55 protein-coding genes and 2 riboswitches (1 of these 57 only partly in view) are annotated in these 55,696 nt (G+C 71.6%); of the genes, 35 read left to right on the forward strand and 20 right to left on the reverse strand.

Annotated elements, in window-relative coordinates:
* The 6 genes from ACLZOT_RS03050 to ACLZOT_RS03075 all read left to right on the forward strand — a co-directional run.
* Positions 1 to 518, forward strand: the 3' portion of a protein-coding gene (locus ACLZOT_RS03050) for a cytochrome c oxidase subunit 3 (RefSeq protein ID WP_055722353.1). Its footprint begins 103 nt before the window's first position; only the last 518 of its 621 coding nucleotides appear in the window; the start codon falls outside the window, past its left edge; it ends in the stop codon at positions 516 to 518.
* 80 nt (positions 519 to 598) lie between these two features.
* Complete coding sequence (locus ACLZOT_RS03055) at positions 599 to 1,411, forward strand: c-type cytochrome (RefSeq protein WP_416967111.1); 813 nt, start codon at positions 599 to 601, stop codon at positions 1,409 to 1,411.
* Positions 1,408 to 2,466, forward strand: coding sequence for a Rieske 2Fe-2S domain-containing protein (locus ACLZOT_RS03060; protein ID WP_416967112.1), 1,059 nt, complete (start codon positions 1,408 to 1,410; stop codon positions 2,464 to 2,466). Before ACLZOT_RS03055 ends, ACLZOT_RS03060 begins: the two co-directional genes overlap by 4 nt.
* Complete coding sequence (locus ACLZOT_RS03065) at positions 2,463 to 4,103, forward strand: cytochrome b (RefSeq protein ID WP_416967113.1); 1,641 nt, start codon at positions 2,463 to 2,465, stop codon at positions 4,101 to 4,103. The genes ACLZOT_RS03060 and ACLZOT_RS03065 overlap by 4 nt, the downstream gene beginning before the upstream one ends.
* A 122-nt stretch (positions 4,104 to 4,225) precedes the next feature.
* Complete coding sequence (gene trpD / locus ACLZOT_RS03070) at positions 4,226 to 5,290, forward strand: anthranilate phosphoribosyltransferase (RefSeq protein ID WP_416967114.1); 1,065 nt, start codon at positions 4,226 to 4,228, stop codon at positions 5,288 to 5,290.
* A gap of 108 nt (positions 5,291 to 5,398) precedes the next feature.
* Positions 5,399 to 5,515: riboswitch (SAM riboswitch) on the forward strand.
* Positions 5,516 to 5,553: 38 nt separating this feature from the next.
* A complete protein-coding gene (locus ACLZOT_RS03075; protein ID WP_416967115.1) occupies positions 5,554 to 6,885 on the forward strand; it encodes an aminotransferase class V-fold PLP-dependent enzyme in 1,332 nt (443 codons plus the stop codon).
* Here the strand turns inward: ACLZOT_RS03075 and ACLZOT_RS03080 are convergent.
* A complete protein-coding gene (locus tag ACLZOT_RS03080) occupies positions 6,882 to 7,163 on the reverse strand; it encodes an Lrp/AsnC family transcriptional regulator (RefSeq protein ID WP_055722347.1) in 282 nt (93 codons plus the stop codon). The genes ACLZOT_RS03075 and ACLZOT_RS03080 overlap by 4 nt on opposite strands.
* The gene (locus tag ACLZOT_RS03085) at positions 7,160 to 7,867 is read right to left on the reverse strand and encodes a rhomboid family intramembrane serine protease (RefSeq protein ID WP_416967116.1); all 708 of its coding nucleotides are present in this window, start codon (positions 7,865 to 7,867) and stop codon (positions 7,160 to 7,162) included. Before ACLZOT_RS03085 ends, ACLZOT_RS03080 begins: the two co-directional genes overlap by 4 nt.
* 156 nt (positions 7,868 to 8,023) lie before the next feature.
* On the opposite strand from ACLZOT_RS03085, the gene ACLZOT_RS03090 reads away from it, so the two are divergent.
* From ACLZOT_RS03090 to ACLZOT_RS03110, 5 genes are all read left to right on the forward strand, one after another.
* On the forward strand, positions 8,024 to 8,263 hold the full coding sequence (locus tag ACLZOT_RS03090; RefSeq protein WP_010357226.1) for a hypothetical protein: 240 nt from the start codon (positions 8,024 to 8,026) through the stop codon (positions 8,261 to 8,263).
* A 37-nt stretch (positions 8,264 to 8,300) separates the two neighbouring features.
* Positions 8,301 to 9,641, forward strand: coding sequence for an NYN domain-containing protein (locus ACLZOT_RS03095; protein ID WP_416967117.1), 1,341 nt, complete (start codon positions 8,301 to 8,303; stop codon positions 9,639 to 9,641).
* Positions 9,642 to 9,805: 164 nt separating this feature from the next.
* Positions 9,806 to 10,846 (forward strand): NlpC/P60 family protein, encoded by a 1,041-nt coding sequence (locus ACLZOT_RS03100; protein WP_416967118.1) that lies wholly within the window; start codon positions 9,806 to 9,808, stop codon positions 10,844 to 10,846.
* A gap of 210 nt (positions 10,847 to 11,056) precedes the next feature.
* Positions 11,057 to 12,070, forward strand: a complete 1,014-nt coding sequence (locus tag ACLZOT_RS03105) for an NlpC/P60 family protein (RefSeq protein ID WP_416967119.1) — start codon at positions 11,057 to 11,059, stop codon at positions 12,068 to 12,070.
* Between the two features lie 59 nt (positions 12,071 to 12,129).
* Positions 12,130 to 13,269 (forward strand): hypothetical protein, encoded by a 1,140-nt coding sequence (locus ACLZOT_RS03110; protein ID WP_416967120.1) that lies wholly within the window; start codon positions 12,130 to 12,132, stop codon positions 13,267 to 13,269.
* A 4-nt stretch (positions 13,270 to 13,273) separates the two neighbouring features.
* On the opposite strand, the gene ACLZOT_RS03115 is transcribed toward ACLZOT_RS03110, so the two are convergent.
* A complete protein-coding gene (locus ACLZOT_RS03115; RefSeq protein ID WP_416967121.1) occupies positions 13,274 to 14,485 on the reverse strand; it encodes a glycosyltransferase 87 family protein in 1,212 nt (403 codons plus the stop codon).
* A 108-nt stretch (positions 14,486 to 14,593) separates the two neighbouring features.
* Here ACLZOT_RS03115 and ACLZOT_RS03120 point away from each other — a divergent pair, with 108 nt between their 5' ends.
* Positions 14,594 to 15,736, forward strand: coding sequence for a glycosyltransferase family 4 protein (locus ACLZOT_RS03120; protein ID WP_416967122.1), 1,143 nt, complete (start codon positions 14,594 to 14,596; stop codon positions 15,734 to 15,736).
* An 83-nt stretch (positions 15,737 to 15,819) separates the two neighbouring features.
* Positions 15,820 to 17,400, forward strand: coding sequence for a GMC oxidoreductase (locus ACLZOT_RS03125; protein WP_416967423.1), 1,581 nt, complete (start codon positions 15,820 to 15,822; stop codon positions 17,398 to 17,400).
* A 19-nt stretch (positions 17,401 to 17,419) separates the two neighbouring features.
* Here ACLZOT_RS03125 and ACLZOT_RS03130 read toward each other — a convergent pair whose 3' ends face one another.
* Complete coding sequence (locus ACLZOT_RS03130; protein ID WP_416967123.1) at positions 17,420 to 19,216, reverse strand: AMP-dependent synthetase/ligase; 1,797 nt, start codon at positions 19,214 to 19,216, stop codon at positions 17,420 to 17,422.
* A gap of 276 nt (positions 19,217 to 19,492) precedes the next feature.
* Here ACLZOT_RS03130 and ACLZOT_RS03135 point away from each other — a divergent pair, with 276 nt between their 5' ends.
* The 6 genes from ACLZOT_RS03135 to ACLZOT_RS03160 all read left to right on the forward strand — a co-directional run bounded on the left by ACLZOT_RS03135 (position 19,493) and on the right by ACLZOT_RS03160 (position 24,371).
* Positions 19,493 to 20,248, forward strand: coding sequence for a metallophosphoesterase family protein (locus tag ACLZOT_RS03135; protein ID WP_416967424.1), 756 nt, complete (start codon positions 19,493 to 19,495; stop codon positions 20,246 to 20,248).
* 83 nt (positions 20,249 to 20,331) lie between these two features.
* Positions 20,332 to 20,766, forward strand: a complete 435-nt coding sequence (locus ACLZOT_RS03140) for an SRPBCC family protein (RefSeq protein WP_416967124.1) — start codon at positions 20,332 to 20,334, stop codon at positions 20,764 to 20,766.
* A 66-nt stretch (positions 20,767 to 20,832) separates the two neighbouring features.
* Complete coding sequence (locus ACLZOT_RS03145; RefSeq protein ID WP_416967125.1) at positions 20,833 to 21,972, forward strand: ArsA family ATPase; 1,140 nt, start codon at positions 20,833 to 20,835, stop codon at positions 21,970 to 21,972.
* A 53-nt stretch (positions 21,973 to 22,025) separates the two neighbouring features.
* On the forward strand, positions 22,026 to 22,499 hold the full coding sequence (locus tag ACLZOT_RS03150; RefSeq protein ID WP_416967126.1) for a DUF5304 domain-containing protein: 474 nt from the start codon (positions 22,026 to 22,028) through the stop codon (positions 22,497 to 22,499).
* A gap of 55 nt (positions 22,500 to 22,554) precedes the next feature.
* On the forward strand, positions 22,555 to 23,508 hold the full coding sequence (locus ACLZOT_RS03155; protein WP_416967127.1) for an ROK family glucokinase: 954 nt from the start codon (positions 22,555 to 22,557) through the stop codon (positions 23,506 to 23,508).
* A 146-nt stretch (positions 23,509 to 23,654) separates the two neighbouring features.
* Positions 23,655 to 24,371: an endonuclease/exonuclease/phosphatase family protein gene (locus ACLZOT_RS03160; protein ID WP_416967128.1), complete on the forward strand. Its 717-nt coding sequence runs from the start codon at positions 23,655 to 23,657 to the stop codon at positions 24,369 to 24,371.
* Positions 24,372 to 24,374: 3 nt separating this feature from the next.
* Here the strand turns inward: ACLZOT_RS03160 and ACLZOT_RS03165 are convergent, their stop codons facing one another.
* Entirely contained in the window at positions 24,375 to 24,959 is a 585-nt protein-coding gene (locus tag ACLZOT_RS03165; RefSeq protein WP_416967129.1) for a hypothetical protein, read from the reverse strand.
* Complete coding sequence (locus ACLZOT_RS03170; protein ID WP_416967130.1) at positions 24,952 to 25,737, reverse strand: alpha/beta hydrolase; 786 nt, start codon at positions 25,735 to 25,737, stop codon at positions 24,952 to 24,954. The genes ACLZOT_RS03165 and ACLZOT_RS03170 overlap by 8 nt, the downstream gene beginning before the upstream one ends.
* Positions 25,738 to 25,891: 154 nt before the next feature.
* Between ACLZOT_RS03170 and ACLZOT_RS03175 the strand changes: the two genes are divergently transcribed.
* Genes ACLZOT_RS03175 through ACLZOT_RS03190 form a run of 4 tightly spaced genes read left to right on the forward strand, consistent with a single transcriptional unit; the run spans position 25,892 to position 29,627 of the window.
* On the forward strand, positions 25,892 to 26,644 hold the full coding sequence (locus tag ACLZOT_RS03175; protein WP_416967131.1) for a lysophospholipid acyltransferase family protein: 753 nt from the start codon (positions 25,892 to 25,894) through the stop codon (positions 26,642 to 26,644).
* A gap of 36 nt (positions 26,645 to 26,680) precedes the next feature.
* Complete coding sequence (gene macS, locus ACLZOT_RS03180; RefSeq protein WP_416967132.1) at positions 26,681 to 27,880, forward strand: MacS family sensor histidine kinase; 1,200 nt, start codon at positions 26,681 to 26,683, stop codon at positions 27,878 to 27,880.
* Positions 27,877 to 28,545 (forward strand): response regulator, encoded by a 669-nt coding sequence (locus ACLZOT_RS03185; protein ID WP_416967133.1) that lies wholly within the window; start codon positions 27,877 to 27,879, stop codon positions 28,543 to 28,545. The genes macS and ACLZOT_RS03185 overlap by 4 nt, the downstream gene beginning before the upstream one ends.
* Positions 28,546 to 28,598: 53 nt before the next feature.
* Positions 28,599 to 29,627, forward strand: a complete 1,029-nt coding sequence (locus ACLZOT_RS03190) for a 6-phosphofructokinase (protein WP_416967134.1) — start codon at positions 28,599 to 28,601, stop codon at positions 29,625 to 29,627.
* Here ACLZOT_RS03190 and ACLZOT_RS03195 read toward each other — a convergent pair.
* Together ACLZOT_RS03195 and ACLZOT_RS03200 are read right to left on the reverse strand one after the other, a co-directional pair.
* The gene (locus ACLZOT_RS03195) at positions 29,624 to 31,450 is read right to left on the reverse strand and encodes an anthranilate synthase family protein (protein ID WP_416967135.1); all 1,827 of its coding nucleotides are present in this window, start codon (positions 31,448 to 31,450) and stop codon (positions 29,624 to 29,626) included. The two genes, ACLZOT_RS03190 and ACLZOT_RS03195, sit on opposite strands and share 4 nt — an antisense overlap.
* A gap of 96 nt (positions 31,451 to 31,546) precedes the next feature.
* Positions 31,547 to 31,603, reverse strand: coding sequence for a trp operon leader peptide (locus ACLZOT_RS03200; protein ID WP_416967425.1), 57 nt, complete (start codon positions 31,601 to 31,603; stop codon positions 31,547 to 31,549).
* Between the two features lie 95 nt (positions 31,604 to 31,698).
* Between ACLZOT_RS03200 and ACLZOT_RS03205 the strand changes: the two genes are divergently transcribed.
* Positions 31,699 to 33,054 carry a class II 3-deoxy-7-phosphoheptulonate synthase gene (locus tag ACLZOT_RS03205; protein ID WP_416967136.1) on the forward strand — a complete coding sequence of 452 codons (1,356 nt, stop codon included), beginning with the start codon at positions 31,699 to 31,701 and terminating at the stop codon, positions 33,052 to 33,054.
* 124 nt (positions 33,055 to 33,178) lie between these two features.
* Positions 33,179 to 33,400, forward strand: coding sequence for a (2Fe-2S)-binding protein (locus tag ACLZOT_RS03210; protein WP_416967137.1), 222 nt, complete (start codon positions 33,179 to 33,181; stop codon positions 33,398 to 33,400).
* On the opposite strand, the gene bfr is transcribed toward ACLZOT_RS03210, so the two are convergent.
* Positions 33,397 to 33,876 (reverse strand): bacterioferritin, encoded by a 480-nt coding sequence (gene bfr, locus ACLZOT_RS03215; RefSeq protein WP_416967138.1) that lies wholly within the window; start codon positions 33,874 to 33,876, stop codon positions 33,397 to 33,399. The two genes, ACLZOT_RS03210 and bfr, sit on opposite strands and share 4 nt — an antisense overlap.
* A 174-nt stretch (positions 33,877 to 34,050) precedes the next feature.
* On the opposite strand from bfr, the gene ACLZOT_RS03220 reads away from it, so the two are divergent.
* Positions 34,051 to 34,683, forward strand: coding sequence for a sulfite oxidase-like oxidoreductase (locus ACLZOT_RS03220; RefSeq protein WP_416967139.1), 633 nt, complete (start codon positions 34,051 to 34,053; stop codon positions 34,681 to 34,683).
* Positions 34,684 to 34,686: 3 nt separating this feature from the next.
* Here the strand turns inward: ACLZOT_RS03220 and ACLZOT_RS03225 are convergent, their stop codons facing one another.
* The 6 genes from ACLZOT_RS03225 to thiO all read right to left on the reverse strand — a co-directional run bounded on the left by ACLZOT_RS03225 (position 34,687) and on the right by thiO (position 40,689).
* Complete coding sequence (locus ACLZOT_RS03225; RefSeq protein WP_416967140.1) at positions 34,687 to 35,160, reverse strand: DUF4396 domain-containing protein; 474 nt, start codon at positions 35,158 to 35,160, stop codon at positions 34,687 to 34,689.
* 73 nt (positions 35,161 to 35,233) lie between these two features.
* Positions 35,234 to 36,100 carry a deoxyribonuclease IV gene (locus tag ACLZOT_RS03230; RefSeq protein ID WP_416967141.1) on the reverse strand — a complete coding sequence of 289 codons (867 nt, stop codon included), beginning with the start codon at positions 36,098 to 36,100 and terminating at the stop codon, positions 35,234 to 35,236.
* A 74-nt stretch (positions 36,101 to 36,174) separates the two neighbouring features.
* Entirely contained in the window at positions 36,175 to 38,097 is a 1,923-nt protein-coding gene (gene pknB, locus ACLZOT_RS03235; RefSeq protein ID WP_416967142.1) for a Stk1 family PASTA domain-containing Ser/Thr kinase, read from the reverse strand.
* 430 nt (positions 38,098 to 38,527) lie between these two features.
* A complete protein-coding gene (locus tag ACLZOT_RS03240) occupies positions 38,528 to 39,322 on the reverse strand; it encodes a thiazole synthase (RefSeq protein WP_416967143.1) in 795 nt (264 codons plus the stop codon).
* Between the two features lie 3 nt (positions 39,323 to 39,325).
* Complete coding sequence (gene thiS, locus ACLZOT_RS03245; protein ID WP_416967144.1) at positions 39,326 to 39,526, reverse strand: sulfur carrier protein ThiS; 201 nt, start codon at positions 39,524 to 39,526, stop codon at positions 39,326 to 39,328.
* Positions 39,523 to 40,689 (reverse strand): glycine oxidase ThiO, encoded by a 1,167-nt coding sequence (gene thiO / locus ACLZOT_RS03250; RefSeq protein WP_416967145.1) that lies wholly within the window; start codon positions 40,687 to 40,689, stop codon positions 39,523 to 39,525. Before thiO ends, thiS begins: the two co-directional genes overlap by 4 nt.
* A riboswitch (TPP riboswitch) is annotated at positions 40,687 to 40,799 on the reverse strand. (Overlaps the previous gene by 3 nt.)
* Before the next feature lie 53 nt (positions 40,800 to 40,852).
* On the opposite strand from thiO, the gene ACLZOT_RS03255 reads away from it, so the two are divergent.
* The 6 genes from ACLZOT_RS03255 (at position 40,853) to ACLZOT_RS03280 (ending at position 45,944) form a co-directional block, all read left to right on the forward strand.
* Entirely contained in the window at positions 40,853 to 41,197 is a 345-nt protein-coding gene (locus tag ACLZOT_RS03255) for a hypothetical protein (RefSeq protein ID WP_416967146.1), read from the forward strand.
* 32 nt (positions 41,198 to 41,229) lie between these two features.
* Positions 41,230 to 42,462, forward strand: a complete 1,233-nt coding sequence (locus tag ACLZOT_RS03260; protein ID WP_416967147.1) for an NAD(P)/FAD-dependent oxidoreductase — start codon at positions 41,230 to 41,232, stop codon at positions 42,460 to 42,462.
* Between the two features lie 106 nt (positions 42,463 to 42,568).
* Entirely contained in the window at positions 42,569 to 42,934 is a 366-nt protein-coding gene (locus ACLZOT_RS03265) for an Rv2175c family DNA-binding protein (RefSeq protein ID WP_416967148.1), read from the forward strand.
* Between the two features lie 343 nt (positions 42,935 to 43,277).
* Positions 43,278 to 43,934 (forward strand): thiamine phosphate synthase, encoded by a 657-nt coding sequence (gene thiE, locus ACLZOT_RS03270; protein WP_416967149.1) that lies wholly within the window; start codon positions 43,278 to 43,280, stop codon positions 43,932 to 43,934.
* Between the two features lie 79 nt (positions 43,935 to 44,013).
* A complete protein-coding gene (gene metF, locus ACLZOT_RS03275) occupies positions 44,014 to 44,937 on the forward strand; it encodes a methylenetetrahydrofolate reductase [NAD(P)H] (RefSeq protein WP_416967150.1) in 924 nt (307 codons plus the stop codon).
* A gap of 56 nt (positions 44,938 to 44,993) precedes the next feature.
* Positions 44,994 to 45,944 carry a hypothetical protein gene (locus tag ACLZOT_RS03280; protein ID WP_416967151.1) on the forward strand — a complete coding sequence of 317 codons (951 nt, stop codon included), beginning with the start codon at positions 44,994 to 44,996 and terminating at the stop codon, positions 45,942 to 45,944.
* 36 nt (positions 45,945 to 45,980) lie between these two features.
* On the opposite strand, the gene ACLZOT_RS03285 is transcribed toward ACLZOT_RS03280, so the two are convergent.
* The 3 genes from ACLZOT_RS03285 to ACLZOT_RS03295 all read right to left on the reverse strand — a co-directional run bounded on the left by ACLZOT_RS03285 (position 45,981) and on the right by ACLZOT_RS03295 (position 49,233).
* Entirely contained in the window at positions 45,981 to 47,564 is a 1,584-nt protein-coding gene (locus tag ACLZOT_RS03285) for a phytoene desaturase family protein (protein WP_416967152.1), read from the reverse strand.
* A 48-nt stretch (positions 47,565 to 47,612) separates the two neighbouring features.
* Positions 47,613 to 48,224, reverse strand: coding sequence for a DUF4126 domain-containing protein (locus ACLZOT_RS03290; RefSeq protein WP_416967153.1), 612 nt, complete (start codon positions 48,222 to 48,224; stop codon positions 47,613 to 47,615).
* 382 nt (positions 48,225 to 48,606) lie between these two features.
* Positions 48,607 to 49,233 carry a TetR/AcrR family transcriptional regulator gene (locus ACLZOT_RS03295; protein ID WP_416967154.1) on the reverse strand — a complete coding sequence of 209 codons (627 nt, stop codon included), beginning with the start codon at positions 49,231 to 49,233 and terminating at the stop codon, positions 48,607 to 48,609.
* A 201-nt stretch (positions 49,234 to 49,434) separates the two neighbouring features.
* Here ACLZOT_RS03295 and ACLZOT_RS03300 point away from each other — a divergent pair, with 201 nt between their 5' ends.
* The 3 genes from ACLZOT_RS03300 (at position 49,435) to ACLZOT_RS03310 (ending at position 51,532) form a co-directional block, all read left to right on the forward strand.
* A complete protein-coding gene (locus tag ACLZOT_RS03300; protein ID WP_416967155.1) occupies positions 49,435 to 49,911 on the forward strand; it encodes an SAV_6107 family HEPN domain-containing protein in 477 nt (158 codons plus the stop codon).
* A 122-nt stretch (positions 49,912 to 50,033) separates the two neighbouring features.
* Positions 50,034 to 50,852 (forward strand): class I SAM-dependent methyltransferase, encoded by an 819-nt coding sequence (locus ACLZOT_RS03305; RefSeq protein WP_416967156.1) that lies wholly within the window; start codon positions 50,034 to 50,036, stop codon positions 50,850 to 50,852.
* A 284-nt stretch (positions 50,853 to 51,136) separates the two neighbouring features.
* Complete coding sequence (locus tag ACLZOT_RS03310; protein ID WP_416967157.1) at positions 51,137 to 51,532, forward strand: DUF3040 domain-containing protein; 396 nt, start codon at positions 51,137 to 51,139, stop codon at positions 51,530 to 51,532.
* A 98-nt stretch (positions 51,533 to 51,630) separates the two neighbouring features.
* Here ACLZOT_RS03310 and ACLZOT_RS03315 read toward each other — a convergent pair whose 3' ends face one another.
* Together ACLZOT_RS03315 and ACLZOT_RS03320 are read right to left on the reverse strand one after the other, a co-directional pair.
* Positions 51,631 to 54,126, reverse strand: coding sequence for a transglutaminase TgpA family protein (locus ACLZOT_RS03315; RefSeq protein ID WP_416967158.1), 2,496 nt, complete (start codon positions 54,124 to 54,126; stop codon positions 51,631 to 51,633).
* Complete coding sequence (locus ACLZOT_RS03320) at positions 54,123 to 55,448, reverse strand: DUF58 domain-containing protein (RefSeq protein ID WP_416967159.1); 1,326 nt, start codon at positions 55,446 to 55,448, stop codon at positions 54,123 to 54,125. Before ACLZOT_RS03320 ends, ACLZOT_RS03315 begins: the two co-directional genes overlap by 4 nt.
* Between the last annotated feature and the right edge of the window lie 248 nt (positions 55,449 to 55,696).

The following is a 55,696-nucleotide window of genomic DNA, read 5'->3' on the forward strand; positions in this document are numbered from 1 at the left end:
CCGAGCTGATGTTCTTCGCGGCCCTCTTCGCGATGTACTTCACCCTCCGATCGGTGACCGGTCCGGATCACTGGAAGGAGATGGCGTCCGCCCTGAACTTCCCGTTCTCGGCGACGAACACCACGATCCTGGTGCTCTCCTCCCTCACCTGCCAGCTCGGCGTCTTCGCCGCGGAGCGCGGTGACGTGAAGAAGCTCCGGGGCTGGTTCATCATCACGTTCGTGATGGGCGCGATCTTCATCGGCGGTCAGATCTACGAGTACACCGAGCTGGTCAAGCACGAGGGCCTCTCGCTCTCGTCCGACCCGTACGGCTCGGTGTTCTACCTGACCACCGGCTTCCACGGTATGCACGTGACGGGCGGTCTGATCGCCTTCCTCTTCGTACTCGGCCGCACCTACGCGGCCAAGAAGTTCACGCACGAACAGGCGACCGCCGCGATCGTCGTGTCCTACTACTGGCACTTCGTCGATGTCGTCTGGATCGGCCTTTTCGCGACGATCTACATGATCAAGTAGCCGGGCCCGATCCCGCCCGCGTTATCGCAACGCACATCCCAGACGCACCGACACCGAAGATCCTGACACCGGGGTAATCCGTGAAAAAGCTCTCCGCACGACGACGCCATCCCATGGCGGCGTTCGTCGTCCTACTCCTTGCGCTGTTGGGCTCGGGGGCGCTCTACTCCGCGTTCGCCCCCGCGGACAAGGCGAAGGCTGACGAAACCGCCCAGTCCCTCACCATCGAGGAGGGGAAGAAGCTCTACGCCGTCGGCTGCGCCAGCTGCCACGGCACCGGCGGTCAGGGCTCCTCGGACGGTCCGAGCCTGATCGGCGTGGGCTCCGCCGCCGTCGACTTCCAGGTCGGCACGGGCCGGATGCCGGCCGCGACCTCCCAGGGCGCCCAGGTGCCCCGGAAGAAGGTCATCTACACGCAGGCGCAGATCGACCAGCTCGCCGCGTACATCTCCTCCCTGGGCGCCGGTCCGACGATCCCGACGAAGGCCGAGTACGGCCCCGAGGGCGCCGACATCGCCAAGGGCGGCGAACTGTTCCGCACCAACTGCGCCCAGTGCCACAACTTCACCGGCAAGGGCGGCGCCCTGACGAAGGGCAAGTTCGCGCCGACGCTGGAGGGCGTGGACCCGAAGCACATCTACGAGGCCATGCAGACCGGCCCGCAGAACATGCCGTCCTTCGGTGACGGAACGATGTCGGTGCAGAACAAGAAGGACATCATCGCGTACCTGAACGCGGTCAACGGTGACGAGACCGAGAACCCCGGTGGACTGGAGCTGGGCGGCCTCGGCCCGGTCAGCGAGGGCCTGTTCGCCTGGATCTTCGGCCTCGGCGCTCTCATCGCGGTCGCCGTCTGGGTCGCCGCTCGGACCGCAAAGGCCAAGAAGTCATGAGTAGCCAAGACATTCCAGAAGAGAACCTGCCCGCAGAGCAGGGCCACGCGCACGGCGCGGTAGACGTCGCGGACGAGCAGCACCCGTTCGCCGACCCGGGCCTCCCGCCCCACGAGCACCGTATCCAGGACATCGACGAGCGGGCCGCCAAGCGCTCCGAGCGTACGGTCGCCCTGCTGTTCACGGTCTCGATGCTGGCGACCGTCGCCTTCATCGCCTCGTACGTGGCGATCCCGCACGACAAGTCGATCTTCGTCTTCCCGATCGGTCACCTCAACGCGCTGAACTTCGCGCTGGGGCTGTCCCTCGGTGTGGCGCTGTTCTCCATCGGCGCGGGCGCGGTCCACTGGGCCCGCACCCTGATGTCCGACGAGGAGATCGCCGACGAGCGGCACCCGATCGAGGCGGCCCCCGAGGTCAAGGCCAAGGTCCTGGCCGACTTCAAGCAGGGCGCCAAGGAGTCGGCGCTCGGCCGCCGCAAGCTGATCCGCAACACGATGTTCGGCGCGCTGGCCATGTTCCCGCTCTCCGGCGTCGTCCTGCTGCGCGACCTCGGCCCGCTGCCCGGCACCAAGCTGCGCACCACGCTGTGGGCCAAGGGCAAGCTGCTCGTCAACATGAACACGAACGAGCCGCTGCGCCCCGAGGACGTCGCGGTCGGGTCGCTGACCTTCGCCAAGCCCGAGGGCCTGGAGGAGCACGACCACGAGTTCCAGGTCGAGATCGCCAAGGCGGCCCTGATGATCATCCGGATCCAGCCGGAGAACATCAAGGACAAGCGCGAGCTCGAGTGGTCGCACGACGGCATCGTGGCCTACTCGAAGATCTGCACCCACGTCGGTTGCCCGATCTCGCTGTACGAGCAGCAGACGCACCACGCGCTCTGCCCCTGCCACCAGTCCACCTTCGACCTCTCCGACGGCGCCCGGGTGATCTTCGGCCCCGCCGGTCACGCCCTGCCGCAGCTGCGCATCGGCGTCAACGACGAGGGCTACCTTGAAGCGCTCGGCGACTTCGACGAGCCCGTCGGTCCTTCGTTCTGGGAGCGCGGATGAGCACCACGACGTCCAAAGAGGAGTCCCGCGAACGCGGGAAGGCACCGGCCGGCGAGCGCGTCGCCGACTGGGCCGACGGCCGGCTGGGGATCTACTCCCTCGCCAAGGCCAACATGCGCAAGATCTTCCCCGACCACTGGTCGTTCATGCTGGGCGAGATCTGCATGTACAGCTTCATCATCATCATCCTGACGGGTGTGTATCTGACGCTGTTCTTCCACCCGTCGATGAACGAGGTGGAGTACCACGGCAGTTACGTCCCGCTCCAGGGACAGCTGATGAGTGAGGCGTTCGCCTCGACCATGCACATCTCGTTCGAGGTGCGCGGCGGTCTGCTGATCCGGCAGATCCACCACTGGGCGGCGCTGATCTTCGTCGCCGCGATGATGGTCCACATGATGCGCGTCTTCTTCACGGGCGCGTTCCGCAAGCCGCGCGAGGTCAACTGGCTGTTCGGCTGGCTGCTGCTGGTGCTGTCGCTGTTCACCGGCTTCACCGGCTACTCGCTCCCGGACGACCTGCTCTCCGGTACCGGTGTGCGGTTCATCGAAGGTGTGCTGCTGTCCATCCCGGTGGTCGGCACGTACCTGTCGTTCTTCATCTTCGGCGGGGAGTTCCCCGGCGGCGACTTCGTGGCCCGCTTCTACTCGGTCCACATCCTGCTGCTGCCGGGCATCATGCTCGGCCTGATGGTGGCCCACCTGATCCTGGTCTTCTACCACAAGCACACGCAGTTCGCGGGTCCCGGCAAGACGAACAACAACGTCGTCGGCATGCCCCTGCTGCCCGTGTACATGGCGAAGGCCGGCGGGTTCTTCTTCCTGGTGTTCGGCGTCATCGCGGTCATCGCGGCCGTGGCGCAGATCAACCCGATCTGGGCGCTCGGCCCCTACCGTCCGGACCAGGTGTCGACCGGCGCCCAGCCCGACTGGTACATGGGCTTCGCCGAGGGTCTGGTCCGTGTGATGCCGGGCTGGGAGATCAACTTCGCGGGCCACACGCTCGTCCTGGGCGTGTTCATCCCGATCGTGATCTTCCCGCTGGTGCTCGTCGCCATCGCCGTCTACCCGTTCATTGAATCCTGGGTCACCGGCGACAAGCGCGAACACCACATCCTGGACCGGCCGCGCAACACCCCGACCCGTACCGGCTTCGGTGTGGCCTGGCTGACCGCGTACTTCGTGATGCTGATCGGTGGTGGGAACGACCTCTGGGCCACCCACTTCCACCTCTCCATCAACGCGATCACCTGGTTCGTCCGGATCGGCTTCTTCGTCCTGCCGGTCCTCGCGTTCATCGTCACCAAGCGGATCTGCCTCGGCCTCCAGCGCCGCGACAAGGACAAGGTGCTGCACGGCCGCGAGACGGGCACGATCAAGCGTCTGCCGCACGGTGAGTTCATCGAGATCCACGAGCCGCTCAGCCAGGAGCAGCTGCACACGCTCACCTCGCACGAGCAGTACGAGCCCGTCGCGATCGGCGCCACCACCGACGAGAACGGTGTCAAGCGCAAGGTGAAGAGCACGGAGAAGCTCCGCGCCAAGCTCAGCGAGTCGTACTACGGCGAGGACAGCCAGATCGCCAAGCCGACCGCCGAGGAGTACAAGGAGATCACGAGCGGCCACGGCCACCACTGATCCCAGCCAGTCAGCTGTAACGCCACAGAGGGCCCCGTCCGAACCCCGGACGGGGCCTTCGCGCTGCCCGGGGCTGGATAGGGTGTGCAGTGACTCTCCCTACGATTCTCAGGAGCGGCTTCATGAGCGCTGTGACCCCCGCTGGAGGCGACACCGCGGCGGCCCGTTCCTGGCCCGCCGTCCTCAACGCCCTGCTGTCCGGGCACGACCAGAGCGCGGACGCGACCGCCTGGGCCATGGACCGCATCATGCGCGGCGAGGCGACGGACGCTCAGATCGCCGGGTTCGTGGTGGCGTTGCGGGCCAAGGGCGAGACGGTCGAGGAGATCACCGGGGTCGTCCGGGCGATGTACGAGCACGCCAACACGATCGAGGTGTCCGGCCGGACCGTCGACATCGTCGGCACGGGCGGGGACGGCGCGAAGACCGTCAACATCTCCACGATGTCCGCGCTCGTCGTGGCCGGCACCGGTGCGAAGGTCGTCAAGCACGGCAACCGCGCCGCGTCCTCGTCGTCGGGCGCCTCGGACGTCCTGGAGAAGCTCGGCGTCAACCTGGAGCTGACCCCCAAGCGGGTCGCGGAGGTCGCGGAGGAGGCGGGCATCACCTTCTGCTTCGCCGTCAAGTTCCACCCGGCGCTGCGCCATGTCGCCGCCGCGCGCGGCCAGTTGGGCATCCGTACGGTCTTCAACGCGCTCGGCCCCCTCACGAACCCGGCCCGTGTGAAGTCCCAGGCGGTAGGGGTCGCCGACCCCCGCATGGCCCCGATGATCGCGGGCGTCCTCGCGGACCGAGGGAACTCCTCCCTGGTCTTCCGGGGCGACGACGGCCTCGACGAGCTGACGACCACCGCCACCTCCCGGGTCTGGGTGGTCCGGGACGGCAAGGTCACCGAGGAGCACTTCGACCCCCGGGACGTCGGCCTCGGCCTGGTCCCCGTCGAGGCCCTCCGCGGCGCCGACCCCTCCTACAACGCCGAGGTGGCCCGCAACCTCCTGAACGGCACCCAGGGCCCCGTCCGCGACGCGGTCCTCCTCAACTCGGCCGCGGCCCTGGTCGCCCTGAACCCCGGCACCGGCACCCTCGCCGCCCAGCTCCGCGAAGGCATGACGAAGGCGGCGGAGTCGATCGACTCGGGCGAGGCGAAGCGGACGCTGGAACGCTGGGTGGCGGCGACGAACGCGTAGGAGTTCTGAGGGAAAAGCGGCGCGAGCCGCTTTTTCTTCTTGTACGGGTGTCCCGCGATCCGGACAGAACTTGCGCCCCCGCGATCACCTCGTCTACTTTTTTCGCCAGGTCATGAGTGACAGTCATCAGGCCCCGGCCGACTGTCCGGCAACCCTCCGTCCGTGGCGGGGTGCCCCGGGTGAAGACCAGGCCGTGGGCAGCGAGGTCCACGGCAAGCGCGGACCCTCCTGAGACCGGGGGTCCTGGTCGTCGAGGAGCCGTCGTGTCTGTCGCCACCCTGCCTGTCTGCGCCCCCCTGGACGTCCTGGGCCGAGACGTCACCGTCCCCCTGGTCACCGGCGGCGAGGTCACGTACGCGGCCCTCGACTACGCGGCCAGCGCCCCGGCGCTCCAGCGCGTGTGGGACGACGTCGCCGCGTACGCCCCGTACTACGGCAGCGTCCACCGCGGCGCCGGTTACCTCTCCCAGCTCTCCACCGACCTCTTCGAGGCCGCCCGCAAGACGGTCGCGGAGTTCCTGGACTGCCGCGAGGACGACGAGCTGATCTTCACCCGCTCGACGACGGACTCCCTGAACCTGCTGGCCCGCGCGGTCCCCGCGAACTGCCAGGTGTACGTCTTCGAGACGGAGCACCACGCCTCCCTGCTCCCCTGGCAGCACAGGGACGTCACCTACCTGGACGCCCCCCGCACCCCCGAGGAGGCGGTGGCGACGCTGGGCCGGGCCCTGTCGGAACGCGACCCGGCCGCCCCCGCCCTCGTCTGCGTGACCGGCGCCTCGAACGTCACCGGCGAGCTGTGGCCGATCCGCGAGCTGACGGCGACGGCCCACGCGCACGGCGCCCGCATCGTCCTGGACGCGGCCCAGCTCGCCCCCCACCACCCCGTGTCGGTGCGGGACCTGGACGTCGACTGGATCGCCTTCTCGGGACACAAGCTGTACGCCCCCTTCGGCGCGGGCGTCCTCGCGGGCCGGACGGACTGGCTGCACGCGGCCGAGCCGTACCTCGCGGGCGGCGGCGCCAGCCGGAAGGTGAGCCGCGCGGCGGACGGCTCGGTCGAGGTCGAGTGGCACGAGAACGCGGCCCGGCACGAGGCCGGTTCCCCGAACGTGATCGGCGCCTACGCGATCGCCTCCGCGTGCAAGGCGCTCACGGAGGAGGGCTTCGGCAACCTCGTCGCCCGCGAGCACCACCTGATCGGCAAGGTCCGTGCCGGCCTCGCGGACGTCCCCCAGGTCCGCGTCCTGTCCCTGTTCGGCGACGACGCCCCCCGCGTCGGCGTCCTCTCCTTCGTCGTCGACGGCTGGAACAGCTCCCACTTCGCCGCCGCGCTCTCCGCGGAGTACGGCATCGGGGTGCGCGACGGCCTCTTCTGCGCGCACCCGCTCGTCAACCACCTGCTGGGCGCGACGGCCACCGCGGCGGGGGAGTGCGGCGAGGCGACGTCCCTGAACGCGATCCGGGTGAGCTTCGGCGCGGGCACGCCGGACGAGCACGTGGACCGGTTCGTGACGGCGGTACGCGAACTGGTGACGCTGGGCGCGAAGCTGACGTACCGGACGGAGAACGGCCGCTGCGTGCCGGCTGTCTAGGAGTCCAGGCCGATCGCGAACGCCGCCTCCAGGTCGTGCTGGGAGTACGTCCGGAACGCGACGTGCGTGTCCGTCGCCTCCACGCCGGGGATCTTGCTGATCCGGCCGGGGATGACGTCGGCCAGGTCCTCGTGCTCGCGCACCCGCACCATCGCGACGAGGTCGTACGTCCCGGTCACCGAGAACACCTCGCTGACACTCTCCAGGGACGCGATCTCCTCGGCGATCTCCGGAATCCGGTCCACGCTGGTCTTGATCAGGACGATCGCGGTGATCACGACTGGTTCTCTCCCTCGGGGATGCGTGCTGGGGCGGCCTCAACTGTAGTCGTACGGGTGAATCGCGCCCACGCGTACAGGAACCCCAGCGTGAACCCGACGACGTGGGCGAGGTAGGCGACTCCGGGGCCCGTGGAGGCGCGGTTCGCGGCGATCCACTGGAGGGCCGCCCAGAAGGGGAGGACCAGCCAGGCGGGGAAGCGCAGGGGGAGGAAGAAGAGGAACGGCAGGAGACTGGTGACGCGGGCCCGGGGGAAGAGGTAGAGGAAGGCCCCGAGGACGGCCGAGATCGCTCCGGACGCCCCCACGAGGGACTGTGCGGAGTCGGCGCCCGCAGCCGCGTACCCCAGGAGGGCCAGGCAGCCGCAGCCGAGGTAGAAGAGGGTGAACTCGACGCGCCCCATGCGTTCCTCGGTCATCGCCCCGAAGACGTAGAGGAAGAGCATGTTGCCGAGCAGGTGGACCCAGCCGCCGTGCACGAACAGCGCGGTCAGCGGGGTGAGCGCGGCGCGCGCGGACCCCTCGAAGAGGTCGGCGGGCACGACCCCCCAGCGGTGGTAGTAGGCGCGCTGCGCCGCCGCCAGCGCCTCGCCGGCGCCGTACGCCGGATTCAGTCCGGACGCGGGGCCGAGGGCGAAGACGGCGCAGCACGCGGCGATCAGCGTGTATGTCACCGGCGCGGCGGGGCGCCACCTGTCGATCATGGCTACAGAGCATGACGCAAGCGGATACAACGGCTCATATCGCCTCGCCGTCGTGGACGGGCGGGCGGCGGGTCCCCGCCAGGCCGTAGGGTTACCGCCACACGCACCGGGGCACGCCCCCGGCGCACGGCCCAGAAAAAGGAGCGGACGGTTCCGATGACGGTTACCCTGCCGACCGCCACCACCCGGTGGCGCTGCACCCTCTGCGGAAACCTCACCCGGTTCGACGTGACCCGCTCCTCGAAGGTCGTCGAGTACGTCCACCTCGACCTGGCCGGAGAGCCGAAGGTCGAGGAGCGCGAGGTGGTCAGTGAGACCATCGAGTCGGTGCGCTGCCGCTGGTGCAACGCAGTCGATTCGGTGGAACTCGTGGACAGGCCGGGCGCCGACTCCTGACAGGGAGCGGCCCCGCACGGCAAGTGGGGTGTGACGGATGGCGGAGACCACGGGCGAGCCGGGCGACGGCGCCGCCGAGGTGCTCGACCGCCCCCTGCCCGACGGGGTGCGCCGCAGGGTCGTGCAGATCGTGTCGGACGGCTTCGGCGGCCTGACCGTCGCCGAACTGCCCGCGCAACTGCGGCAGTACGCCCGCTTCGCGGCCAACCGCCGGGCCAAGTTCGCCGGCAACGCGATGGCCTCGGCGCTGGAGACCGACGCGCTGTTCCGCCAGCGCATCGGGGAGAAGCTCAGAGAGGCCCAGCCGGAGCTGACCGGCGCCCTCGACTCCGGTTCGCCGCCCCCGGCCGCCGACCCGCTGGACGTGGCGGCGGCGGCCTACGTGCTGCGCCCCACCGGCTGGGTCAAGCTCGTCACCGCCGCCGGTGAGGAGGCCCAGCGCGCCGACGCCGAACGCGCCGACGAGGAGAGCCGCGCCGAACTGGAGCGCCTGCGCGAGGAACTGGCCCACGCGCAGGGCCAGGTCCGCACCGAGACGGAACGCCTGCGCCAGGAACTCGACGCCGCCCGGCGGGAGGCGGAGGCCGCCCACCGCAAGCTGCGCTCCGCCCTCAGCGACGTCAAGCGCGGCGAGGCCGCCCAGCGCAAGCTCCAGGCCGAGATCGAGGCCGTCCGCGCCGAGGGCGGCGCCCAGGTGTCCGCCGCCGAGAGCGAGACCCGGCGCCTCAAGTCCCGCCTCGGCGAGGTCGAGGCCGCCCTGGAGGCCAGCCGCCGCGCCGCCCGCGAGAACCGCAGCGTCGAGGACATGCGCGTACGGCTCCTGCTGGACACCGTCCTTGAGGCCACCCAGGGCCTGCGCCGGGAACTCGCGCTGCCGCCGGTCTCCGTGCGGCCCGCCGAGACCGTGGACGCCGTCGAGCCGGGCCGGATGACCCCGAAGGACATCGCCACCCGCGCCCTGTCGGAGCACGATCCGGCCATTCTCGATCAGCTGCTGGCGCTGCCCCAGGCGCATCTGGTGGTCGACGGCTACAACGTCACCAAGACCGGCTATCCCCAGATGCCGCTGGAGAAGCAGCGGTTGCGGCTGCTCGGCCAGCTCTCCGCCCTCGCCGCGCAGACCGGCGCCGAGGTGACCTGTGTCTTCGACGGCGCCGAACTCGTCGCGCCGGTCCTGCTCGCGCCTCCGCGCGGCGTCCGTGTCCTCTTCTCGAAACCCGGGGTCACGGCCGACGAGCTGATCCGCCAGCTGGTGCGGGCGGAACCGCCGGGCAGGCCCGTCATCGTCGCCTCCACCGACCGGGAGGTGGCCGACGGCGTCGCCAAGGCCGGGGCGCGGCCGGTGGCTTCGGCGATGCTGCTGAAGCGGCTGTCCTGAGCGCCGTATCCCTACACAGGGTCAAGTGGGCGTCACCGCGGGTTGGTTGAATGCAAATTATGCGTTGCGCGACCGCTTTTTTTCGCCACGGGATTTGAACTGATCACACTCAGGTCACTAGGGTCACGGTTCGAACCTCCGCGCGAGAGAAGGAGCCCGTCTCCGTGGCGTCCCACCGTCGACCCAAGCCGCCGTCCCGTACGCGCGTGACCCTGCTGACCACCGCGGCCGCCGCGGCCGTCGCCCTCAGCGCGAACTCCGCGAACGCGGCGCCGAGCGAGAAGCCGACGAAGGACGAGGTCAAGTCGAAGGTCGACAAGCTCTACGAAGAGGCCGAGCAGGCCACCGAGGCCATGAACGGCGCCGAGGAGAAGGCGGGGAAGCTCCAGAAGGAGATCTCCACCATCCAGGACAACGTCGCCCGGGGCCAGGACGAGCTGAACAAGCTGCGTGACTCCATAGGTCTGGCGGCGGCCGCCCAGTACCGCACCGGCAACATCGACTCCTCCGTGCAGCTCTTCCTCTCCTCCGACCCGGACAGCTTCCTGGACCGCGCCTCCACGCAGGACCAGCTCAGCGCCCAGCAGGTCGAGGCGCTGAAGAAGATCCAGGAGAAGCAGCGCCAGCTCGCCCAGCAGCGCGCCGAAGCCTCCGAGAAGCTCGCCGACCTCTCCTCGACCCGCGCCCAGCTCGCCAAGAAGAAGCGCGAGGTGCAGGGCAAGCTCTCCGACGCCCGCGAGCTCCTCAACACCCTCACCGCCGCCGAGAAGGCCGCGATCTCCCAGCAGGAGAGCCGCGCCAGCCGCGACGCCGGGGAGCGCGTGGACCTCGGGAACGTCGGCTCCGCGTCCGGCCGGGCCGCCGCCGCGTTCTCCGCCGCGCAGAGCCAGCTGGGCAAGCCGTACCAGTTCGGTGCGACCGGTACGGCCACCTACGACTGCTCCGGCCTCACCTCCTGGGCCTACGCGCAGGCCGGGATCACCATCCCGCGCACCTCCGAGTCCCAGGCCAACGCCGGGACCCGGATCTACAACGAGAGCGACCTGCGCGTCGGCGACCTGGTGATCTTCTTCAACGACCTGCACCACGTCGCGCTCTACGCGGGCAACGGCACGGTCATCCACGCGCCGCGCACCGGGACCGTCGTGCGGTACGAGTCGATGGACACCATCGGCGGGCCGTTCATGTTCGGCGTCCGCATCTGACGCACCCCCGGCCGCGACACACCCCGTCGCAGGGTCCCCCCGAACGAGTGGATTCCCGCCGCCCGCGCTGACCGTCCGCCCCGCCCATGACCTGCGTCTGGGCCGGGGCGTCACCGTCCGTGTCCGTTCCGGGTCGTTGGCCGCCCCCTGCCCACAGGGCTACTGTCTGCCGCGTTTCCTCGTCCGTCAGCGGAAGGAGTGCGGCTTCCCGTGGGGTCCCATCGCAGCGTTGCACCGGCGTCCGGGTTCAACAGGGGGGCGGGCGCCGCGCTCTGCGCCCTGTCCGCCGCGGCGGCAGCCCTCGGGGCGGTGCCCGCCCACGCGGCGCCGTCCGGGGAGACCCGGGCCGAGGTCGACCGGCTCTACACCGAGGCCGAGCAGGCCACCGAGGCGTTCAACCAGGCCGGTGAGAAGGCCGGGAAACTCCGCCGCGAGGTCAGCGGCGCGCAGGACGCCATCGCCCGGCAGCAGGAGCGGATCAACGCGATGCGGGAACGGCTCGGGGCGCTCGCCGGGGCCCAGTACCGGGCCGGGGGGCTCGATCCGTCCATCGCGCTCCTCTTCTCCGACGACCCCGACGAATACCTCGACAAGGCCGCCACCCTCGACCGGCTGACCGTCCACCAGGCCGGACAGCTGCGCGAACTCCAGTCCGCGATGCGGGAGTTGTCCCAGGACCGCGCCGAGGCCGCCGGGAAGCTCGGGGAGCTGGAGAAGAGCCGCAGGGCCGTCGCGACGCACAAGCGGACGGTGGAACGGAAACTCGCGCGCGCCCGGGAACTCCTCAACTCCCTCTCCCCGTCCGAGCGCGCCGACTACGACCGGGTCTCCCGCTCCGGCCGCGACGACATGCCCTTCCCCGGCGGCCAGGCGTCCTCGCCGCGCGCCGCCGCGGCCGTCGCCGCCGCCCGCTCCGCGCTCGGCCGGCCCTACGTGTGGGGGGCCAGCGGGCCCACCGGGTTCGACTGCTCCGGGCTCATGCAGTGGTCGTACGGACAGGCCGGGGTCTCGCTGCCGCGCACCTCCCAGGCGCAGGCCCACGCGGGGCGCCGGGTACCGCTCTCGCAGGCCCAGCCGGGGGACATCGTGACCTACCGGTCCGACGCGAGCCATGTCGGCATGTACGTCGGCAACGGGCAGGTGATCCACGCGCCGTACCCGGGGGCGCCGGTCCGCTACGACCCGGTGGGGATGATGCCGGTCTCGTCGGTCACGCGGCCGTAGGGCACGCGGCTGTAGGGCTGCGGATTCGCCTTCTTGCCTTCCCCCGTACGATCGTCCCGATGGCTGGTGCGAGGCGGGTGCTGTGGTCCGGGGGCATAGCCCTGTGTCTGCTTGCGGTGGGGTGCAGTGGGGGCGGCGGGGGGAGTTCCGTCCGGGCCGAGGTGCAGGCCGCCCTCGACCGGCGGGCCGCCGTGGTGCTGGGCCGGGAGGGCAACACCTACGACGTGCCGCTCGCCCAGTGGTCGTACCGGCTCACCTCCGTCGACGCCGTGGGGGACCGCGCCACCGCCGACGCCCGGCTCAGCTACCGGGTCCAGGGGTACGACTCCGTGCCCGTCACCGCCTCGCGGATCGTGAAGCTCGACCGGGACGAGGGCGGGGTGTGGTCCGTCGTCTCCGAGGGGCCCGGGGACGGGGCGGGGGAGCAGCTGTGGGACCAGGGGAAGGTCGAGGCCGTGCGGGGGGAGCGCAGTCTCGTCCTGGGCGTGGGGGAGCCCGCCGAGCGGCTGCGGAGCTTCGCCGATCTCGCGGACCGGGCCGTGCCCGCCGTCTCCGCCGCGTGGGGGACCGGCTGGGCGCGGAAGGTCGTCGTCGTGGTGCCGGCCTCCCTCCAGGCGATGGCCGGGCTGCTCGGCTCGCCCGCCGACTCGTACCGGGGCATCGCGGCCGTCACCACCGGCGAGACCGGCGGCCGCGCGCCCGCCGACCGGATCGTCGTCAACCCCGAGGCGTACGGCATGCTGGGCGAGGTCGGCCGCCAGGTGGTCCTCACCCACGAGACGACCCACGTCGCGACCCGCGCCCACACCAACGCGGCGACCCCCCTGTGGCTGTCCGAGGGCTACGCCGACTGGGTCGGCTACCGCGACACCGACCGCACGCCCCGGCAGGCCGCCCCCGAACTCCAGAGCGCCGTCGACGAGGGCCGCCTCCCCGCGGCCCTCCCCACCGACGCCGACTTCGGCTTCGGCACGGACGCCACCCGGCTGGCCCAGGCGTACGAGGGCGGCTGGCTGGCCTGCCGGATGATCGCCGGGCGCTGGGGCGAGGAGAGGCTCAACGCCTTCTACCGGGCCGTCGGGGCGCACGGGAAACGGGCTGGGGCGGTGGAGGGCGCCCTCGGCAGCGTCCTCGGGGTGTCGCTGCCGGAGTTCACCGAGGACTGGCGGACGTACGTGAAGGAACAGCTGGCGAGCTGAGCGGTCAGGAGGGGACCTTCGCCCGGGTTGCCTGGGCCGGGACGGGGAGCGGCTTCGGGCAGGGCGCCGTCGAGCGCCACAGGCGGGCGCAGGCGAGGAGCGCGGCGGCGGCGAGGAGGCCGTTGCGGGTGAGGAGCAGGGCGAGGCCGAGGGGCGTGCTCTCGACGACGTCGTCGAAGCGGACCGGGAACTCGATCACCGTCACCGCCGCCGCGCCCAGCACCAGGGCCGCCGGGAGACCCATGCGGCTGCCCCGGAAGCAGAGGCACACCGCCGCCGTACCGATCAGCCACAGCAGGTACTGCGGGCTGAGCACCCGGCTGGAGAGGGTGAACAGGAGGACGGCGGTGAAGGCCGCGTCCGCCGGGGTGTGGACCGAGAAGCGGCGGGCCGTCAGGCGCCACAGCAGCAGCCAGCCGAACGCGACGGACGTCAGGAACAGGGCGGCCGTGCTCACCGCCCGCACACCGGGGCCGGTGAACTCCAGGGAGCCGTACGAGAAGCCGACCTCGCCGCGCCAGCCGAACCACCGGGCCACGTGGAAGACCAGCGCGCCCAGCGACTCGACCTCCGTGCCCCGCTCGCGCTGGGAGGAGACGAAGGAGAACGCGCCGGGGACGAACGCGCTCACGGCGAGCAGGAGGGCGGCCGTCAGGGTCGCCGCGAGCCAGGCCCCAGGCCGGGCGACCCCGGCCAGCAGCAGGGCCGGCCACACCTTCAGGAGCGCGCCGAAACCGATCAGGGCGCCCATCACGCGGGGGCGGCGGGCGCCCGCGACGAGGGCGGCGACCGCGACGGCGGTCACCATCAGGTCGTAGCGCGCGTAGGCCGTCGGCCCGAGCAGGGGGACGCCCGCGACCCACACCCAGACCCCGCGCCGGGTGCGGCCGGGGCGGTGGGACGCGGTCAGGAGCAGCGTCAGGGCGGCCAGGTCGGCGATGAAGACCAGCACGAAGAACGCCGACGCGTAGTCGAGGAACGGGAGCAGCGCGGGGGCCAGGACCGGGAGGGCCGCGGCGGGCGGGTACTGCCAGGTGACGTCGTGCAGGGGGAACGTGCCGGTGCGCAGGACCTCGTACCAGCCCTGGTAGATCACCGACACGTCCGTCGTGACGTCCGGGCCCGGGAAGGGGAGGATCCGGTACACGGACAGCAGCAGGAGCAGCCGGGTGACACCCCAGGTGACCAGCAGCCCGGTCGACGGCGTCGTCTTCACCTCTGCCCCTGTTCGTCCATGATCGGCGTGTGGGGCACATCCTGCACCGGGGGCTGGGGGAGAGCGGTGAAGCGGGGCCGGGCACCCGGTCCGTTACAGTCGGCCGCGATGCACAAGACCCTCGTCGTGACCAACGACTTCCCGCCCCGCCCCGGTGGCATCCAGGCGTTCCTGCACAACATGGCGCTCCGGCTCGACCCCGCCGACCTCGTCGTCTACGCGTCCACGTGGAAGCGGAGCCGCGAGGGCGTCGAGGCCACCGCCGCCTTCGACGCCGAGCAGCCCTTCACGGTCGTCCGGGACCGTACGACGATGCTGCTCCCGACCCCGGGGGCGACCCGGCGGGCGGTGTCGCTGCTGCGCGAGCACGGGTGTACGTCCGTGTGGTTCGGGGCGGCGGCCCCGCTGGGGCTCATGGCGCCGGCGCTGCGCAGGGCGGGCGCGCGCAGGCTGGTCGCGACGACGCACGGGCACGAGGCGGGGTGGGCGCAACTCCCGGCGGCCCGGAGCCTGTTGCGCAGGATCGGGGAGTCGACGGACACGGTCACCTATCTCGGCGAGTACACGCGGTCGCGGATCGCCGGGGCGCTGTCGGCGCAGGCGGCCTCGCGGATGGTCCAACTCCCGCCCGGCGTCGACGAGAAGACGTTCCATCCGGGGTCGGGGGGCGCGGAGGTCCGGGCGCGGCTGGGGCTCGCCGACCGGCCGGTCGTGGTGTGCGTGTCACGGCTCGTGCCCCGCAAGGGCCAGGACACGCTGATCCGCGCCCTGCCGAGGATCCTGAAGGCCGAGCCGGACGCGGTGCTGCTGATCGTGGGGGGCGGCCCCTACGAGGGCGACCTGCGAAAGCTCGCCGCGGAGACGGGAGTCGAGGACTCCGTACGCTTCACGGGCTCCGTCCCGTGGGGCGAGCTGCCCGCCCACTACGGCGCCGGGGACGTCTTCGCGATGCCGTGCCGGACGCGGCGGGGCGGGCTCGACGTCGAGGGCCTGGGGATCGTCTACCTGGAGGCGTCGGCGACCGGACTGCCAGTGGTGGCCGGGGACTCGGGGGGAGCGCCGGACGCGGTCCTGGACGGCGAGACCGGCTGGGTGGTGCGGGGTGAGTCGGCCGAGGAGACGGCCGAGCGGATCGTCGTGCTGCTGGGGGACGCGGAGTTGAGGAGCAGGATGGGGGAGCGGGGCCGCAAGTGGGTCGAGGAGAAGTGGCGTTGGGACCTCTTGGCGGAAAAGTTGAGGACGTTTCTCTAGCAGGAATCCGCCATTCCCCCCATGCTCCGCATATGACAGCACATCTGACGCAACGTCAGCTCAGTAGACGCCAGATCCTCGGCATGGCCGCCCTCCAGACGGCCGCCACCCTCGGTCTCACCCGTATCTCCCTCCAGTCCGCCCACGCCGAAGAACCCGAGGCCATCGACAACTCCCCGGCGATCGTGGTCGGTTCGGGGTACGGCGGGGCGGTCGCCGCGCTGCGGCTCGCGCAGGCCGGCATCCGTACCCTCGTCCTTGAGATGGGCCGGGCCTGGAACACGGCCGGCCCCGACGGCAAGGTCTTCTGCAACACGGCGAATCCGGACAAGCGCTCGATGTGGTTCAAGACCCGCACCGAGGCCCCTCTCGCCAGCTTCCTGTGGCTGGATGTCGTCAACAAGGACATCACCCCGTACCCCGGCGTCCTGGACCGCGTGAAGTTCGCGAACATGTCGGTCTACGTCGGCCGGGGCGTCGGCGGCGGCTCCCTCGTGAACGGCTCGATGGCGGTCACCCCCAACCAGGCGTACTTCACCGAGCAGTTCCCCACGGTCGACGCGACGGAGATGTACGGCACGTACTTCCCCAGGGCCCGCCAGATGCTCGGCGTCAACACGATCGACCCGGCCTGGTTCGAGTCGACGGAGTGGTACAAGTTCAGCCGCACATCGAGGAAGGCGGCGGCGAACACGGGCCTGAAGACCACGTTCGTGCCCAGCGTGTACGACTTCGCGTACATGCAGAAGGAAGCGGCCGGCACGGCGACCAAGTCGGCGCTCGGCCAGGAGGTCATCTACGGCAACAACCACGGCAAACGCAGCCTCGACAAGACGTACCTCGCCTCCGCGCTCGGCACCGGCGACGTCACCATCCATACGATGGAGAAGGTCACCGCCATCAGCCGCGCCGGCGACGGGAGTTGGGTGCTCGGCGTGAGCAGGATCGACGACACGGGGACGGTCGTCGAGACGAAACAGTACGGCTGCACCTACCTGTTCCTCGGGGCCGGCAGCCTCGGCACCACCGAACTCCTCGTCAAGGCACGCCAGTCGGGCACCCTCCCCGCCCTGGACGCGAGCGTCGGCGCCGGCTGGGGCACCAACGGCAACGTCATGCTGGGCCGCGCCAACCACCTGTGGGACACGACCGGCGCCAACCAGTCCACGATGCCGGTGATGGGCATCGACGACTGGGCCAACACCGACAACCCGGTGTTCGCCGAAATGGCCCCGCTGCCGACGGGGCTGGAGAACTGGGTGAGCCTCTACCTGGCGATCACCAAGAACCCCCAGCGCGCGACCCTGACGTACAACAACGGCTCGCTGGGCCTGAGCTGGAGCGCCGCACAGAGCGCCGTGTCCGTGGCGATGGCGAAGAAGCTGTTCGACCGGGTCAACGCGGCCAACTCGACGATCTACCGCTACGACCTGTTCGGCACGCCCAGCAAGGTCTTCGCGGACGACTTCTGCTACCACCCGCTGGGCGGCTGCGTGTTGGGGAAGGCGACCGACGACTACGGCCGCGTCAAAGGCTATTCGCGGCTGTACGTCACCGACGGCTCGCTCGTGCCCGGCAACATCGGGGTGAACCCGTTCGTCACCATCACCGCGCTCGCGGAGAGGACGATGGCGCGGGTCCTCGTCGAGGACACCGCGCCATGAACTGCCCCGAGAAAGCAGGCTACTTCGCGTACAGGGCCTCGATCTCGGCCGCGTAGTCCTTCGCCACCACGTTCCGCTTGAGCTTCAGCGAGGGCGTCAGGTGGCCCGAGTCCTCCGTGAACTGGGAGGAGAGAATGCGGAACTTCCGCACCGATTCCGCTTTCGACACCGCGGCGTTGCCGTCGTCGACCGCCGTCTGGATCGCCGCGAGGAGATCCGGGTCGTCACGCAGCGACGCCGCGGTGGCATCCGCCGGCTTGCCGTGCTCGGTGGCCCAGCGGCCCAGGAACTCGTCGTCGATGGTGACCAGCGCGGCCACGAACGGCCGGCCGTCCCCGACGACCATGCACTCGGCGACCAGCGCGTGCGCCCGGATCCGGTCCTCGATCACCGCCGGGGCGACGTTCTTGCCGCCCGCCGTGACGATGATCTCCTTCTTGCGGCCGGTGATGGAGAGGTAGCCGTCCTCGTCGAGGGTGCCGATGTCCCCGGTGTGGAACCAGTTGTCGGCCAGCGCCTCGGCGGTCGCCGCCGGGTTGTTCCAGTACTCCTTGAAGAGGTGCTCGCCGTGCAGCAGCACCTCGCCGTCGTCCGCGATCCTGACGACCGAGCCGGGCAACGGCTGGCCGACCGTACCGATCTTCTGCCGGTCCCACGGGTTGAACGCCGTCGCCGCGCAGGACTCGGTGAGGCCGTAGCCCTCCAGGACCGTGAAGCCGATGCCCCGGAAGAAGTGGCCGAGCCGCTCGCCGAGCGGGGCGCCGCCCGAGATCGCGTACTCGCCCCGGCCGCCGAGGACCGCGCGCAGCTTGCTGTAGACGAGCTTGTCGAACACCTTGTGCTTGATCTTCAGCCCCAGCGGCGGGCCCGACGGCAGGTCGAGGGCCTTGCTGTAGGCGATCGCCGTGTCGGCGGCCTTGTCGAAGATCGCGCCCTTGCCGTCGGCCTGCGCCTTCGCGCGCGCCGAGTTGTAGACCTTCTCGAAGACGCGCGGCACGCCCAGGATCAGCGTCGGGCGGAAGGAGGCCAGCTCGTCCGTGAGGTTCTTGATGTCCGGGAGGTTGCCCAGCTTGATCGGCGCCATCATCGGCGCGATCTGCACGAGCCGCCCGAAGACGTGCGCCAGCGGCAGGAACAGCAGGACGCTGCACTCGCCGGTGCGGAACAGGGGGCGCAGCCGCTCGACGACGTTCCCGCACTCCGCGAAGAAGCTGCGGTGCGTGAGGACACAGCCCTTGGGTCTGCCGGTCGTCCCCGAGGTGTAGACGATCGTCGCCGGGTCGTCCGCCTTCGCCTGGGCGCTGCGCTCGTCGACCGTCGCGTCCGTGACGTCCCGGCCGAGCCGGCCCAGCTCCTCGACGCCACCGCCCTCGATCTGCCAGACGTGCTTCAGCTCCGGCAGCGACTCGCGCACCGACTCCACGGCCGCCGCGTGCGACTCCAGCTCCACGACGCAGGCCGTCGCGCCCGAGTCGGAGAGGATCCAGCCGATCTGCTCCGGCGAGCTGGTCTCGTACACCGGGACCGTGACCGCGCCCGCGCTCCAGATCGCGAAGTCCAGGAGCGTCCACTCGTACCGGGTGCGCGACATCAGGCCCACCCGGTCGCCCGGCTGGACCCCGGCCGCGATCAGGCCCTTCGCCGCCGCGTGCACCTCGGCGAGGAACTCCGTGGCCGTCACGTCCTGCCACGCGGTGCCCACCTTGCGGGCGATCACAGCCACATCCGGGTGCTGCGCGGCGTTTCTGCGGACGATGTCGGTCAGATTTCCGTCCGCAGGGACCTCGTACAAAGCCGGAAGGCTGAACTCGCGCAAGACTGCTGCTCCTCATAGGGCGCCGGCGCCACGACGGTGTGCGATGCGACGGTGCGGTCCAAGGCTCGGTGGACTGCCCGGACGTTACCGGTCGGTATGGCGACTTCGACAGGGGGGCCGGTCGAGATGTTCGCCGTGTCACACATCTCGGGTATTGCTCTGCGTACGGTAGTCCACCGACTTGCCGACCGGCCAGTAACAGCGGTCGTGGACGTCACTGTTCACCCGCCGCCTCCCCGCCTACCCTTGATCGACATGGCATCCACACGCATCCACGTGGTGAGTGACGTCCACGGCAACGCGCGGGACCTCGCGCGCGCCGGGGAGGGCGCCGACGCGCTCGTCTGTCTGGGCGACCTGATCCTCTTCCTCGACTACGCCGACCACTCCCGCGGCATCTTCCCCGACCTCTTCGGCGCGGACAACGCCGGCCGGCTCGTCGCCCTGCGCACCGCCCGCCGCTTCGACGAGGCCCGTGACCTCGGCCGACAGCTCTGGTCCACCGTCGACGGCGACCGCGCCGCCGTCATCGAGAACGCCGTGCGGGGGCAGTACGCCGACCTCTTCGCCGCGTTCCCGACCCCGACGTACGCCACCTACGGCAACGTCGACATGCCCGCGCTCTGGAAGGAGTACGCCGGCCCCGGCACCACCGTCCTCGACGGCGAGGTCGCCGAGATCGGCGGCCGCACCTTCGGGTTCGTCGGCGGCGGCCTGCGTACCCCCATGAACACGCCCTTCGAGATCTCCGACGAGGAGTACGCGGCGAAGATCGAGGCCCTCGGCTCCGTCGACGTCCTGTGCACGCACATTCCTCCGGAGGTGCCGGAGCTCGTGTACGACACCGTCGCGCGGCGCTTCGAACGCGGGAGCCGTGCGCTGCTCGACGCGATCCGCCGGACCCGGCCCCGCTACTCCCTCTTCGGACACGTCCACCAGCCCCTCGCGCGGCGCATGCGGGTCGGCGCCACCGAATGCGTCAACGTCGGCCACTTCGCCGGGTCCGGGAAGCCGTGGGTCCTGGAGTGGTAGGGGCGTGAAGTCGGCAGGTCATGGGCGCGGTAGCCTTCACGCGCAGCGACTTCTCACCGGCCCGCATCTGGAGGAACCCGGCGATGGCGGAACACACCAGTTCGAGCATCACGATCTCGGCGGCACCGGCCGACGTCATGGCGGTCATCGCCGACTTCGCGCGGTACCCGGAGTGGACGGGTGAGGTGAAACAGGCGGAGGTCCTGAAGTCGGACGCGTCCGGTCGCGCCGAAGAGGTCCGCCTCGTCATGGACGCGGGCGCGATCAAGGACGACCAGACGCTGGCGTACACCTGGACCGGGCCCGACGAGGTCTCCTGGACGCTGGTCAAGTCCCAGATGCTGCGCTCCCTGGACGGCTCCTACACCCTGAAGGCCGCGGGCGGGGGCTCGACCGAGGTCACGTACCGCCTCACGGTCGACGTCAAGATCCCGATGCTGGGCATGATCAAGCGCAAGGCCGAGAAGGTCATCATCGACCGGGCGCTGGAGGGGCTGAAGAAGAGGGTGGAGGGCTAGGAGTCCGGGCGCGCGACCAGCCACCGCTGACCGGCGGTCGCAACTCGACCGTTAGCGTTGCTCCTTATGCGCACTCTCCTGGTCACCGGTCCCGGCGGTGCCGGTCGTACGACCCTCGCTGCCGCTACCGCCCTCGCCGCCTCCCTCGACCGCACCCGGACCCTCGTCCTCAGTGCTGATCGCGGGGACAGTCTGGGGGCCGCGCTCGGGGTGGTCACCGGGGACAAGCCGCTTGCCGTCAACGAGTTCCTCACCGCCTGGCGGCCCGATGCCTCGCTCGGTTTCCGGGATGACCTCGTCCGGTTCCAGGAGAGGGCGACCGGGGCGCTCGATCTGCTCGGGGCCTCGCGGCTCGAAGGCGAGGAGTTGACCTCCCTCCCCGGTGCCGAGGAGCTCAATCTGCTGCGCGCTCTGCGGGACGCCGTGCTGTCCGAGCGGTTCGAGCTGGTCGTCGTCGATCTGCCGGCCACCCCGCAGGCGCTCGCTCTGCTGGCCCTTCCGGAGGAGCTGCGGCGTTATATCCGGCGGCTGCTTCCCGCCGAACGGCAGGCCGCACGAGCCCTGCGACCTGTGCTGGGCCGTCTCGCCGGGGTGCCGATGCCGGCGGAGTGGCTGTACGAGACGGCGAGCAGATGGGATACGGAACTGGCCGCCGTGGAGGCCGTGTTGGCCGGCCCCCGGACCGGCGTACGGATCGTCGCGGAACCCGGCCCCGCCGGCACCGACGCCGTACGGGACGCCCGCCTCGGGCTCGCGCTCAGGCAGCTCCGCGTCGAAGCACTGGTCGCCAACCGGGTGCTGCCGGACGAGCCGGGCTGGCTCGCGGGCCCCGTCGCCCAGCAGCGGAAGGCGCTGGACGAGTGGGACGCCGTGATCGTCCCCCACCTCGGCAGAGACCCGCGCGGCACCGACGACCTCCGCGCCCTCGCCGTACCCCCTGCCGAGGTGCCGGCCCCCGTCGAGTGGCCGGTGACCGAGCAGGACGACGTGTTCGTGTGGACGCTGCCCCTCCCCGGCGCCGTACGGGACGAACTGGACCTGATCCGCCGGGGGGACGAACTCGTCGTCACCGTCGGCCAGTTCCGGCGGATCGTCGCGCTGCCCTCCGCGCTGCGCCGCTGCACGGTCGAGGGCGCCTCGCTCAGGGACGGCGAGCTGAGGGTGCGGTTCGTGCCGGATCCCGGGTTGTGGCCGCGGGAGCGGTGAAGGACGTACCGCCGTTCGGGTACCGTCGTAAGGACGAGCCGTAGGGAGACGCCATGAGCAGCGACGACAGTCAGGCGCGTGAGGCGGTCGAGGAGACGCCGCGGGCCACGGACGCGGACGCCTGGGCCACCGCCTGCGAAGAGGACCTGGCCGCGGAGAAGGCCCGCCGCCGGGCCCAGTACGGCCCGCCCCCCGGCTCGGCCGGCGAGGAACTCCGCAAACTCTTCGACGCGGTCTCCGACAAGCTCGGCGGCCTCAACTCCCCCCTCCTCGGCGCGGTCGCCGGACCCGCCGCGCAGCAGGTCGTCCGCCAGGTCGTCCAGCAGGCGAAGGCGGTCGTCGAACCGGTCGTCGAACGCAACCCGGACGTCTTCGACCACCTCAGCGCGGCGGGCAGCGAACTCCTCGCCGCGTACCGCTCCGCGGTCCAGCGCCAGGAGAACCGCTGGACGAAGAGCGACGCGAGCGACGGGAAGGACGACAGGGGCGACGGCCAGGGGCCGGGTCAGCGGATCGACGTGGAGTGAGGTTCCCCTCCGGTACGGTGGCCCATAGCGGGGCTCGACCGAAACTGAGGGATTCATGGGACTCACCATCGGCGTCGACATCGGCGGCACGAAGATCGCGGCCGGCGTGGTCGACGAGGAAGGCACCATCCTGTCGACCCACAAGGTGCCGACCCCGGGCACGCCCGAGGGCATCGTGGACGCCATCGCCTCCGCCGTCGAGGGAGCGCGCGCCGGGCACGAGATCGTGGGCGTCGGCATCGGCGCCGCCGGCTACGTCAACCGCCAGCGCTCCGAGGTCTACTTCGCGCCCAACATCCACTGGCGCAACGAGCCGCTGAAGGAGAAGGTCGAGCAGCGCACCGGCCTTCCCGTCGTCGTCGAGAACGACGCGAACGCCGCGGCGTGGGGCGAGTACAAGTTCGGCGCGGGCAAGGGCCACCGCAACGTCATCTGCATCACCCTCGGCACCGGCCTCGGCGGCGGCATCATCATCGGCAACAAGCTGCGCCGGGGCCACTTCGGGGTCGCCGCCGAGTTCGGCCACATCCGCATGGTCCCCGACGGCCTCCTGTGCGGCTGCGGCTCCCAGGGCTGCTGGGAGCAGTACGCCTCCGGCCGCGCCCTCGTCCGCTACGCGAAACAGCGCGCCAACGCGGCCCCCGAGAACGCGGAGATCCTCCTCGGCCTCGGCGACAGCACCCCCGACGGCATCGAGGGCAAGCACATCTCGATGGCGGCGCGACAGGGCGACCCGGTGGCGGTGGACTCGTACCGGGAGTTGGCCCGCTGGGTGGGCGCGGGCCTGGCCGACCTGGCGTCCCTCTTCGACCCGTCGGCGTTCATCATCGGCGGCGGCCTGTCGGACGAGGGTGAGCTGGTCCTCGACCCGATCCGCAAGTCGTACAAGCGCTGGCTGGTGGGCGGCAATTGGCGCCCGGTGGCGGACGTACTGGCGGCGAGCCTGGGGAACGACGCGGGCCTGGTAGGGGCGGCGGACCTGGCCAGGGAGCCGGACCCGATCATGTGATGTAGGGATTGTCGCCCTACGGATTTGTGCATTCAAGGGGCGCGGAAACCCACCTAGGGGCGCGGGGAACTGCGCGACAAGCCATGTACTACCGGCAGTCGCGCACCCTCCCAGCGCCCCCTTTGTTTAGGCGTACATTGACGCCCATGCCCCTGCCCCCCACCATCCGCGTACTCACCTACAACATCCGCTCCCTCAGGGACGACCCCCAAGCCCTCGCCCGCATCATCAAAGCAGCCACCCCCGACCTGGTCCTCCTCCAGGAAGCCCCCCGCTTCTTCCGCTGGCGCAAGAAACTCGCCCGCCTGGCAAGAGCCGCAGACCTGGTCATCCTCACCGGCGGCGGCACAGCGGCAGGCCCGGCGATCCTCTGCTCCCTGCGCACGACGGTCGAGCGGACCGAGGACGTCCTCCTCCCCCTCACCACCGGCAACCACAGACGCGGCTTCGCGACAGCCGTCGTACGGATCGGCAACGCCCGCCTCGGCGTCCTCAGCACCCACCTCTCCCTGGACGAGGAGGAGCGCTACGACCAGACGGCCACCCTCCTCGACAGGCTCGCCGGCATGGGCGTGGACCACGCCATCGCGGGCGGCGACATCAACGAACCCCCCACGGGCCGCTCGTTCGAACGCCTCGCGGAGACCCTCCAGGACACGTGGGTGACGGCCCCCTGGGGGACGGAACACACCTTCCCGGCGACCGGGCCGGACAGGAGGATCGACGCCATCTTCACGACGAAGGGCATCGAGGTCCTCACCGCGGGCGTCCCCAGGGACTTCCCCGGCATCACGGAGAACGACCTGAGGGCGGCCACGGACCACCTCCCGGTCCTGGCCACCCTCAGAATTCCCGGCAACTAGAAGCTAGACGACCGCACCCCGCCCGGGATCGTCGTCCCCCTCCTCGTCCGTCCGCATCCGCATCACCAGCGTCGCGAACCCCCCGAGGAAGCCCCCGATGCCGACCGTCGCGAGCCACCACGTCATGTCCCACCCGAGGAGCACGGCGAGCAGCAGCAGGATCGGCCCCCCGACGACACCGAGCCACGCGAACTTCGCGGTCGCGTCGGCCTCGGGCAGCGGCGGCGGCTCGGGGGGCACGAAGTGCCCTTCGTCGTCCTCGCCGAGGTCGTCGTCGCTGGGCTCGGCCGGCGAGTAGTCGCGCGGCCCGACGCCGGGCGCGAACGTCACGGAACCGCCGAGCGGCTTGTCGGCCGGCGGTTCGGCGGCCGGCTTCTCCTCGGCCTCGGCAGCCGGCGCGTCGTCGTTGGTCTGCGCCTCAAGGAGCGCCAGGTCCTCCACCGACTTGAAGGGCTTCGCGCCCGGCGGATCCTTGGGCTCGTCCCCGTACCCGGCGACGATGGCCGCCCACGCGGCCTCCTCGTCGAACGGGACGTTCTGCTCCTCCCGCTCCGCGTTGTCCTCGCGGTCGGAGTCGTGCTCAGCCACCTGCCGTCGTCCCTTCCTCAGCGACACCCCTGTCGGCCACGAGCCGGTCGATGAACGCGATGCTCTCCTCGACGACACGGTCCGCGTCGTGGTCCAACGTCGCGACGTGGTAGCTCTGTTCCAGCACCAGCTCGCGTACGTCCAACGACGAGATCCGGCTCAGGATCCGCGCGGAGTCCGCCGACGGGACCACATGGTCCTGGGCCGAGCGCAGCAGCAGCACCGGCTGGGTCACCTGCGGCAGCTCGCCGTCCAGCTTGCGCAGCGCGCCGCGCAGGGAGTGCGCGCAGTGCAGCGGCACCCGGTCGTACCCGACCTCCTCGACGCCCTCCTTCGCGATGTCGCTGGCGATGCCGGGGGTCGTACGGATCAGGTGCCGGGCCACCGGAAGGGCGTACGCGGCGAGGCCGTGCACCTTGTTCGCCGGGTTGACGACGATGACGCCGGTGATGTCCGCGCCGTGCTTCGCGGCGAGGCGCAGGGCGAGGGCGCCGCCCATGGAGAGGCCGGCGACGAACACCGTCGTACAGCGCTCGCGCAGGACGCGCAGGGCACGGTCCACCTCGGCGTACCAGTCGGGCCAGGCGGTGAGCGCCATGTCCTCCCAGCGCGTGCCGTGTCCGGGCAGGAGCGGCAGCGAGACCGTGAGGCCGTGTTCCGCGAGGCGCTCCGCCCAGGGGCGCAGGGACTGCGGGGAACCGGTGAAGCCGTGGCAGAGCAGGACACCGACCTCTCCGCCCTCGTGGCGGAACGGCTCTGCTCCGGGAAGGACCGGCACTTCGGTCTCCTCTTGTTCTCAAAGGGCGCGGGACGTGTGGTTCACCGTACGCGACCGCACTGACACCGACCAGGGCCGTCGGCCTGTTCCGCACCGGCCCGGGTTAAGGTCTGTTCGACACGAAACAGGAGGCACTCGGTTGTTGTACGGCGCGATGAAGGTCGCTATCGGGGGACCGCTGAAGGTCACCTTCAGGCCCTGGGTGGAGGGCCTGGAGAACATCCCCGCCGAGGGGCCCGCGATCCTGGCGAGCAACCACCTCTCGTTCTCCGACTCGTTCTTCCTGCCGGCGGTCCTGGACCGCAAGGTGACGTTCATCGCGAAGGCCGAGTACTTCACCACCCCGGGCGTGAAGGGCCGGCTCACCGCCGCGTTCTTCAAGGGCGTCGGCCAGCTCCCCGTGGACCGCTCGGGCGCGCGCGGCGCCGGTGAGGCGGCGATCAGGAGCGGCATCGAGGTGCTGGAGCGAGGCGAGCTGTTCGGGATCTACCCCGAGGGCACCCGCTCGCCCGACGGCCGCCTCTACCGGGGCAAGCCCGGCGGTCTCGCCCGCGTCGCCCTCGCGACCGGCGCCCCCGTCATCCCCGTCGCGATGATCGACACGGAGAAGATCCAGCCGCCCGGCCAGGTCATGCCCAAGCTGATGCGCCCCGGCATCCGCATCGGCAAGCCCCTCGACTTCAGCCGCTACGACGGTATGGAGCAGGACCGCTTCATCCTGCGCGCGATGACCGACGAGGTCATGTACGAGATCATGAAGCTCTCCGGCCAGGAGTACGTCGACATCTACGCCACCGCCGCCAAGCGCCAGCTCACCGAGGCCGCGAAGGCCGAGAAGGCCGCCAGGGCGGCGCTCGCGCAGGCCGAGAAGGACCAGGCCAAGAAGGAGAAGGCCGAAGAGGCTTAAGGTCTTTTCAGGTCTTTTCCCAGGGGGGTGGGGGACATGCCCAAGCGAGAACGCGTCATGCGCATGTCGGTCGAGCAGCCGCTGTGGCGTGCGCTGACCGGCTACCGCGTCCTGACCATGCTGTACGCGATCGGCCTGTTCATCAGCGCCTACGACGACTTCGACCGCCCGGTCGTCGCCTTCGTCTACTTCCCGCTGCTGTTCATATGGACGCTCGCGACGATCCCCCGCGTCGCGAGCGCCGCCAACTGCACGAAACGCTTCCTCGCCGCCGACCTCACCATCGCCGTCGTCGGCATCCTCCTCACCCCCCTCGCCGTCACCGACGAGCGCATCACCTCCGGCGGCCCCACCCTGCCGTCGATCTGGACGGCCGGCTCGGTCCTCGCGTTCGCCATCAAGGGCGGCTGGCGCTGGGCGGCCTTCGCCTCCACGCCGGTCGCGATCGCCAACCTCATCCAGCGCGGGGCGCCCGCCCGCGACACCGTCCACAACGTGATCCTCGTCTGGGTCGCCTCCATCGCCATCGGGTACGTCGTCGAGGTCGCCCGCGCCTCCGAGCGCACCCTCGCCCGCGCCCTGGAGATCGAGGCGGCGACCCGTGAACGCGAGCGCCTCGCGCGGGACATCCACGACAGCGTCCTCCAGGTCCTGGCGATGGTGCAGCGCAGGGGCGCGGTGATCGGCGGGGAGGCCGCCGAGCTGGGCCGGATGGCCGGTGAGCAGGAGGTCGCGCTGCGCACCCTGGTCTCCGGCGGGCTCGCCCCCGTCTCCCACGTGTCGGAGGACTTCGCCGAGGGCGCCGTCGTACGCCTCGTCGACGAACCCGACCCCGGCGGCCCCGTCGATCTGCGGCCCCTGCTCGCCCCGTACGCCGCCGCCCGCGTCAACCTCGCCGAACCCGGCGCCCCGGTCGAACTGCCCCCGGCCGCCGCGCGGGAACTCGCCGCCGCCGTCGGTGCCGCCCTGGACAATGTGCGCAGGCACGCCGGTGACGACGCGCACGCCTGGATCCTCGTCGAGGACGAGCCGGACGAGGTCATCGTCACCGTCCGCGACGACGGGCCCGGCATCCCCGAAGGACGCCTCGCGCAGGCCGAGGGGGAGGGGCGGCTCGGCGTCGCCCAGTCCATCCGGGGCCGGCTGCGCGACCTCGGCGGACGCGCCGAACTGATCTCCACGCCCGGACAGGGCACCGAAGTCGAACTGACGGTCCCGAAGAAGGGCAGGACATGAGCGGCATCAAGGTGATGGTGGTCGACGACCACCCCATGTGGCGCGACGCCGTCGCCCGGGACCTCGCCGAGAACGGCTTCGACGTCGTCGCCACCGCCGGGGACGGCGACCAGGCCGTACGCCGCGCCAAGGCCGCCGTCCCCGACGTCCTCGTCCTCGACCTCAACCTCCCCGCCAAACCCGGCGTCCAGGTCTGCAAGGAGGTCGTCGCCGCGAACCCCGCGCTGCGGGTCCTCGTGCTGTCCGCGAGCGGGGAGCACGCGGACGTCCTGGAGGCCGTGAAGTCCGGCGCCACCGGCTACCTGCTGAAATCGGCGTCCACGGAGGAGCTGCTGGACGCCGTGCGGCGTATGGCCGTCGGGGACCCCGTCTTCACGCCGGGCCTCGCCGGGCTCGTCCTCGGCGAGTACCGCCGCCTCGCCTCCGACCCCGCGCCCGCCTCCGGCAGCGCCGACCAGCCCGACGCGCCCCGGCTCACCGACCGCGAGACCGAGGTGCTGCGCCTCGTCGCCAAGGGCCTCAGCTACAAGCAGATCGCCGAACGCCTCGTCATATCCCACCGCACGGTCCAGAACCACGTACAGAACACCCTCGGCAAGCTCCAGCTCCACAACCGGGTCGAACTCGTCCGGTACGCGATCGAGCGGGGTCTCGACGACGAGTGAACCGCGCGCGAGACTGACACCTCGTCAGGTCGGTAGGGCGAAGGGACTTGTCCATGCGCGTCGGAGTACTGACCGGAGGCGGGGACTGCCCCGGCCTCAACGCCGTCATCAGGGCGGTCGTCCGCAAAGGCGTCCAGGAGTACGGCCATGAGTTCACCGGGTTCCGCGACGGCTGGCGCGGACCGATGGACGGCCGCGCCACCCCGCTCGACATCCCCGCCGTACGCGGCATCCTCCCGCGCGGTGGCACCATCCTCGGTTCCTCCCGCACGAACCCCTACCGGGAGGAGGGCGGGGTCGAACGCATCAGGGCGACGCTCTCCGCGCAGGGCGTCGACGCGCTGATCGTCATCGGCGGCGAGGACACCCTCGGCGTCGCCGCGAAACTCTCCGACGAGGAGGGCATCCCCTGCGTCGGCGTCCCCAAGACCATCGACAACGACCTCTCCGCCACGGACTACACCTTCGGCTTCGACACGGCCGTCGGCATAGCCACCGAGGCCATCGACCGCCTCCACACCACCGCCGAGTCCCACATGCGGGTGCTGGTGGTCGAGGTCATGGGCCGGCACGCGGGCTGGATCGCCCTCCACTCGGGCCTCGCCGGCGGCGCCAACGCCATCCTCATCCCCGAGCAGCGCTTCGACGTCGACCAGGTCTGCGCCTGGGTGACCTCCCGCTTCCGCGCCTCCTACGCGCCGATCGTGGTCGTCGCCGAAGGGGCGATGCCGAAGGACGGCGACCTGGTCCTCAAGGACGAGTCCCTGGACTCGTTCGGACACGTCCGCCTGTCGGGCGTGGGGGAGTGGCTGGCCAAACAGATCGAGAAACGCACCGGCAAAGAGGCCCGCACGACCGTCCTCGGCCACGTCCAGCGCGGCGGCACCCCGAGCGCCTTCGACCGCTGGCTCGCCACCCGCTTCGGCCTCCACGCGATCGACGCCGTCCACGAGGGCGACCACGGGGTGATGGTCGCCCTACGGGGAACGGACATCGTCAGGGTCCCGCTGGCGGCGGCGACGGAACGCCTGAAGACGGTGGACCCGAAGCTGTACGAGGAGGTCGGGGTCTTCTTCGGCTAGCCCACCGGCCTCACCGCCCCCAGCAACTCCCGCACGATCTCCGCCCCGTTGATCGTCAGGACCGATTCCGGATGGAACTGCACCCCCGCGAAACCGGGCCCCCGCAGCGCGTGCACCTCCCCGTTCTCCGCCCGGCTCACCTCGACCCCGTCGATCTCCTTCCCGCACCGCGCCACGAAGCTGTTGTAGAACCCGACCGTCTCCGCCCTCCCGAACAGGTCGATCTCCACCTGGGCCCCCTGGAACGGCACCTCCTTGCGCACGATCCCCATGCCCAGCTCGGCGGCGATGAGCTCGTGTCCGAGGCAGACGCCCAGGACTCCGTGCCGGTGTCCGCGCAGCAACTCGGCGGCCAGCTCCCGCAGGAACCGCATCTTCGGATCGGCGAGGTCGGACGGGTCGCCGGGTCCGGGGCCCAGCACGACGGGTCCCGGGTGGGCGAGGACGGCGGCACGCAGGCCGGGTTCGTCGTAGCGACGCACGGTCACCTCGAACCCGCCCGTGCGGAGCACATGCGCCAGCATCGCCGTGAAGGTGTCCTCCCCGTCGACGACGAGCGCATGTCCGGCCGATGTCGCCGACGGCTCCTGCATCCGGAGCCAGAAGGGCGCCAACGACCCCCGCCGCGAATCCAGCGCGGCCCGCACCCGGGGATCGTCGGACAGACGCGGGCGCCCCTGTTCCGAACGCGGCCGGGACGGACGTACCCCCAGAGCCGCCAGCACACCGGCCGCCTTCGCGTGCGTCTCCGCCACCTCGCCCGCCGGGTCGGACCCGCGCACGAGGGTCGCCCCGACGGACACCTTCAGCCGCCCCTCGGCGGAGATGTCGGCCGTACGGATCAGGATCGGCGAGTCCAGGGTCTGCGCGCCCCCGGCGTCCCGGCCGAGCAGGGCCAGCGCGCCCGCGTAGTAGCCGCGCCCCCCGGACTCGTGCCGCTCGATGACCCGGCAGGCGTTCTGCACGGGCGAGCCGGTGACGGTCGCCGCGAACAGGGTCTCGCGCAGCACGTCCCGTACGTCGAGGGAGGACTTCCCCCGCAACTCGTACTCCGTGTGCGCGAGATGGGCCATCTCCTTCAGCCGGGGCCCGATCACCACCCCGCCCATGTCCCCGACCGTGCACATCATCTTCAGCTCCTCGTCGACGACCATCGACAGCTCCTCGATCTCCTTGCCGTCGGCGAGGAAGTCCAGGAGGTGTTCCGGCGTCGGCCCCTCGGCGGGATAGCGGTACGTCCCGCTGATCGGGTTCATGACGACCGTCCCGCCGGACATCCGCACGTGCACCTCGGGGGACGCCCCGACGAGGGTCCGCTCGCCGGTGTGGACGACGAACGTCCAGTACGCGCCCCGCTCGCCTTCGAGGAGCCGCCGGAAGAGCGCGAGGGCGTCCGCGCGTCCGAAACCCTCGATCTCGCCCTCGTACGTCCGCCGGATCACGAAGTTGGCACCCTCCCCGCTGCCGATCTCGTCGCGCAGGACGCGGCCGACGATCTCGCCGTACTCCTCGTCGTCGACGTCGAAACGGCCGCCGGTCACCCGGACGTCGTGGGACGGGAGCTGCGCCAGGGCCTCGTCGAGGGTGAGGACGTGGGTCTCCTCCGGGAGCAGCACGGTCAGCGGGGTGCCGTCGTCGCGGACGTCGAAACCGCGCTCGCGGATCTGGCGGAACGGGATCAGAGCGAGGCCCTCGTCGGGGAGGCCGGCGAGGCGGTCGTACACCTCGGTCCGGCCGATGAGCAGTTCGACGGTGTCGGCGTCGTGGCCGGGTGTGCGGCGGCGCAGGAGCGCGAAGGGGCGGGAGTCGTGCAGGAGGTCCATGGATGGGGTCTCTCTGTCGTCGTGAGAGACGGCTCCGGGAATCCCTGGAACGACGAAGGCCGCCTCTCGGAGGCGGCCTGTGGATGTACGCGCAGATCAGCGGGCCGCCGGGGGAGCGGTCCACCACCAGTTCTGAAGGGAGTACGCGAACATGCGGCGTACCCTACAGCACACCTTTGCCGCTTACCGGTGTCTCACCTTTCGAGCCGTGCGAAAACCGGTCGACTCGACCCCGTAGTGTTGGGCCCGTGACCGTGAACGCTGATTCCCAAGCCGTCGCCGCGCTGGCGACCTGGCGCGACCTGCCCGCGGCGCAGCAGCCCGAGTACCCCGACACCGAGGCTCTGCGCAAGGTCGTCGAGGAGCTCGAGTCGTATCCGCCGCTCGTCTTCGCGGGCGAGTGCGACCAGCTGCGGGGCCGGATGGCGGCCGTCGCCAAGGGGGAGGCGTTCCTTCTCCAGGGCGGCGACTGCGCCGAGGCGTTCGACGCCGTGGGCGCCGATCAGATCCGCGCCAAGCTGAAGACGCTGCTCCAGATGGGCGCCGTGCTGACGTACGCCGCCTCGGTGCCGGTCGTGAAGGTCGGCCGGATCGCCGGCCAGTACTCCAAGCCGCGCTCCAAGCCGACCGAGACCCGCGACGGCGTGACCCTGCCGACGTACCGGGGCGACTCGGTCAACGGCTTCGACTTCACCGAAGAGGCCCGGATCCCGGACCCCGAGCGGCTGAAGCGGATGTACAACGCCTCCGCGTCCACGCTGAACCTGGTGCGCGCCTTCACCACCGGCGGCTACGCCGACCTGCGCCAGGTGCACGCCTGGAACCAGGACTTCGTGAAGTCCTCGCCGTCCGGCCAGCGCTACGAGCAGCTCGCGCGCGAGATCGACAACGCCCTGAACTTCATGCGGGCCTGCGGGACCGACCCGGAGGAGTTCAAGACGGTCGAGTTCTACTCGTCCCACGAGGCGCTGCTCCTGGACTACGAGTCGGCGCTGACCCGCGTCGACTCCCGCACCGGTTCGCTGTACGACGTCTCCGCGCACATGGTGTGGATCGGTGAGCGCACCCGCCAACTGGACCACGCGCACATCGAGTTCGCGTCGAAGATCCGCAACCCGATCGGCATCAAGCTCGGTCCGACGACCACGGCCGAGGAGGCGCTCCAGTACATCGAGCGCCTCGACCCCGACCGCGAGCCGGGCCGGCTGACGTTCGTCGTCCGCATGGGCGCCGACAAGGTCCGCGACAAGCTCCCCGAGCTGGTCGAGAAGGTCACCGCGGCCGGTGCGGTGGTGGCCTGGGTGACCGACCCGATGCACGGCAACACCTTCGAGGCGGCCTCCGGCCACAAGACCCGCCGCTTCGACGACGTGCTCGACGAGGTCAAGGGCTTCTTCGAGGTCCACAAGGGCCTCGGCACCCACCCGGGCGGCATCCACGTCGAGCTGACCGGCGACGACGTCACGGAGTGCGTGGGCGGCGGCGACGAGATCTTCGTCGACGACCTCCACCAGCGGTACGAGACGGCCTGCGACCCGCGGCTCAACCGCAGCCAGTCGCTGGACCTCGCGTTCCTCGTCGCGGAGATGTACCGCGACCAGTAATTCCCGGAGGACATGCCTTGGGGCGCGGATCACATGAGATCCGCGCCCCTTCGCACTTTTGCGGCACCTGTCCGCCGGGTAAGGTTAGGTTCACCTAATCGTTCTGGGCGGGAGGTGAATCCGCGTGTACGTGTGCAGCTGCTTCGGCGTGACCGAGGCACAGGTCCTGCGGCACGCGGGTGACGGCGCCTGTACGCCCCGCCAGATCGCCTCCGCCTGCAAGGCCGGTACGGACTGCGGCTCGTGCGTCCGCCGGATTCAGGCGATCCTCGGCCGGGGGGCCTGCAAGACGGCGGTGACGCGGCTGGAGTCGGTGGAGCCGGTCTCTCTGGAAGAGGCCGCCTAGCTTTCCGGCTGTTCGATCAGCTGCGCGATGTAGAGCGCCTCGCCGAGCTTCTCGACCAGTTCGAGCTGGGTGTCGAGGTAGTCGATGTGGTGCTCCTCGTCCTCCAGGATCGATTCGAAGATGTTCGCCGAGGTGACGTCGCCCTTCTCGCGCATCACCTTGATGCCGCGCTTCAGGCGGTCGATCGCCTCGACCTCGATCATGCGGTCCGCCTCGAACATCTCCTTCACGGTCTGGCCGATCCGGACATGGAACAGGCGCTGGTAGTTCGGCAGGCCGTCCAGGAAAAGGATCCGGTCGGTCAGCACCTCGGCGTGCTTCATCTCGTCGAACGACTCGTGCCGGGTGTACTTCGCGAGCTTCGTCCAGCCGAAGTTCTCCTGCATCTTCGCGTGCAGGAAGTACTGGTTGATCGCCGTCAGCTCACCCGTGAGCTGCTCGTTGAGGAATTCGATGACTTCCGGGTCGCCCTGCATCGCCAAGGCTCCTTCCGTACGGGATCTGTGGGGGATCAATGGGGGGAGGACGCGGCCGATGATGGCACTGGTACGGAAGATCGTCCAGTAAGTGCTGGCTTAGTAAGTAAGGGCATGCTTAGTTCGAATTGCCCCGATTTTCGGGTTCGTATTTGTATCTGTCAGGATGGAGCCATGGGTCGTCCGGTGGAGCGGGAAACAGGAGAGAGCGGACCGTCCGAGCTTCCGCCGGGGCAGCGACTCCAACGCGGCTGGCCGGTCACGCACTACGGCCCCGTCCCCAAGTTCCGCCCCGAACGCTGGGACTTCCGGGTCTTCGGCGCCACCGCCGACGGCGAGAAACACGCCTGGAGCCACGAGGAGTTCGCGGCCCTGCCGTACGCGAGCGTCGTCGCCGACCTGCATTGCGTCACCAAATTCAGCATGCTCGGCGCGGAATGGGGCGGCGTTCCGGCGAGCGCGGTCCTCTCGCTCGCGCCGCCCGCCCCCGAGGTCACCCATGTGATGGTCTGGGCCGAATACGGCTACAGCGCCAACCTCCGGCTCGCCGACTTCACCGACCCCCGCACCCTCTTCGCCAGCCACAAGGACGGTGAACTCCTCACCGCCGAACACGGATTTCCGCTGCGCCTCGTCGTCCCCCACCTCTATGCCTGGAAAGGGCCCAAGTGGGTGCGCGGCATCGAGTACATGACCGCCGACCGGCGCGGATTCTGGGAGGAACGCGGATATCACAACGTCGGCGACCCCTGGCGCGAGCAGCGGTACTCGTACCAGGAGACGCCGGGGGAGGGGCCGGAACTCTGAGGCTCAGTGGTGGTGCTGGTGGACCACCGCGTGGCCTTTTCCGCGCCCGATCATCCACTTGTTCACCGGCACGGTGACGACGAACGCGATCACCAGCGAGATCGCGAGCGAACCCCAGAACAGGAGATCCGCGAGTTCGGCGTCCATCGCGTCCGGCCACAACGCGATCACCCCGTTGTCGATGAGTTCCATCACGGCGATCGACAGCGTGTCCGCGGCCAGCGCCACCCGAACGGCCGCCTTCAGCCCGAGCCCGCTCCTGAGCACCCCGCGCAGGGTGAACGAGTACCCGAAGAGGAACGCGAGCACGATCGCGAGAACGGTCGTCGCCAGATTTCCCCACCCGGCCGCCGTACCGATCACCATCCCGAGCACTTCGCCGACGGCGCATCCGGTGAGGCAGTGCAGGGTGGCCTGGATCGCGACGGCCCAGGTGGCGGGGGCGGGGTGATGGTGTGCGTGCGCCTCGTGCTGCATGGGGGCTCCCGGGGTCGGGGACGGGACCTGCACCGGGCGGAACCCTATACCCCCTAGGGGTATTCCCCCAGGGTCAGTCGTCCCGCAGTTTCTTCAGCCGCTCCACGTCCGCCGCGTGACCCTCCTTGCCGCCGGGGGTCTCGATGATCAGGGGGACGTCCTTGGTCGCCGGGTGCGTCATCAGGGCGCGGAAAGGGTCCTCGCCGATGTGGCCGGAGCCGATGTTCTCGTGGCGGTCCTTGTGGGCGCCCACGACGTCCTTCGAGTCGTTGGCGTGGATCAGCTTCAGCCGGCCCTCGCCGACCGTGTCGACCAGGAGGTCCAGGGTCTGGTGCATGCCGGTCGGGCCGGTCAGGTCGTGGCCCGCGGCGAAGATGTGGCAGGTGTCCAGGCAGACGCCGAGCTTCGGATGGGCGTCCAGGGCGTCGAAGTAGGGGCCGAAGTCCCAGGTGCGGGAGCAGAGGGACGAGCCCTGTCCCGCCGTCGACTCAAGGAGCAGGAACGGGTCGTCGTCGTGCGTCAGCTCGTCCAGCAGCGGCAGCATGTGCTCCCTGACCTGGCCCAGCGCCACCTTCCGCTCCCGGCCGCCGGTCGCGCTTCCCGTGTGTACGACGACGCCGAGCGCCCCGATCTCCCGGGCCCGCCGCAGCGAGTGCCGCAGCGACTCCACCGACTTCTCGACGGTCGCCTCGGTGTGGGAGCCGAAGTTGATGAGATACGGCGCGTGCACGTACGCCGGGATGCTCCGCTCCGCGCACGCTTCCCGGAACGCCTCGTCCTGACGGGGGTTCCCCGCCGGCGTCGCCCACCCGCGCGGGTTCGCGACGAAGACCTGCACGGTCTCGGCGGCCAGCTCCTGGGCGTACGAGAGGCCGACGGAGTGCAGGCCACCGGCTACGGGGACGTGGCCGCCTACGGGGTTACGGGAGGGGAAGTTCACGCATCCAGGGTGTCACGCGGGGCGGGGGGTGTTGCACCGGGTGCTTGCCTGCCGCCGACGCCTCGCCCCGCTGGTCACCGGATGGTGATCGTGATCGTCGACCCCTTCGCCGCCGTGTCCCCCGCGTCCACCGACTGGTCCTTCACCGTGTCCCCGAACAGGCCCAGCAGCCCCCGGTCCTCCTTGACCTTGAACCCGGACTGTTCGAGCAGCTTCTTCGCGTCGTCGACGCTCGATCCGACGACGTCCGGGACCTCGACCATCTCCGGGCCCTTGGACAGCGTCAGCGTCACCGTGTCGCCCCCGGCGGCCTCGCCGCCCGCGCCGGGCGACTGCTCGGCGACCTTGCCCTTGTCCAGCTCGGAGTTGACCTGAGTGGAGGAGAACGCGACCTTCAGCCCGGCCCCCTCCAGCGCCGCCGTCGCCGCGTCGAGGTCCTGGCCGGTGACGTCCGGGATCTCGACGGCCGCGCCCTTGCTGACGACGAGGGCGACGGCGGAACCGGCACGCCGGGACGTGCCGACGGCCGGCGTCGTACGGATGACCGTGCCCTTGGCGACGGAGCCGTCGAACTCGCTGGTCACGACGCCCGGTTCGAGCCCGGCGGCGGTGAGGCCCTTGAGCGCCTCGGCCTGCGTGAGGCCCGTCACGTCCGGGACGCGGACCGTCTGCGGGCCGTCCGAGACGGTGAGGGTCACCGAGTCGTTCTTGCGGATACGGGCGCCCGGGGCCGGGTCCGTGCTGATGACCGTGCCGCGCTTCACCGTGTCGCTGTACGCGTGCTTCACGTCGCCGACGCCGAGGCCCGCGTCGTCCAGCCGGTCCTTCGCGACCGCCTCGGTCTGCGTGAGGACCGCGGGGACGTGCGTGAACTGTCCCGAGTTGATGTACCAGACGCCCGTGCCGACCCCGAGGAGCAGCAGGACGCCGGCCACGAGCGCGACGACGCCCCGCCGGCGCCGTACCGCGCCGCGCCTCGGCGGGAGCGGGGGTGCCTCGAAGCGGGACGTGTGCTGGACGTCGTCCTCGTTCACCGGGTTCGCCGGCAGGAGGCGCGGGACCGTCAGCGACCTCGGGATGACGCTCGTGCGGTCCTGCGCGATGTCGTGCTCCGACGCCGTCGACTGCGGCGGCACCGCGTCCAGCTGCTCCTCGCTCAGCGCGGCGCGCGCGGTGCGGGCCAGGCCCAGCAGCTCCACCGCGTCGTTCGGCCGCACGTCCGGGGTGCGGGCCGTCGCCGACGCGACCAGCTCGTCCAGTTCGTACGCCAGGCCCGGTACGGCCGCCGAGGGCGGCGGGACGTCGTCGTGCAGGTGCTTGTACAGGACGATCGCCGCGGACTCGCCCTCGTGCGGCTGGGCGCCGGTCAGCATCTCGTACAGCATCACCCCGCACGCGTACACGTCCACGCGGGCGTCCGCCGTGCCCTTCTCCGTCTGCTCCGGGGCGAGGTACGCCACCGTCCCGAGCACGCCGCCCGTGCTCTCGGTGACCGTCCCCACGGAGCGGACCAGGCCGAAGTCCGCGACCTTGACCCGGCCGTCGTCCCCTATCAGCACGTTCTCCGGCTTCATGTCCCGGTGCACGAACCCCGCGCGATGCGCCGCCCCCAGCGCGGCGAGCACCGGCTCCAGGATGTCCAGCGCGGCCCGCGGCTGCAGCGCGCCCCGCTCCCGCAGCACATCCCGCAACGTGCACCCCGCGACGTACTCCATCGCCAGGTACACGTACCCCCCGTCAGCACCCTGATCGAAAACCTGCACCACATTCGGATGCGCCAGCCGAGCAACCGACTTGGCTTCCCTGATGAACCGCTCGACGAACACACCGTCCGCCGCCAGCGCCGGATGCATCACCTTCACCGCCAGCACCCGGTCCAGCCGCATGTCCACGGCCCTGTAGACCGTAGCCATCCCGCCAACCGCGATCCGCGCATCGACGCGATAACGCCCATCGAGCACCTGCCCGACGAGAGGGTCCTGAAGGGTCGTATCCACGCCCCCGAGTCTACGAGCCCCCACTGACACCGAGATCCGCCCGGCCCCGACGGGAACAGCCTTGTGACGCCCCACGCACGACTTTCCCGGAACGGAGGGTTCCGGGAGTGGCGGGGATCACGGGGACGGCAGGCAGGAAGACCGCCGGGTGGCCGTTGGCCGGAAGGCCGCTGCCGGGTGGCCCCGGCCGGAAGGCCGCCGGGTAGCCCCTGGACGGAAAGCCGCAGTGTGGCTCCCGGTCGGAAGGCCGCAGTGTGACCCCTGGCCGGAAGGCCGCAGTGTGGCTCCGGTCGGATAGCCGCAGTGTGACCCCCGGCCGGAAGGCCGCCGGGTCGCCCCCGGTCGGAAAGCCGCCGGCGGCGCGAAGCCCCACGGGAGGCGTCCACCCCTCGATCGACTGGAAACGGGTGGTGCGTGGGTGGGGAAAGGATCAAAAAGCCGGACGCTCAGGGTCGAACGCGGCCAAGCCCTCCGCAGGAGACGACGCCTCGGCGAAGTACCTCCGAGGAATCCGCCCCGCCAGCCGAGCCGACCTCCCCGCCTCGACAGCGGAGCGCATCGCCGACGCCATCAGTTCGGGATCCTGCGCCCGGGTCACCGCGGACGCCAGCATCACCCCCGCACACCCCAGCTCCATGGCGAAGGCGACATCGGACGCCGTACCGGCCCCCGCGTCCAGAATCACCGGCACCCGCGCCTGCTCGACGATCAACTGGAAGTTGTGGGGATTCCGGATCCCGAGCCCGGACCCGATCGGCGACCCCAACGGCATGACCGCGGCACACCCCACATCCTCCAGCTTGCGCGCGAGCACGGGATCGTCGTTGGTGTAGGGCAGCACGGTGAACCCGTCGTCGACGAGCACCTCCGCCGCCTCCAGCAGCTCGACGGGATCAGGCAACAACGTCCGCTCATCGGCGATCACTTCGAGCTTGACGAGCGACGTCCCGAGCGCCTCCCGCGCGAGCCGGGCGGTCAGAACGGCCTCCCCCGCGGTGAAACAGCCGGCCGTATTGGGCAACACCCGCACCCCGAGCCGATCAAGAACGGACAGAACCGATCCCTGCACGGAAGGGTTGACCCGCCGCATGGCGACAGTGGTCAGCTCGGTCCCGGACGCGACCAGCGCCCGTTCCAGGACGTCGAGACTGGCCGCACCCCCGGTCCCCATGATCAGCCGGGAGGAGTACGCCGTACCCCCGAGCAGAAACGGATCATCAGCCATGGTTCAACCTCCCTGGACAGCCGTGAGGACTTCCACCCGATCCCCGTCGCACAGGACGGTCGTCGACCACCCCGCGCGCGGGACGACGCTCTCGTTGAGCGCGGCGGCGACACCGGCCGGCACGGGAACGAGCGCCCGCACGACGGCGTCGAGCACCGTCCCGGCATCGACGGCCCGCACCTCGCCATTGACGGAGATGTTCATACGGCGTGCTCCAGAAGCGAGCCGGCACCGAAGCGCCGGGGAGTGAAGGGACGGGCTTCCTCGGGCAGCTCACCGCAGGTCAACGCGTGCGCGAGCGCGTCCCCGGTGACCGGCGTCAACAGGACCCCGTTGCGGTAGTGCCCGGTGGCGAGGTGCAGCCCGTCGAGCCCGGTGGGCCCGAGGAGAGGCGCGTTGTCGGGCGACCCGGGCCGCAGCCCCGCGCGCGTCTCGGTGAGCGGCAGCTCGGTGATCCCGGGCACCAGCTCGTGCGCGTCGCGCAGCAACTCGTACACACCTCCCGCGGTGACGACGGTGTCCCACCCCTGTTCCTCGGTGGTGGCCCCCACGACGAGCTCCCCGTTCGCGCGGGGCACGAGGTACACGTGGCTCCCGCGGACGACGGCCCGCACGGTACGGCTCAGGAAGGGCGCGTACGCCCCCGGCACGGCGAGCCGCAGCACCTGCCCCTTCACGGGCCGTACGGGCGGCCGTACGGCGTCGGGGACCCCGTCGAGGCGCGCGCTGAGGCTGCCCGCGGCGAGCACGACCTGCCCGGCGCCCAGGGAGGCGCCCGCGCGCGTGTGCACGCCGGTGGCCCGCCCCCCGGTGACGTCGAGCCGCTCGGCCCACTCCCGGTGGAGGACCACCCCCGCGCGCTCACAGGCGACGACCAGCGCGGCGGCGAGCCGACGGGGATCGACCTGATGGTCGCCGTCGACACGCAGCCCCCCGCGCACCCCGGGCGCGAGCATCGGCTCAAGACGGCGGCACTCCCGCCCGGACAGCCACTCGGACTCCAGCCCGGACTGCCGTTGCAGGGCGTGCAGTTCCCGCAGGTGGGCCCGGTCGTCGGCATCGAGCGCGACGGCGAGCGTGCCGCAGCGGCGGTAGCCGACGTCGTGCCCGGTGACCTCGGCCAGTTCGGCCACGAAATCGGGGTACCGGCGCGCGGAGGCGAGGTTCAGACCCAGCAGGGTCTGCTCGCCGTGGTGCAGTTCGGTGACGGCGGCCAGCATCCCGGCGGCGACCTGGGCGGCCCCGCCCCCCGGTTCGGGATCCAGCACAGCGGCCCTCAGACCGCGCTGGGCGGCCCGCCAGGCGGTGACCAGCCCGATGATCCCGCCCCCGACCACGAGGACGTCAGACGGACGCGTAGGCGACATGGGCGTCCAGCCCCTCCCTTCGCCGGCATGACCCGGATCAGGTTCGTACGGTCGGAGGCCGGCCAGCCTCCCTCTCAGCCCGGTACGCCCGGGCTCCCGCGAGTGCTTTACGTTGGCCACCACCCTAGCCCGCACCCCCCGCACCTCGTAAAGGGAGCCTCAGTTGACCCTCGACGGCCTCGTGTTCGCCCCCGTCGCCGACCAGGCGCCAGGACAGGTCGGCACCGGCACCCGGTTCACGTACCGCGAGCGCGACGGCGTGGTCTGGGCCGACTACGCGGGCGGGGACGTCGTACGCGGCCATCTCGTCGGCACGCGCGCGGGGGACCGCGTCGACTTCCGGTACGTGCAGCTGCGCACCGACGGGACGACCGCCTCCGGCCACTGCGTGTCGACGGTCGTGACGCTCCCCGACGGGCGCCTGCGGCTCGACGAGACGTGGGAGTGGGAGTCCCAGGAGGGCGCCGGTACGAGCGTTGTGGAGCAGGTCACGGAACCGGGCCCCTGACTGACGCAACGTCACGCCTCTATGGTGATCGAGTGAGCGAGCAGACGCAGGAAACGGACGCCCCGCGCGTGGTTGTCGTCGGCGCCGGGATGGCCGGGGTGCAGACCGCGGTCGCCCTGCGCGAACAGGGCTTCACCGGGACGGTCACCGTCATCGGCGCGGAACCCCACCAGCCGTACGACCGCCCCCCGCTCTCCAAGGCCGTCCTCCTCGGCAAGACCGACGGCTCCGCCTTCGACATCGACTTCACCGCCCTCGGCATCGACCTCCTCCTCGGCCGCGAGGCGCTCGCGGTGCGGGTCGAGGAGCACGTCGTGGACACGGACGGCGGCCCCGTCCCGTACGACACGCTCGTCCTCGCCACCGGCGCCGAACCGGTCCTCCTGCCCGGCACGGAAGGCGTCCCCGGCGTCCACCTCCTGCGCACCCTCGACGACGCGGAACGCCTCCGTCCCGTCCTCGCCGACCAGCACGACGTCGTGGTCGTGGGCGCCGGGTGGATCGGCGCCGAGTTCGCCACCGCCGCGCGCGAGGCGGGCTGCGCGGTCACCGTCGTCGAGGCCGCCGACCGGCCCCTCGCGGGCGCGCTGCCCGCCGAGGTCGCCGCTCCGATGACCGACTGGTACGCCGACCTCGGGGTCGACCTGCGCACCCACGCGCGCGTACGGAGCGTCGAGCCGGGCGCGGTGCTCCTGGACGACGGGACACGCATCCCCGCGGGCGCGGTCCTCGTCGGCATCGGGGCGCGGCCCGCGACGGGGTGGCTGCGGTCCTCCGGGATCGCCCTGGGCGCCCACGGCGAGGTCGTCACCGACGCCCACCTGCGCACCTCCGCCGCCGACGTCCACGCGGTCGGCGACTGTGCCTCGTTCCCCTCCGCGCGGTACGGCGAACGCCTCCTGATCCACCACTGGGACAACGCGCTCCAGGGCCCCCGTACGGTCGCCGCGAACATCCTCGCGGCCGCCACCGGGGCGCCCCTCGTCGCCTACGACCCCGTCCCATACTTCTGGTCCGAGCAGTTCGGGCGGTTCGTGCAGTACGTGGGGCACCACGCCGGCGCCGACACGATGGTCTGGCGCGGGGAGCCGTCCGGACCGGCCTGGTCGGTGTGCTGGCTGCGGGAGGGGCGGCTGGCGGCGCTCCTGGCGGTGGGGCGGCCCCGGGATCTGGCGCAGGGGCGGCGGCTGATCGAGGCGGGGGCCGTGATGGACGCGGAGGCGTTGGCGGATGCGGGGCTGCCGCTGAAGTCGGCGGTGGCGTGAGAGGGCTCCCCGCGGGGGTTCCCGGGCGGGTCCAGGGGGCCGGTGAGGTACCGGTCCGGGTGGTCCCGGCTTCCGAGTGTCAGTGGCAGATGGCAGGCTTGGTGTCGTGACCGAGATTGACACGAAGATCGACGCGCTTGTCCCCGCCTGGCTGACCCTGCCCGACATCGCCGAACAGCTCGACGAGGAGGTGACGCGCGTACGGCAGCTGGTGAAGGAGGGCCAGCTGATCGCCGTACGCCGCGGTGAGAACCGCGCGCTGCACGTCCCCGCCGCCTTCATCGACGGCGACAAGGTCGTCAAGGGCCTCCCCGGCCTCCTGACGGTCCTGCGGGACGACGGCTTCACGGTCGAGGAGATGATCGAGTGGCTCTTCACTCCTGACCCCACCCTCCCCGGCACCCCGGCGCAGGCCCTCCTGGAGAACCGGGGCACCGAGGTCAAACGCAGGGCACAGGCCCTGGCGGTCTGACCACGAGACAGGCCGAGGCACGGCTGAGGTACGGCTCCGGCTGAGTCGGAGCCGTACCTCGCCGGGCACGGCCCCCGCCGGGCCCGAGCGGAGACGCACCCTGCCGTGAGCGGGCGCCGCGCCGACCGGCGGAGCGGCCGCGACCCGGCGGGGCCCGGCACGCGGGAAGACCTCCACGGCCCGATCGCCGGCCCTGACCAGCTCCGTACGGCCGCCGGGCTCCGGATGTTTTCCGAGCCCGGTGCTGGGAACGTCCTCCCGGAACCCGAAGCCCCTCCCGCGCGGGCGCCACCGCCGGCAGACCGCCACTGCCACCACCCACTCACCCCCGGGGGAACCCCACATGCCCGACGCCGCAGCCCGTCTCGCCGACGCCCGTCTCTACCTCTGTGTGGACGCCCGCAAGCGTCAGGGTGACCTTCCGGAGTTCCTGGACGCCGTGCTCGCCGGGGGAGTGGACATCGTGCAGCTGCGGGACAAGGGGCTGGAGGCCGGGGAGGAGCTGGAGCACCTCGCGGTCTTCGCGGACGCCTGCGCGCGGCACGGCAGGCTCCTCGCCGTGAACGACCGCGCGGACATCGCCCACGCGGCCGCCGCGGACGTCCTGCACCTGGGGCAGGGCGACCTCCCGGTGCCCGCCGCACGGGCGATCGTGGGCGGGGACACGCTGATCGGCCGTTCCACGCACTCGGCGGCGGAGGCTGAGGCCGCGGCGGTCCAGGAGGGCGTGGACTACTTCTGCACGGGCCCCTGCTGGCCCACCCCCACGAAGCCCGGCCGCCACGCCCCCGGCCTGGACCTGGTCCGCCACACCGCCTCCCTGGCCACGGACCGCCCCTGGTTCGCGATCGGCGGCATCGACCTCACGAACCTCGACGAGGTCCTGGACGCGGGTGCACGCAGAGTGGTCGTCGTCCGCGCCATCGCCGACGCGGACGACCCCGGCGAGGCGGCGGCCCGCTTCAGGAAGCGCCTGAACGAGGCCGGATCCGTCCGATAACCGAACATCACCCCTGAGGATTTGGGCATTTTCCCAGTGCTGGTTGGGGTAGTGCGCCCGCGCTGGCTAACCTGCGGGTATGGCCCTCGGAACCGCATCCACAAGGACCGATCGCGCGCGCACGGTGCGTGACATTCTGGCGTCCGGCAAGACGACGTACTCGTTCGAGTTCTCGGCCCCGAAGACACCCAAGGGCGAGCAGAGCCTGTGGCGGGCGCTCAGGAGAGTCGAGGCGGTGGCACCGGACTTCGTGTCGGTGACGTACGGCGCCGGCGGCTCCACGCGCGCGGGGACGGTGAAGGAGACCCAGCAGATCGTCGCGGACACGACCCTGACCCCGGTCGCGCACCTGACCGCCGTGAACCACTCGATCGCCGAACTGCGCAACATCATCGGCCAGTACGCGGACGCGGGCATCAGGAACATGCTCGCGGTCCGGGGCGACCCGCCCGGCGACCCGATGGCCGAGTGGATCGCGCACCCCAGCGGCCTGACGTACGCGGCGGAACTGGTCCGCCTGATCAAGGAGTCCGGCGACTTCTGCGTGGGCGTCGCCGCGTTCCCGGAGATGCACCCGAGGTCGGACCACTGGGACACGGACGTCGAGCACTTCGTCGACAAGTGCCGCGCGGGCGCGGACTACGCGATCACCCAGATGTTCTTCCAGCCGGAGTCCTACCTGCGCCTGCGCGACCGCGTCGCCGCCGCGGGTTGCGACACCCCGGTCATCCCCGAGATCATGCCGGTCACCAGCGTCCGCATGCTGGAGAGGCTCCCGCAGCTCAGCAACGCGGCGATCCCTTCCGCCCTGAAAGAGCGGATCCTCACAGCGAAGGACGATCCGGCCGCTGTACGCTCCATCGGTATCGAATTCGCCACGGAGTTCTGTGCGCGGCTGCTCGCCGAGGGCGTGCCCGGACTGCACTTCATCACGCTCAACAACTCCACGGCGTCACTGGAGATCTACGAGAACCTTGGCCTGCACCATCCCCCGCGGGCCTAGACCGGTCGCACCAAAATAAGACACACTGCGTAGCGGCCACCGGGAGAGGGGCGTACATGGGCTGGACGGTCCTCTACATCGCGTTCGGCATCGTCGCGCTCTGGCTGCTCGGCGAGGTGCTGTTGCAGTACAAGGCGCGGCTGCGCTGGCGGCTGCTGGCGTTCGTCGGCTTCCTGGGCGTCGTCTTCGGTGTCCTGATTCCATCGGTCCCGGTGATCGCCGTGGGCGCGGTCGCGTTCGCGATCGGCCAGACGTACGTCACGCTGTCGTTCCGCAAGGGCTTCGAGTCCGGCTGGGCGGTCAGCCGCCCGGCCCTCGCGGAGGGCTTCACGAAGCGCCGCAAGGGCAAGAAGTCCGAGGACAGGCTCGACGACGAGGCCGGCCCGGCGGCCCCGCCCCCCGCCGCCCCCTTCGCCGGGGACGCCGATCCGGCCCTCGACGCCGCGGCCACCGCCGCCTTCGAGCGCGCCACCGGCGGCTACGACGACGACTTCGACCGCGACGACGTCTTCACCCCGGCCCGCCCCCTCCACCAGTCCCCCGACACGGTCTACGAGCCCCAGCCGATGCCGGACGAGACCGGCACGTACGGCGTCTACAGCGACTCCGCGTACGCCGCGGCCACCGGCCAGGAGCAGTACGCCTCCTACGACGGCTACACCGGCTACGACCAGCAGCAGTACGGCTACGACACCACCGGAGAGCAGCAGCAGTACGCCGCCTACTCCGACCCGTACATCGGCACCCAGACCTACGGCACCGGCTCGTACGACACCACCGGCTACGACCAGCAGCAGTACGGCACCCAGCCGGGCTACCCCCAGGACCAGTACGCCCAGCAGGGCTACTCGGAGACCCCCGCGGGCGGCGTCTGGGTCCCCCAGCAGCGCAACACCGACGACCCGTCCTACAACGCCGACCTCCCCGCCGACCAGCAGTACTACCAGGACGGCCAGGGCCAGCAGCAGCACGGCAACGGGTACGACGAGCAGCAGTACCGTTTCTGAACGGCCCACGCGGCCCACGCGGCCGACGGGGGCCTCTCACTGCGACCCTCTGAACTCCAGCCCCTCCACGATCAGTCCCGCCACCAGTGCGCCCGACATGCCCGCGTGCGGCAGTCCGCCGCCGGGGTGGGACCAGCCGCCCACCGTGAACAGGCCCGGCAGCGCGGTCGTGTTGGACGGGTGCAGGAAACGGCCCTCGGCGGCGGCCAGCGCGGGGGGCGGAATCGAGCCACCTTCGGCACCGGTCACCGCCGCGACGTCCGCCGGGGTCCGCACCTCGCGCCACAGGATCCGCTCCCGCAGTTCCGGTACGGCCCGTCCGGCGGCCGTGAGCATCGCGTCCACCGCGGCCTCGTGATCCCCCTCGACGCCGGCCGGGACCGTGGCCGTCACGACCATCGCCTCGTGCCCGGCGTCCGGGACCAGGGCCGGGTCGTCCGGGCGCAGGACCGTGACCGTCGGGTGGGCCGGGGGCACCGGCACCGGCCCGAAGAGGGACGCCAGCTCGGCGTCGCGGCCGGGGGTGTGGACGACCGTCCGGTGCGGGGTGCCCTCGGGGCGGGCGCCGCGCAGGGCCAGCAGCATCGACAGCCGGCTGGGCAGCCCCCGCTGCGGCCCCACCTCGCCCTCCCCGCGCGCGGGCACACCGAGGAGGCCGGGGGCGACGCCGGTGACGACGAAGTCGGCGTCCACGATCGTGGTGGCCAGGGGGGAGGTGCCTTCTGCGGGCGAACCCTGGGGCTGGGGAGCACGCTCTGTCGGCGAGCCTTGCGAGGTGCCCTCAGCCGGTGAGCCCTGGGCCGTGTTCGCCACTTCCACCCCCACCGCCCGGCCGTCCTTCTCCACCACCCGCACGACCTCCGTGCCGAACACGAACTCCACCCGCCGCGCGAGACACCGCTCGTACACCGCGCGCGCCAGCTCCCGCAGGCCGCCCCGGACGTACCAGGTCCCGAACGCGTGCTCCATGTAGGGCAGGACGGCCGCGCCCGCCGGGGCCGTACGCGGGTCGAGGCCGTGCGCGAGGGCGTGGCTCTCCAGCAGCGCCGTCAGCCGGGCGTCCCGCAGCTCCCAGGCGCCGACCTCGGCGAGCGTGCCCGCCCGGCGCGTGCGCAGCAGCCGCTTGTGGGGCACCGACGGGTACGGCTCACGGCCGGCCAGGACCTCCCAGTTCGGCCACAGCGGCTCCTCCAGCAACGGCCGCCGCGTACGGTCCCACGCCTCGCGCGCCCGCACGAGGAAGTCCCCCCACCGGGCGCCCGCCCCCGCCCCCAGCGCCTCGTCCAACGCCGCCACCACGCCCGCGCGCGAGGCGTTCGGCAGCGCCGCCTCGCTCCCGTCCCCGAACACGTGCCACGCCGACGGGTCGACCTGCACCAGCTCGACGACGTCCTCCAGCGCCTCCTTGCCGGTCTTGACGAACAGATCGCGCCACACGGCGGGCAAGGTCAGCACCCCGGGCCCCACGTCGAACCGGAACCCGTCCCGCTCCCACCGGCCCACCCCGCCGCCGTACGTCTCCCCCCGCTCGTACACCACGACACGATGCCCCGCGACCGCCAACCGCGCCGCCGCCGCCATCGCGCCCATCCCGGCGCCGATCACCACGATCCGTCCCATGTCAGCGACTGTATCGGCCGCCACTGACAGTGAGGCCGGGGGAGCGGCTCACCCCGGTGGCCCCGCCCGCCCCGCCAGTCTCCGTTCCTCCCGGCGCTGGGCCCTGCGGCGCAGGAAACGCCGGATGCGGGACGCGAGGAGGACGAGGAGGAGCAGGCCGGCCACCAGGAGGGCGCCCGCGATGGCCGCCGCCGCGCCCGGGTGGAACATCGCGAACGTCACCAGGCCGCCGACGCCCAAGTCCTCCGCGAGGCTCACGATCACGTTGCTGAAGGGCTCGGGGGAGGTGTTGACGGCCATCCGGGTGCCCGCCTTGACCGCGTGGCTCGCGAGGGCCGTGGAGCCGCCCAGGAGGCCCGCGGCGACGTCGGAGAGCGACCCGGACTGGCCGGCGAGCAGCGCGCCGACCCAGGCGCCGGCGGCGGGGCGGACGAGGGTGTGGACGGCGTCCCAGGCGGAGTCCACGTACGGGATCTTGTCGGCGACGGTGTCGCACAGGAACAGCACACCGGCCACGACCAGGACCTCGGGGCGCTGGAGGGACTGCGGGATCTCGTCGCTCACCCCCGTCGCGCCGAACACGCCGAGCAGCAGCACCACCGCGTACGCGTTGACGCCGCTGGCCCAGCCGCTGGTGAACACCAGAGGGAGTACCGACACGGACGCGATCGTAACCAGAGCCGGTCGAACCGGCCTGGGGATGAGCACACAGCCCTGAGTATCCGTACCTAACCATGGAGATGAGTACGCGCGCGGATGGGTGCCGACCTGCGTAAACGGGAGAGTGGAGGCACGGAAAGGGGCCCGGAGCCGGTACCGCCGACACGGGGCGGCGGAACCGGCACCGGCCCTAGACCGCTCCTTCCGCCGGCCTGGTCGGCGGGAGCGAGGCACGGGGGACCCCTGGGGGGAACGACCGGTCGGGGGACCGACGGGGGAAACAGGGGGATCGGGGGGAAACGGGGGGGAGCAAGAGGAAGCGCCGGTTCGACGGTGGCCCGCGGGGGACGCGGCCACGTCGGACCGGCGCTTTCGTCGTGCCCTACAGCCGCCCGCTCACCCGCCCCTGGAGCAGCCGCGACAGCGCCGCGTGGACCTCGTCCAGCGACCGTTCCGGCTGGAACGCCTGCCAGTCCAGCGCGGCGACCAGCACCATCCCCACGAGCGCGGCGGCGGTCAGGGGGACGTCGATGTCGTCCACGAACTCGCCCTCCTGCACGCCCGCGCGCAGGACGCCCTCGACGACGGCCACCGCCTCCTTGCGGACGACCATGAGCGTCGACTGCCAGGCACGGTTCGTCCGCCACAGCTCGGCCACGTACAGCTGCGTGAACGCGGGATAGCGGTCGATGAAGACCAGCCCCGCGCGGACCATCGCGTCCAGCGCGTCCACGCGTGTGCCGCCCGCGCGCGCGGAGCGTTCCGCGGCCTCTCTCAAAGAGGCGGTCAGCAGTCCCACACCGTGTCGCAGCAGCTCTTCGAAGAGGACGGACTTGCTGGCGAAGTTGTAGTACACGGTGCCCTTCGCGACGCCCGCGCGCTCGGCGATCTCGTCCACCGTGGTGGCGGAGAAGCCCTGCTCGGCGATGAGCGTGACGGCCGCCTCGTAGAGCTTCTGCCGAGTGGCCTCGCGGCGGGAGCCGCCGCCCGGCGTGGTGCTGCTTTCCATGCGGTCGATTCTCACAGGAACGGAGGCGTCGGGGGGCCGGTTCGAAGATCGCCGCGAAGGCGGGCCGACAGCGGCGGCCCGAGCAGGTGCTCGAACTCCTGATCGAGGTAAAAGACCAGGTCAGAACGGATTGTCAGTGGCATACCTCACGATGGGCACATACGGCCACAGTGCCGTCACCCAGACGACAGGAGGTTCGTCATGGCCGGCTACGACGTCCACCCCGTCCTGCGCCGGGCCTCGGCCCCGCCCGCGGCCCTCGACCTGCTCGCGCAAGCGCGCACGGGCCTGGACGAGGCCGCCGCCCTCGACACCCCCAACGAGCGGTACGCCACGGCCCACCTCGCCGCGCTGCGCACCGCCGCGGCCGTCCTCGCCGCCCGCGCCCGCCCCGACCTCACCCCCCGGCGCCGCACCCGCATCCGCAGCGCCTGGGAACTCCTCCCCGACGTCGCCCCCGAACTCGCCGAGTGGAGCGCCCACTTCGCCGCGGGCGCCACCCGGCGGGCCCGCGCCGAGGCCGGCATCGTCGGCGCGGCGTCCCCGCGCGACGCCGACGACCTCATACGCGACGTCGAGATGTTCGTCCGCCTGGTGGAGCGCCTGCTGTCCTTCCAGCCGGTCCTGCCCCGCCAGAACCCCCCGGGAGGCGACCGGGACTACCCGCACGCGGGCTGACGGCACCGGCCGCGCCCCCGGCCGCCGAGGCAATAGGGTGGACGCGCACGAAGCCCTCGCCTCGGGGGTGTCCGTCCGCCCCGTCGGGTATGCGCCGGGGCCGCGTCTAGGAGTCAGTTGCCGTGTCGGATCCGTCGCGCCCGTCCGCCCCGCAGGAACGTCCGCAGACCGGGGCGCTGGGCACCGATCCGGCGAGGCCGCGCTCGTCGCTGCGTACGGCGGTGGTGTGGGAGGTCCTCCAGGAGGCGCTGGAGCGCCGGGTCAAGGGCAGCGGGCGGGAGTCGCTCGACGTGCTCGACGCCGGGGGCGGCAGCGGCAACTTCGCCGTACCGCTCGCCCGGCTCGGACACCGGGTGACCGTCGTCGACCCCAGCCCCAACGCGCTGTTCGCCCTGGAGCGCCGCGCGGCCGAGGCGGGCGTCGCCGAGCGCGTGCGGGGCGTGCAGGGCGACGCGGGCGGCCTGTTCGACGTCGTGGAGCGCGGCGCCTACGACGCCGTCCTGTGCCACGGCGTCCTGGAGTACGTCGACGACCCGGCCGACGGCATCCGCAACGCCGTCGCCGCCCTGCGCCCCGAGGGCGTCCTCAGCCTCCTCGCGGCGGGCCTCGGCGGCGCCGTCCTCGCGCGGGCGCTGGCGGGGCACTTCACGGAGGCCCGGCAGGCGCTCGGTGACCCCAGTGGCCGATGGGGCGCGGGTGACCCGGTCCCCCGGCGCTTCACGGCCGGACAGCTCACGGACCTGGTCGAGGGCGCGGGCCTCGCCGTCGGCGCGGTGCACGGCGTACGGATCTTCGCCGACCTCGTCCCCGGCGTCCTCGTCGACACCGAACCCGGCGCGCTGGAGGCCCTCCTGAGGCTGGAGGAGGCGGCGGCGGAACTGCCCGCGTTCCACTCCGTGGCCACCCAGCTCCACGTCCTCGGCGAGACTCGCGCGAGCTGACCGCTCCCTTTACATCCCCTTGACCCTGGCTTGATCATGGTCCCGGCCGTGATGGAGTACGCCACAGGCCCTCCGTTACGGCGCTGTGCGCCGTATGATCGAGGGAGACCGTCCGGCATGACGGGTCGGCCGCCGGGGAATGGAAGCCTCAGCGAGCCGGGACGCTCTTGACGGGTTCTGGTTGGCCAATTGGCGTAGAGGGGCGGGTTTCACGGGGGCGATTCCCTGCCTATCCTGAAGGGACCCCCGGGTCGCCCCGGCGACTGCACGATGAGGAGGACGCCGTGCCGCTCTCTGAGCACGAGCAGCGAATGCTTGAGCAGATGGAGCGAGCGCTGTACGCCGAAGACCCCAAGTTCGCGACAGCGCTTGAGGGAAGCGGGCTGCGGACGTACACCCGGCGACGGGTCTACCAGGCGGTCGCCGGCTTCCTCGTAGGTATCGCGCTCCTCATGGCCGGTATGGTCGCCCAGCAGGTCTGGCTCAGTGTGGTCGGGTTCCTCGTCATGCTGGGATGCGCCGTGCTCGCCGTGACGGGTTGGCGCAAGGCCCCCAAGCCGGGCGAACAGCCCGCGAGCGGCGGCCCCCAAGCCCGCCACCAGCCCCGTTCCAGGCGCTCCGTGATGGACCGCATCGAACAGCGCTGGCAGCGCCGCCGCGACGAGCAGCAGGGCCAGTGACCCCAACCTCGTAGCGCGCCTGCAACTCCCGATACGTACGACTGAGGGGGCCGCCCACCCGGGCGGCCCCCTCAGGTCTGCCTGCGAGGAAGGGTCTCTCAGCTGCCTTGCTGCTGGCCCCGCTGACCCCACGGCGTCCGCTGGACCAGCCCGGACCAGCGGGCCGCCCAGGACGCCTTGGCAGCCGTCCAGCGGTCCATGAGGTCCCACATCGCCCGGACGGCGGAACGGGGGGCGACCAGTGCGCGCAGACGCGTCGGCCAGGTCGCCCGGGCGCGCAGGGCGGCGCGGACCGTGCGGACCTCGTCCGCGAGACCGGCCTCCGCACGGGGGCGCGGCGCGAACAGCACCTGCTCCACCGCCCCGGCGACCCGGTGCACGGAACCGGCGGCCGGCTCCTCCAGCTCACCGAGCAGCACGATCCGCTCGGCGGCCCGCCGGGGCGTGAGCGCCTCGTCGGGGGCGATGCCGAAGTCCCACGCCGTGTCCGTCAGCTCCTGCCACACCGCCAGCACATGCGCGACGGCGGCCTCACCGGCCCGCACGGCCGGATCCTCACCCGGCGCCAGCGGATCACCCACGGCGCCCTGCGGCCCCGCCCGCTCCGGACCGCCCCCGGCGTGCTGCGCCGACGCCAGCCGCATCGACCTGCGCCGCAGCCGCCACAGCATCGGCAGCGACGGCACCGCGATCACCAGCACCGCCAGCAGCGACCACCAGGCCAGCTTGTACCAGGGGGTGCCCCCGTCACCGCCAGCCGCCGAGTCCAGCGGCAGCGCGCTCGCGCAGCCGTTCTCCCTGCGCTCCGCCGCCGAGCAGCTCGCGCTCGCGGAGGGCGCCGCGGAGGGCGCCGCGCTCGCCGACGCCGAGACCTCCGGCCGGGCCGGCACGGTCGTCTCCGAGGAGTCCGGCAGCGTGTACGACGGCGTCGAACCCCGCGTCGGCGTCGGCTCGAAGCGGGTCCAGCCGATGCCCTCGAAGTACAGCTCCGGCCACGCGTGCGCGTCCTTGAGGCTCACCTCGACCGTGCCGTTCCCCTGCGGGGTGCCCGGCGCGAAACCGACCGCGACCCGCGCCGGGATGCCCAGCGTGCGGGCCATCGCCGCCATCGCGAACGAGTAGTGGACGCAGAAGCCCTGCTTGTCCCGCAGGAACCGGACGATCCCGTCCGGGCCCGTGCCGACATCGACCTGGGTGTCGTACTGGAAGCCGCCCGTCACCGCGAAGTAGTCCTGGAGCGCTACCGCCTTCGCGTAGTCCGTCTGGGCGCCCCGCGTGATCTGCTGGGCCTCCCGCCACACCACCGTCGGCAGCGAGGACGGCACCTCGGTGTAGTCCTCGCGGATCGACGCGCGCGCCTCGGGGGCCGCCGCGAGCTGCTCCGCCGTCGGCTGCACCTCCAGGCTGTTGACCTGGTACGTCAGACCGCGCGTGTTCTGGCCGTGGTCGCCGACGAGGGTCATGCCCTCCGGCTCGAACCGCCAGTTGCCGTCGATGCGCACCCCGCTCGGCGGGTACGGCATCGGCAGCCAGTCCTGCGCGTACCACTCGGCGGCCGTGATCTGGGTGCTGACCTCCGTGCGCTTCACCTCGGCGTTCAGGCCCGTCGGCGTCGGGAAGGTCTTGGGGACCTCCTGGATGCGCTTGCGGGAGGGGCGCCAGGTCGTGCCGTCGAAGTCGTCCAGGGAGACGATCCGCAGGTACATGTCCGACAGGTCGTTGGAGTTCGTGCGCAGCGTCAGGACCGTCCGGTCCTGGTCGATGTTCAGGCTGTCGCGCAGCGAGACCAGGGGGTTGACCGCGGAGATCGTCCCTCCGCCGCCGGTGCCCGCGCCCACTCCCGCACCCGTGCCGTCCAGCAGGCCGCCCTGGATCGCGGGCAGCGGCAGCAGCGGCACCACCAGGGCGACGCCGAGCGCGGCCATGCCGATCCGCCGCCCCGTGCGCACCGGGGCCACCGGGCCCTCCGCCGCACCGGGACCGCTGGGCCCGCGCGGGGCGCCGCCGAAGACGCGGCCCCACTGGGAGAGCCGCTCGCGGCCCTCGGCGAGCAGCAGCATCAGATAGCCGGCCGCCGCGACCAGGAACCACAGCCAGTCGGTGCCCCCTTCGGACAGGCCCGCCGCCACCGAGTACAGGGCGAGCAGCGGCAGCCCGGCCGGCGCCGCGTTGCGGAACGTCACCGCGAGGGTGTCCACCATCAGGCCGATCACCAGGACCCCGCCGATCAGCATCAGCCGGATGCCGTCGGACAGCGGGGCCGGGATCGCGTAACGCCCGACGTCGTCCCCGCCCGCCTGGAACAGGTCCGCGAAACGCGTGATCGCCTCCGGGCCGGGGACGATGCCCGCGAGGGCCTGCTCACGGGCGAAGACCAGGGTCAGCAGCAGGACCGTCACCAGCGTCTGCGCCGCCACCGTCAGCGGCCGGGCCAGCGGGATGCGGCGGGCCGCCGCGCCCACGCCCGACTGGACCAGCAGGAGCAGCACCGCCTGGAGGAACCACGAGCTGCGGTCGACCAGGGGCAGCAGCGCGGTCGCCGCCATCAGCGTCGCCGCCGCCGAGCACAGCGTCAGCCTCGCCCGCCCGCTCATGATCCCGTCCTTCCGATCGTGCCCACCACACCGGACCTCTCCCGGTCCGCCTGACGCCACAGGTCCTCCAGCGAGGCGCCCCTCGGGACGCTCACGGCCGTCCAGCCCGCGTCCCGCAGCATCCTCAGCCGCTCGGCCTGACCCGTCTGACCCTTCATCGCTTCGGAGCCGCCGTTCGGTTCACGGCCCGGATCCCGGCTCCAGGAGTCGTTGTCGACCAGGAACGCGATGGCGCCCCCGCTGCGCTGGCGCATCTTCGCGGCCACCGCCGCCTGCTCCTCGTCGAGGTCGCCGAGGAACGCGACGAGCAGGCCCTCGTTGCCGCCGCGCAGCACGTCGTACGCGCGCGAGAGGCCCGCGCCGTCGGAGTGGTCGACCACCGCGAGGGTGTCCATCATCAGGCCGGCCGCCTCGGCGGACTCGCCGCCGCCCACGAAGCCCTCGGTGCCCTCGCCGGGGACCGAGCTGCCGGTGTCGGTGAGCAGGCGGACCGTGAAGCCGCGCTCCAGCATGTGCGTGAGGACCGACGCGGCGCCCGACACGGCCCATTCGAAGGGGGCGTCCGGGCCGACGCCGTCGTACGCGATGCCCCGGGTGTCCAGCAGGACCGTGCAGCGGGAGCGCTGCGGCTGTTCCTCGCGGCGGACCATCAGCTCGCCGTAGCGGGCCGTCGAGCGCCAGTGGACGCGGCGCAGGTCGTCGCCGTAGCGGTAGCCGCGCGGGATCACGTCGTCCTCGCCGGCCAGCGCCAGTGAGCGCTGGCGGCCGTCGCCGTACCCCTTCGCCTCGCCGCTGAAGCGGACCGAGGGGAGGGGATCGACGCGGGGGATCACCGTCAGGGTGTCGTACGACGAGAACGAGCGGGTCAGCTCGCACATGCCGAACGGGTCGGACAGGCGCAGCTGGAGAGGGCCCAGGGGGTAGCGGCCCCGCAGGTCCGAGCGGACCCGGTAGGAGACCTCGCGGCGGCCGCCCGCCTCGACGCGGTCCAGGACGAAACGGGGGCGCGGACCGAGGACGTACGGCACCCGGTCCTGGAGCATCAGCAGGCCGGTCGGCATCCGTGAGACGTTGTCCATCCGCAGGTGCACCCGCGCCTCGCTGCCGGCCGGCACGCGCGCGGGCGAGAGCCGCCGGCTCCCGGCCACCCGGTAGCGCGTGCGGTACAGCACGCCCGCGCAGATCAGCGGCAGCACCGCGAGCAGCAGCCCGACCCGCAGCAGATCCGGCTGCCCGAGCACGTACGCGCAGATGGCCGCGGCTATCCCGGCGGCGAGGAACGACCGCCCGCGCGTGGTGAGCCCGGCGAGCGCGGTCCGCACGCCGCCCTTCTCACCCCGCCCGCCGTCGGCACGCCCGCTCGCGGTGGACGCCCCCGCACCGCCCCCGCCTCCCGCCGGACGCCCACCGGAGCCGGAGCCCGCGTGATGCCCGGCCCCTGCGGTCCCGTACGCCGACGCCCCGACAGGCCGCTCGGCGTACCCACCCGAACCGGCCGGGGGAGTGCCGGGCCGCCGGGGATACGCACCCGACGCCCCGGCGAAGCCGCCGGACGACGCCCCCGCCGGGT

Source organism: Streptomyces sp. 4F14 (assembly GCF_048159485.1).
In the GTDB taxonomy this organism is placed as follows: domain Bacteria; phylum Actinomycetota; class Actinomycetes; order Streptomycetales; family Streptomycetaceae; genus Streptomyces.

Excerpts from the sequence above, each read along its gene's own strand:
- ACLZOT_RS03120 (WP_416967122.1), top strand. The coding sequence starts at position 14,594 with ATGCACAAGACCCTCGTCGTGACCAACGACTTCCCGCCCCGCCCCGGT.
- ACLZOT_RS03300 (WP_416967155.1), top strand. The coding sequence starts at position 49,435 with ATGGCCGGCTACGACGTCCACCCCGTCCTGCGCCGGGCCTCGGCCCCG.
- ACLZOT_RS03125 (WP_416967423.1), top strand. The coding sequence starts at position 15,820 with ATGGCCGCCCTCCAGACGGCCGCCACCCTCGGTCTCACCCGTATCTCC.
- ACLZOT_RS03090 (WP_010357226.1), top strand. The coding sequence starts at position 8,024 with ATGACGGTTACCCTGCCGACCGCCACCACCCGGTGGCGCTGCACCCTC.
- ACLZOT_RS03285 (WP_416967152.1), bottom strand. The coding sequence starts at position 47,564 with ATGGGACGGATCGTGGTGATCGGCGCCGGGATGGGCGCGATGGCGGCG.
- ACLZOT_RS03155 (WP_416967127.1), top strand. The coding sequence starts at position 22,555 with ATGGGACTCACCATCGGCGTCGACATCGGCGGCACGAAGATCGCGGCC.
- metF (WP_416967150.1), top strand. The coding sequence starts at position 44,014 with ATGGCCCTCGGAACCGCATCCACAAGGACCGATCGCGCGCGCACGGTG.
- ACLZOT_RS03220 (WP_416967139.1), top strand. The coding sequence starts at position 34,051 with ATGGGTCGTCCGGTGGAGCGGGAAACAGGAGAGAGCGGACCGTCCGAG.
- ACLZOT_RS03085 (WP_416967116.1), bottom strand. The coding sequence starts at position 7,867 with ATGATCGACAGGTGGCGCCCCGCCGCGCCGGTGACATACACGCTGATC.
- ACLZOT_RS03240 (WP_416967143.1), bottom strand. The coding sequence starts at position 39,322 with ATGGCTGATGATCCGTTTCTGCTCGGGGGTACGGCGTACTCCTCCCGG.
- ACLZOT_RS03160 (WP_416967128.1), top strand. The coding sequence starts at position 23,655 with ATGCCCCTGCCCCCCACCATCCGCGTACTCACCTACAACATCCGCTCC.
- bfr (WP_416967138.1), bottom strand. The coding sequence starts at position 33,876 with ATGCAGGGCGACCCGGAAGTCATCGAATTCCTCAACGAGCAGCTCACG.
- ACLZOT_RS03185 (WP_416967133.1), top strand. The coding sequence starts at position 27,877 with ATGAGCGGCATCAAGGTGATGGTGGTCGACGACCACCCCATGTGGCGC.
- ACLZOT_RS03225 (WP_416967140.1), bottom strand. The coding sequence starts at position 35,160 with ATGCAGCACGAGGCGCACGCACACCATCACCCCGCCCCCGCCACCTGG.
- ACLZOT_RS03280 (WP_416967151.1), top strand. The coding sequence starts at position 44,994 with ATGGGCTGGACGGTCCTCTACATCGCGTTCGGCATCGTCGCGCTCTGG.
- ACLZOT_RS03175 (WP_416967131.1), top strand. The coding sequence starts at position 25,892 with ATGAAGGTCGCTATCGGGGGACCGCTGAAGGTCACCTTCAGGCCCTGG.
- ACLZOT_RS03315 (WP_416967158.1), bottom strand. The coding sequence starts at position 54,126 with ATGAGCGGGCGGGCGAGGCTGACGCTGTGCTCGGCGGCGGCGACGCTG.
- ACLZOT_RS03150 (WP_416967126.1), top strand. The coding sequence starts at position 22,026 with ATGAGCAGCGACGACAGTCAGGCGCGTGAGGCGGTCGAGGAGACGCCG.
- ACLZOT_RS03095 (WP_416967117.1), top strand. The coding sequence starts at position 8,301 with ATGGCGGAGACCACGGGCGAGCCGGGCGACGGCGCCGCCGAGGTGCTC.
- thiS (WP_416967144.1), bottom strand. The coding sequence starts at position 39,526 with ATGAACATCTCCGTCAATGGCGAGGTGCGGGCCGTCGATGCCGGGACG.
- ACLZOT_RS03065 (WP_416967113.1), top strand. The coding sequence starts at position 2,463 with ATGAGCACCACGACGTCCAAAGAGGAGTCCCGCGAACGCGGGAAGGCA.
- thiE (WP_416967149.1), top strand. The coding sequence starts at position 43,278 with ATGCCCGACGCCGCAGCCCGTCTCGCCGACGCCCGTCTCTACCTCTGT.
- ACLZOT_RS03195 (WP_416967135.1), bottom strand. The coding sequence starts at position 31,450 with ATGGACCTCCTGCACGACTCCCGCCCCTTCGCGCTCCTGCGCCGCCGC.
- ACLZOT_RS03060 (WP_416967112.1), top strand. The coding sequence starts at position 1,408 with ATGAGTAGCCAAGACATTCCAGAAGAGAACCTGCCCGCAGAGCAGGGC.
- thiO (WP_416967145.1), bottom strand. The coding sequence starts at position 40,689 with ATGTCGCCTACGCGTCCGTCTGACGTCCTCGTGGTCGGGGGCGGGATC.
- ACLZOT_RS03295 (WP_416967154.1), bottom strand. The coding sequence starts at position 49,233 with ATGGAAAGCAGCACCACGCCGGGCGGCGGCTCCCGCCGCGAGGCCACT.
- ACLZOT_RS03190 (WP_416967134.1), top strand. The coding sequence starts at position 28,599 with ATGCGCGTCGGAGTACTGACCGGAGGCGGGGACTGCCCCGGCCTCAAC.
- ACLZOT_RS03110 (WP_416967120.1), top strand. The coding sequence starts at position 12,130 with ATGGCTGGTGCGAGGCGGGTGCTGTGGTCCGGGGGCATAGCCCTGTGT.
- trpD (WP_416967114.1), top strand. The coding sequence starts at position 4,226 with ATGAGCGCTGTGACCCCCGCTGGAGGCGACACCGCGGCGGCCCGTTCC.
- ACLZOT_RS03140 (WP_416967124.1), top strand. The coding sequence starts at position 20,332 with ATGGCGGAACACACCAGTTCGAGCATCACGATCTCGGCGGCACCGGCC.
- macS (WP_416967132.1), top strand. The coding sequence starts at position 26,681 with ATGCCCAAGCGAGAACGCGTCATGCGCATGTCGGTCGAGCAGCCGCTG.
- ACLZOT_RS03145 (WP_416967125.1), top strand. The coding sequence starts at position 20,833 with ATGCGCACTCTCCTGGTCACCGGTCCCGGCGGTGCCGGTCGTACGACC.